The organism is Lactiplantibacillus sp. B652 (assembly GCF_023806745.1).
GTDB classification, from domain to species: Bacteria; Bacillota; Bacilli; order Lactobacillales; family Lactobacillaceae; genus Lactiplantibacillus; species Lactiplantibacillus pentosus.
Genome location: NZ_JAMSKY010000002.1, coordinates 57,672 through 115,342 on the forward strand (window position 1 = coordinate 57,672; position 57,671 = coordinate 115,342).

The 57,671-nt window shown below is 48.5% G+C and carries 60 protein-coding genes (2 of these 60 cut by a window edge); 11 read left to right on the forward strand and 49 right to left on the reverse strand.

Going from position 1 to position 57,671, the window contains the following annotated elements; translation table 11 throughout:
* The 6 genes from MZO40_RS02990 to MZO40_RS03015 form a co-directional block, all read right to left on the reverse strand.
* Positions 1 to 57, reverse strand: the 5' portion of a protein-coding gene (locus tag MZO40_RS02990; RefSeq protein WP_105961792.1) for a hypothetical protein. Its footprint begins 243 nt before the window's first position; only the first 57 of its 300 coding nucleotides appear in the window; its start codon is at positions 55 to 57; its stop codon lies beyond the left edge, outside the window.
* A 218-nt stretch (positions 58 to 275) separates the two neighbouring features.
* Positions 276 to 671, reverse strand: coding sequence for a hypothetical protein (locus MZO40_RS02995; RefSeq protein ID WP_225367251.1), 396 nt, complete (start codon positions 669 to 671; stop codon positions 276 to 278).
* Between the two features lie 181 nt (positions 672 to 852).
* Positions 853 to 1,638: an ion channel gene (locus tag MZO40_RS03000; RefSeq protein ID WP_323128384.1), complete on the reverse strand. Its 786-nt coding sequence runs from the start codon at positions 1,636 to 1,638 to the stop codon at positions 853 to 855.
* An 85-nt stretch (positions 1,639 to 1,723) separates the two neighbouring features.
* Entirely contained in the window at positions 1,724 to 2,641 is a 918-nt protein-coding gene (locus MZO40_RS03005; RefSeq protein WP_050338706.1) for a prenyltransferase, read from the reverse strand.
* A 591-nt stretch (positions 2,642 to 3,232) separates the two neighbouring features.
* A complete protein-coding gene (gene lysA / locus MZO40_RS03010; RefSeq protein ID WP_252133094.1) occupies positions 3,233 to 4,558 on the reverse strand; it encodes a diaminopimelate decarboxylase in 1,326 nt (441 codons plus the stop codon).
* 78 nt (positions 4,559 to 4,636) lie between these two features.
* The gene (locus MZO40_RS03015) at positions 4,637 to 4,831 is read right to left on the reverse strand and encodes a 2-hydroxymuconate tautomerase (protein WP_003638693.1); all 195 of its coding nucleotides are present in this window, start codon (positions 4,829 to 4,831) and stop codon (positions 4,637 to 4,639) included.
* 472 nt (positions 4,832 to 5,303) lie between these two features.
* On the opposite strand from MZO40_RS03015, the gene MZO40_RS03020 reads away from it, so the two are divergent.
* The 3 genes from MZO40_RS03020 (at position 5,304) to MZO40_RS03030 (ending at position 7,707) form a co-directional block, all read left to right on the forward strand.
* Complete coding sequence (locus MZO40_RS03020) at positions 5,304 to 6,743, forward strand: C69 family dipeptidase (RefSeq protein ID WP_088769567.1); 1,440 nt, start codon at positions 5,304 to 5,306, stop codon at positions 6,741 to 6,743.
* A gap of 396 nt (positions 6,744 to 7,139) precedes the next feature.
* Complete coding sequence (locus MZO40_RS03025) at positions 7,140 to 7,406, forward strand: hypothetical protein (RefSeq protein ID WP_050338709.1); 267 nt, start codon at positions 7,140 to 7,142, stop codon at positions 7,404 to 7,406.
* A 76-nt stretch (positions 7,407 to 7,482) separates the two neighbouring features.
* Positions 7,483 to 7,707, forward strand: coding sequence for a CsbD family protein (locus tag MZO40_RS03030; protein WP_050338710.1), 225 nt, complete (start codon positions 7,483 to 7,485; stop codon positions 7,705 to 7,707).
* Between the two features lie 187 nt (positions 7,708 to 7,894).
* Here the strand turns inward: MZO40_RS03030 and MZO40_RS03035 are convergent, their stop codons facing one another.
* The 3 genes from MZO40_RS03035 to MZO40_RS03040 are packed head-to-tail and all read right to left on the reverse strand — an operon-like array spanning position 7,895 to position 8,586.
* Entirely contained in the window at positions 7,895 to 8,146 is a 252-nt protein-coding gene (locus MZO40_RS03035; RefSeq protein WP_050338711.1) for a GlsB/YeaQ/YmgE family stress response membrane protein, read from the reverse strand.
* Positions 8,147 to 8,163: 17 nt separating this feature from the next.
* Entirely contained in the window at positions 8,164 to 8,286 is a 123-nt protein-coding gene (locus tag MZO40_RS17370) for a hypothetical protein (RefSeq protein WP_082230241.1), read from the reverse strand.
* A gap of 45 nt (positions 8,287 to 8,331) precedes the next feature.
* Positions 8,332 to 8,586, reverse strand: a complete 255-nt coding sequence (locus MZO40_RS03040; RefSeq protein ID WP_105961794.1) for a hypothetical protein — start codon at positions 8,584 to 8,586, stop codon at positions 8,332 to 8,334.
* Positions 8,587 to 8,780: 194 nt separating this feature from the next.
* On the opposite strand from MZO40_RS03040, the gene MZO40_RS03045 reads away from it, so the two are divergent.
* The 4 genes from MZO40_RS03045 to MZO40_RS03060 all read left to right on the forward strand — a co-directional run bounded on the left by MZO40_RS03045 (position 8,781) and on the right by MZO40_RS03060 (position 11,437).
* Positions 8,781 to 9,674, forward strand: a complete 894-nt coding sequence (locus MZO40_RS03045) for a diacylglycerol kinase family protein (RefSeq protein WP_105961795.1) — start codon at positions 8,781 to 8,783, stop codon at positions 9,672 to 9,674.
* Positions 9,675 to 9,809: 135 nt separating this feature from the next.
* Positions 9,810 to 10,175, forward strand: a complete 366-nt coding sequence (locus MZO40_RS03050) for a DUF805 domain-containing protein (RefSeq protein ID WP_050338714.1) — start codon at positions 9,810 to 9,812, stop codon at positions 10,173 to 10,175.
* Positions 10,176 to 10,469: 294 nt separating this feature from the next.
* Positions 10,470 to 10,928, forward strand: a complete 459-nt coding sequence (locus MZO40_RS03055) for a universal stress protein (RefSeq protein ID WP_252133095.1) — start codon at positions 10,470 to 10,472, stop codon at positions 10,926 to 10,928.
* A 23-nt stretch (positions 10,929 to 10,951) separates the two neighbouring features.
* Positions 10,952 to 11,437 (forward strand): TspO/MBR family protein, encoded by a 486-nt coding sequence (locus tag MZO40_RS03060; RefSeq protein ID WP_088769571.1) that lies wholly within the window; start codon positions 10,952 to 10,954, stop codon positions 11,435 to 11,437.
* A gap of 57 nt (positions 11,438 to 11,494) precedes the next feature.
* On the opposite strand, the gene MZO40_RS03065 is transcribed toward MZO40_RS03060, so the two are convergent.
* Positions 11,495 to 11,746 carry a hypothetical protein gene (locus MZO40_RS03065; RefSeq protein ID WP_088769572.1) on the reverse strand — a complete coding sequence of 84 codons (252 nt, stop codon included), beginning with the start codon at positions 11,744 to 11,746 and terminating at the stop codon, positions 11,495 to 11,497.
* A 390-nt stretch (positions 11,747 to 12,136) separates the two neighbouring features.
* On the opposite strand from MZO40_RS03065, the gene MZO40_RS03070 reads away from it, so the two are divergent.
* Positions 12,137 to 12,580: a PH domain-containing protein gene (locus MZO40_RS03070; RefSeq protein ID WP_003638680.1), complete on the forward strand. Its 444-nt coding sequence runs from the start codon at positions 12,137 to 12,139 to the stop codon at positions 12,578 to 12,580.
* 117 nt (positions 12,581 to 12,697) lie between these two features.
* Here the strand turns inward: MZO40_RS03070 and MZO40_RS03075 are convergent, their stop codons facing one another.
* The 8 genes from MZO40_RS03075 to MZO40_RS03110 all read right to left on the reverse strand — a co-directional run bounded on the left by MZO40_RS03075 (position 12,698) and on the right by MZO40_RS03110 (position 19,572).
* Positions 12,698 to 12,943, reverse strand: coding sequence for a hypothetical protein (locus tag MZO40_RS03075; protein WP_105920954.1), 246 nt, complete (start codon positions 12,941 to 12,943; stop codon positions 12,698 to 12,700).
* A 169-nt stretch (positions 12,944 to 13,112) separates the two neighbouring features.
* The gene (locus MZO40_RS03080; RefSeq protein WP_105920953.1) at positions 13,113 to 13,358 is read right to left on the reverse strand and encodes a hypothetical protein; all 246 of its coding nucleotides are present in this window, start codon (positions 13,356 to 13,358) and stop codon (positions 13,113 to 13,115) included.
* Positions 13,359 to 13,647: 289 nt separating this feature from the next.
* On the reverse strand, positions 13,648 to 13,893 hold the full coding sequence (locus tag MZO40_RS03085) for a hypothetical protein (RefSeq protein WP_105961796.1): 246 nt from the start codon (positions 13,891 to 13,893) through the stop codon (positions 13,648 to 13,650).
* 177 nt (positions 13,894 to 14,070) lie between these two features.
* Positions 14,071 to 14,472, reverse strand: a complete 402-nt coding sequence (locus tag MZO40_RS03090) for an MAG6450 family protein (protein WP_122217594.1) — start codon at positions 14,470 to 14,472, stop codon at positions 14,071 to 14,073.
* 2 nt (positions 14,473 to 14,474) lie between these two features.
* A complete protein-coding gene (locus tag MZO40_RS03095) occupies positions 14,475 to 14,870 on the reverse strand; it encodes a Panacea domain-containing protein (RefSeq protein WP_003638676.1) in 396 nt (131 codons plus the stop codon).
* A 373-nt stretch (positions 14,871 to 15,243) separates the two neighbouring features.
* Positions 15,244 to 16,110 (reverse strand): SPFH domain-containing protein, encoded by an 867-nt coding sequence (locus MZO40_RS03100; protein ID WP_003638675.1) that lies wholly within the window; start codon positions 16,108 to 16,110, stop codon positions 15,244 to 15,246.
* A gap of 38 nt (positions 16,111 to 16,148) precedes the next feature.
* Positions 16,149 to 17,744 (reverse strand): hypothetical protein, encoded by a 1,596-nt coding sequence (locus MZO40_RS03105; RefSeq protein WP_252133096.1) that lies wholly within the window; start codon positions 17,742 to 17,744, stop codon positions 16,149 to 16,151.
* Between the two features lie 130 nt (positions 17,745 to 17,874).
* Positions 17,875 to 19,572: an MFS transporter gene (locus MZO40_RS03110; RefSeq protein WP_105961938.1), complete on the reverse strand. Its 1,698-nt coding sequence runs from the start codon at positions 19,570 to 19,572 to the stop codon at positions 17,875 to 17,877.
* A gap of 88 nt (positions 19,573 to 19,660) precedes the next feature.
* On the opposite strand from MZO40_RS03110, the gene MZO40_RS03115 reads away from it, so the two are divergent.
* Positions 19,661 to 20,218, forward strand: a complete 558-nt coding sequence (locus MZO40_RS03115; RefSeq protein WP_105961799.1) for a TetR/AcrR family transcriptional regulator — start codon at positions 19,661 to 19,663, stop codon at positions 20,216 to 20,218.
* A gap of 254 nt (positions 20,219 to 20,472) precedes the next feature.
* Here MZO40_RS03115 and rsgA read toward each other — a convergent pair whose 3' ends face one another.
* From rsgA to MZO40_RS03130, 3 genes are all read right to left on the reverse strand, one after another.
* The gene (gene rsgA, locus MZO40_RS03120; RefSeq protein WP_105961939.1) at positions 20,473 to 21,531 is read right to left on the reverse strand and encodes a ribosome small subunit-dependent GTPase A; all 1,059 of its coding nucleotides are present in this window, start codon (positions 21,529 to 21,531) and stop codon (positions 20,473 to 20,475) included.
* A gap of 259 nt (positions 21,532 to 21,790) precedes the next feature.
* Positions 21,791 to 22,291 carry an acyl-CoA thioesterase gene (locus MZO40_RS03125; RefSeq protein ID WP_050338725.1) on the reverse strand — a complete coding sequence of 167 codons (501 nt, stop codon included), beginning with the start codon at positions 22,289 to 22,291 and terminating at the stop codon, positions 21,791 to 21,793.
* Positions 22,292 to 23,550: 1,259 nt separating this feature from the next.
* Complete coding sequence (locus tag MZO40_RS03130; protein WP_105961800.1) at positions 23,551 to 24,444, reverse strand: LysR family transcriptional regulator; 894 nt, start codon at positions 24,442 to 24,444, stop codon at positions 23,551 to 23,553.
* Between the two features lie 117 nt (positions 24,445 to 24,561).
* Between MZO40_RS03130 and MZO40_RS03135 the strand changes: the two genes are divergently transcribed.
* Positions 24,562 to 25,287 (forward strand): DUF554 domain-containing protein, encoded by a 726-nt coding sequence (locus tag MZO40_RS03135; protein ID WP_003638668.1) that lies wholly within the window; start codon positions 24,562 to 24,564, stop codon positions 25,285 to 25,287.
* 185 nt (positions 25,288 to 25,472) lie between these two features.
* Here MZO40_RS03135 and MZO40_RS03140 read toward each other — a convergent pair whose 3' ends face one another.
* The 15 genes from MZO40_RS03140 to MZO40_RS03210 all read right to left on the reverse strand — a co-directional run bounded on the left by MZO40_RS03140 (position 25,473) and on the right by MZO40_RS03210 (position 38,123).
* Entirely contained in the window at positions 25,473 to 26,030 is a 558-nt protein-coding gene (locus MZO40_RS03140; RefSeq protein WP_105961801.1) for a 4'-phosphopantetheinyl transferase superfamily protein, read from the reverse strand.
* On the reverse strand, positions 26,030 to 26,788 hold the full coding sequence (gene fabI / locus MZO40_RS03145) for an enoyl-ACP reductase FabI (RefSeq protein ID WP_105920948.1): 759 nt from the start codon (positions 26,786 to 26,788) through the stop codon (positions 26,030 to 26,032). Before fabI ends, MZO40_RS03140 begins: the two co-directional genes overlap by 1 nt.
* Before the next feature lie 21 nt (positions 26,789 to 26,809).
* Positions 26,810 to 27,580 carry a carboxyltransferase subunit alpha gene (gene accA / locus MZO40_RS03150; protein ID WP_105923882.1) on the reverse strand — a complete coding sequence of 257 codons (771 nt, stop codon included), beginning with the start codon at positions 27,578 to 27,580 and terminating at the stop codon, positions 26,810 to 26,812.
* Positions 27,573 to 28,415: an acetyl-CoA carboxylase carboxyltransferase subunit beta gene (locus MZO40_RS03155; protein WP_252133097.1), complete on the reverse strand. Its 843-nt coding sequence runs from the start codon at positions 28,413 to 28,415 to the stop codon at positions 27,573 to 27,575. The genes accA and MZO40_RS03155 overlap by 8 nt, the downstream gene beginning before the upstream one ends.
* A complete protein-coding gene (locus tag MZO40_RS03160) occupies positions 28,384 to 29,772 on the reverse strand; it encodes an acetyl/propionyl/methylcrotonyl-CoA carboxylase subunit alpha (RefSeq protein ID WP_105961803.1) in 1,389 nt (462 codons plus the stop codon). The genes MZO40_RS03155 and MZO40_RS03160 overlap by 32 nt, the downstream gene beginning before the upstream one ends.
* A gap of 14 nt (positions 29,773 to 29,786) precedes the next feature.
* Entirely contained in the window at positions 29,787 to 30,200 is a 414-nt protein-coding gene (locus MZO40_RS03165) for a 3-hydroxyacyl-ACP dehydratase FabZ family protein (protein ID WP_050338732.1), read from the reverse strand.
* A complete protein-coding gene (locus MZO40_RS03170; protein WP_050338733.1) occupies positions 30,200 to 30,664 on the reverse strand; it encodes an acetyl-CoA carboxylase biotin carboxyl carrier protein subunit in 465 nt (154 codons plus the stop codon). Before MZO40_RS03170 ends, MZO40_RS03165 begins: the two co-directional genes overlap by 1 nt.
* Positions 30,661 to 31,893 carry a beta-ketoacyl-ACP synthase II gene (gene fabF, locus MZO40_RS03175; RefSeq protein WP_122217593.1) on the reverse strand — a complete coding sequence of 411 codons (1,233 nt, stop codon included), beginning with the start codon at positions 31,891 to 31,893 and terminating at the stop codon, positions 30,661 to 30,663. Before fabF ends, MZO40_RS03170 begins: the two co-directional genes overlap by 4 nt.
* 17 nt (positions 31,894 to 31,910) lie before the next feature.
* A complete protein-coding gene (gene fabG, locus MZO40_RS03180; RefSeq protein WP_105961805.1) occupies positions 31,911 to 32,639 on the reverse strand; it encodes a 3-oxoacyl-ACP reductase FabG in 729 nt (242 codons plus the stop codon).
* Positions 32,626 to 33,555: an ACP S-malonyltransferase gene (locus MZO40_RS03185; RefSeq protein ID WP_252133098.1), complete on the reverse strand. Its 930-nt coding sequence runs from the start codon at positions 33,553 to 33,555 to the stop codon at positions 32,626 to 32,628. The genes fabG and MZO40_RS03185 overlap by 14 nt, the downstream gene beginning before the upstream one ends.
* Positions 33,556 to 33,558: 3 nt before the next feature.
* Positions 33,559 to 33,807, reverse strand: a complete 249-nt coding sequence (gene acpP / locus MZO40_RS03190) for an acyl carrier protein (RefSeq protein WP_050338737.1) — start codon at positions 33,805 to 33,807, stop codon at positions 33,559 to 33,561.
* A gap of 48 nt (positions 33,808 to 33,855) precedes the next feature.
* Positions 33,856 to 34,842, reverse strand: coding sequence for a beta-ketoacyl-ACP synthase 3 (locus MZO40_RS03195; RefSeq protein ID WP_105961807.1), 987 nt, complete (start codon positions 34,840 to 34,842; stop codon positions 33,856 to 33,858).
* A gap of 71 nt (positions 34,843 to 34,913) precedes the next feature.
* The gene (fabZ, locus tag MZO40_RS03200; protein ID WP_003638655.1) at positions 34,914 to 35,357 is read right to left on the reverse strand and encodes a 3-hydroxyacyl-ACP dehydratase FabZ; all 444 of its coding nucleotides are present in this window, start codon (positions 35,355 to 35,357) and stop codon (positions 34,914 to 34,916) included.
* A 553-nt stretch (positions 35,358 to 35,910) separates the two neighbouring features.
* The gene (locus tag MZO40_RS03205; protein ID WP_003638654.1) at positions 35,911 to 36,273 is read right to left on the reverse strand and encodes a DUF1648 domain-containing protein; all 363 of its coding nucleotides are present in this window, start codon (positions 36,271 to 36,273) and stop codon (positions 35,911 to 35,913) included.
* A gap of 806 nt (positions 36,274 to 37,079) precedes the next feature.
* On the reverse strand, positions 37,080 to 38,123 hold the full coding sequence (locus MZO40_RS03210) for a zinc-binding dehydrogenase (RefSeq protein WP_105961808.1): 1,044 nt from the start codon (positions 38,121 to 38,123) through the stop codon (positions 37,080 to 37,082).
* Positions 38,124 to 38,342: 219 nt separating this feature from the next.
* Between MZO40_RS03210 and MZO40_RS03215 the strand changes: the two genes are divergently transcribed.
* Positions 38,343 to 38,813 (forward strand): MerR family transcriptional regulator, encoded by a 471-nt coding sequence (locus MZO40_RS03215; protein ID WP_105923892.1) that lies wholly within the window; start codon positions 38,343 to 38,345, stop codon positions 38,811 to 38,813.
* 335 nt (positions 38,814 to 39,148) lie between these two features.
* Here the strand turns inward: MZO40_RS03215 and MZO40_RS03220 are convergent, their stop codons facing one another.
* The 13 genes from MZO40_RS03220 to MZO40_RS03280 form a co-directional block, all read right to left on the reverse strand.
* On the reverse strand, positions 39,149 to 39,457 hold the full coding sequence (locus MZO40_RS03220) for a hypothetical protein (protein ID WP_105920938.1): 309 nt from the start codon (positions 39,455 to 39,457) through the stop codon (positions 39,149 to 39,151).
* Between the two features lie 390 nt (positions 39,458 to 39,847).
* Positions 39,848 to 40,978, reverse strand: a complete 1,131-nt coding sequence (locus MZO40_RS03225) for an amidohydrolase (protein ID WP_105920937.1) — start codon at positions 40,976 to 40,978, stop codon at positions 39,848 to 39,850.
* Between the two features lie 12 nt (positions 40,979 to 40,990).
* The gene (locus MZO40_RS03230; RefSeq protein ID WP_105961809.1) at positions 40,991 to 42,232 is read right to left on the reverse strand and encodes a hypothetical protein; all 1,242 of its coding nucleotides are present in this window, start codon (positions 42,230 to 42,232) and stop codon (positions 40,991 to 40,993) included.
* 388 nt (positions 42,233 to 42,620) lie between these two features.
* Positions 42,621 to 43,421, reverse strand: coding sequence for a tryptophan synthase subunit alpha (gene trpA, locus MZO40_RS03235; protein WP_088769592.1), 801 nt, complete (start codon positions 43,419 to 43,421; stop codon positions 42,621 to 42,623).
* Complete coding sequence (gene trpB, locus MZO40_RS03240; protein ID WP_105961810.1) at positions 43,414 to 44,613, reverse strand: tryptophan synthase subunit beta; 1,200 nt, start codon at positions 44,611 to 44,613, stop codon at positions 43,414 to 43,416. The genes trpA and trpB overlap by 8 nt, the downstream gene beginning before the upstream one ends.
* Before the next feature lie 82 nt (positions 44,614 to 44,695).
* Positions 44,696 to 45,280, reverse strand: a complete 585-nt coding sequence (locus MZO40_RS03245; protein WP_105961811.1) for a phosphoribosylanthranilate isomerase — start codon at positions 45,278 to 45,280, stop codon at positions 44,696 to 44,698.
* Entirely contained in the window at positions 45,277 to 46,059 is a 783-nt protein-coding gene (trpC, locus tag MZO40_RS03250) for an indole-3-glycerol phosphate synthase TrpC (RefSeq protein ID WP_105961812.1), read from the reverse strand. The genes MZO40_RS03245 and trpC overlap by 4 nt, the downstream gene beginning before the upstream one ends.
* A complete protein-coding gene (trpD, locus tag MZO40_RS03255; RefSeq protein ID WP_105961813.1) occupies positions 46,056 to 47,075 on the reverse strand; it encodes an anthranilate phosphoribosyltransferase in 1,020 nt (339 codons plus the stop codon). The genes trpC and trpD overlap by 4 nt, the downstream gene beginning before the upstream one ends.
* Before the next feature lie 53 nt (positions 47,076 to 47,128).
* A complete protein-coding gene (locus MZO40_RS03260; protein ID WP_105961814.1) occupies positions 47,129 to 47,704 on the reverse strand; it encodes an aminodeoxychorismate/anthranilate synthase component II in 576 nt (191 codons plus the stop codon).
* Positions 47,688 to 49,127, reverse strand: coding sequence for an anthranilate synthase component I family protein (locus tag MZO40_RS03265; RefSeq protein WP_105961815.1), 1,440 nt, complete (start codon positions 49,125 to 49,127; stop codon positions 47,688 to 47,690). Before MZO40_RS03265 ends, MZO40_RS03260 begins: the two co-directional genes overlap by 17 nt.
* Before the next feature lie 1,532 nt (positions 49,128 to 50,659).
* A complete protein-coding gene (locus MZO40_RS03270; RefSeq protein WP_105961816.1) occupies positions 50,660 to 52,255 on the reverse strand; it encodes an ABC transporter permease in 1,596 nt (531 codons plus the stop codon).
* Positions 52,248 to 53,012, reverse strand: coding sequence for an ABC transporter ATP-binding protein (locus MZO40_RS03275; protein WP_252133099.1), 765 nt, complete (start codon positions 53,010 to 53,012; stop codon positions 52,248 to 52,250). Before MZO40_RS03275 ends, MZO40_RS03270 begins: the two co-directional genes overlap by 8 nt.
* Positions 53,013 to 53,566: 554 nt before the next feature.
* Positions 53,567 to 57,671, reverse strand: partial view of a mucin-binding protein gene (locus MZO40_RS03280; protein WP_252133100.1) — the 3' portion only. It continues 2,780 nt past the right edge of the window; 4,105 of the gene's 6,885 nt are visible here — the last part of the coding sequence; its start codon lies beyond the right edge, outside the window — the gene reads right to left on this strand; its stop codon occupies positions 53,567 to 53,569.

Consider the following 57,671-nt stretch of genomic DNA (forward strand, 5'->3'; position numbering starts at 1 on the left):
TTGACGAGTCAGGACTGGCGCCGGCAACCAGACCCACCGTGTCATCGCTTGTCCCATCTAACCACCGTCCTTTCAATCTTGTTAACGCTATTATAGCATAGGTCAATCTGTGACCACCGTCGAAATTTAACCCACTCGGACGACTGCTGCTTTGCGACGACCTGCTTATCCGCACTTCCTTACCCCTGGTGTTTTGTGGTTTGGGCTTGATGCCATTTAGCCATAGCCAACCGCGCGATTGGTTGCGCTAACGCCACTTCAACATAGAATGAAATTCAAAAATTACGTGACCACTTATAAAAGAATTGTTGCACTGGTAACCAGCTGATGGTGCGCGTCCCGATCCAGCTGGCGACGACCGTCAAGATTATCGACATCATAAAAACATTGACCAAGCAATTAACAATCATATTGGCCCGAAAAGAATCGTCTCGTGCTAATATTTTGCGGGTCACTTGCTCTGCCGGACGGTGCGTTAGCAGCACCAGCGCGACCACCACGACCCAAATCATTGGGAGGACGGTCAGTGTCTGTTGCCAGGTCCGCCAACTAAATCCCACGTCAAAACACGTGATCAATGGCGCAATCACATTGACCGAAATCACCGAAATAATCAAAATAAACCAACTAGACTCGTACCGATTGCGTGGTAACTTCAAACTAAATGCCATTTTTAATCCCCTCGTGCGTCCCAAAAATTAATGATTGACTTTGTCATAACGATTTTCGGCCGAAAAAAAGCGCAAAGCCACCGACAAGTGTGCTTTACGCTGAACCGTTATACGCAGTAAATACCGTTAAAAATTAACGCATGTTTTCAAGTTAAATGTCAATCTTTTTTACACCGCCTCATCACTTACGCCGGTCTGCCTTCTCAATCCGCTTGACCTGTTTTTGCAAGTGATCGACTTTTTGCGTCAACGTATCGATTTTGACTAACAATTGGCGTAATTCGTCTTCGTTGGGATCCGCTTCAGGTTCAACATTTTGACTGGCTTGTTGGGTGAAGAAGTCCGTGATCGTACTGGTCAACAAACCAATAAACCCAATCCCACCAAACATCAGACCGACCGCAATCACCTTTCCGACGGCGGTATGCGGTGTGTCATCACCGTAGCCGACCGTCGTTGCCGTCGTAATCGCCCACCACAGTGAGTCCGACAAACTCTGGTGCTCAAAGACCGAGAATAGTAGCGCGCTCAGAACAATAATGGCAATACTGATTGAAAACAAATAAATAAAGCCGGTGCTATAAATAAAGCGATGAAAATCGTGGGTCCATTTACCGTCCCAGCCAAGCTTCCAAAACAAATGGTGATATTGGACCATTCGCGCCAGTCGTCCAAGCCGAAATAGCGCAAAGACGGGGTGCATCGGAATAATCCCCATCAAGTCAAAGGCCGAATGAATCAAAAAAGTCTTCCGATTAGGTGAGCGTGCAAGCCGCACGAAATAATCGACCGCAAAGACCACTAATAGGCCGTTACTGATGCGTGTTTCCAGGTGCCAATCACCGATATTGAACGCTAATAAAATCACGTTGACGACCGACCACAGCGTCAAAATCGTGACGAGCAAATGATAAAATATGATTCGACGCTGCTGGCGTTGTTCTGTTTCCATCATGCTTACCCCTATTTTATAAACTGGTAATAATATAGTCCACTTTAATCAAAATAACCATGATAAATGTTTGAAATTTTGACCCCAATTCATCCGTTCGCTACAGCCAAGTGCCCAAAACAAACAGAATTGGATAAAATACGAAGAATAACGACGCGCTTTTGACCGTCGTAATAAACGTCTTCTTTTTATCTTGGACCGCGAAAAACGGGCGCATGCCTTGCCACATGATCGGTAATAATAAGACGACCCAAATGGTGACTAACGGTGCTAACCCTAGCAACACGTTCACTAACGGCCACACGCCACCAATAATCAAAAAGGCTTGAATCAAGCGTACCGAACCTGGTTTACCCAAATAATAAGCCAAGGTATAGCGGTGATTCAAAATATCTTCATCCCGGTCCGCCGTGTTATTGGCGAGCTGGATCGTAAAGAAGATCAGGGTCAACGGCAAGCACAATAGAAAGGTCTTACCAACGATCGACCAGGTCAACGGATGCTGCCCATAGGTCGAAACGACCACACAAGTCAATTGAATCATGAACGCAATCGACAGTGCAACGACCGTCTCACATAATGGCGTCGCGTTGATCGGGTACGGTCCAGCAGTGTAAAAAATACCGACCAGATAACCTAAGATACCCAGGGCCAGCACTAACCAGCCGGTCCGCAAGACGAGCCAAATTCCAGGCACAAGTGAGATCAAATACAGACTCAATGCAAGTCGTCCCACTCCAGCTACTGGCAAGTTCAGTCGACCAATCGGGTTGGTGTTTTGCGCGTAACCCTCACGATCGACCGCATGCCGGTAATCATAGTAATTATCGGAGACATTGACCGCCAAATCGAAAATAAAAACAGCCACTAAGCACAGGGCAACATTGAGCCAGTTCACCGTACCTAAGTGAAACTGGGCAATGGCAACCCCCAAGACAAACCACATGACATTGAGTGGCGCCGTATAAATCTCCGTCAACTCATAAAACACAGGCCAAGTTAGCCATTTCTTGTTCATTTCTAACAACTCCCCCACCGGTTATTTATCACTTCTGGTGTGCATCGACAAGTGTACCTGAACCTTATCGATTACATTAACTATCAAATTTTAACAAACTGACGGCTGAACGCAAGCAAAGTCACGGGATTTAAGCAAAAATTAGGCCATTGCCGCATAGTTCCGCATCCTAACCGCCGAATAACGCACTTGCCGCGGCGGCATGCGCGCACACGACCTCAACTGATCAGTCATGCTGATTGCACCGATCAAGCAGTCAGATTGCTGGCACCGCCATCGTGCGATTCGGCTACAGGACACCGCTTATTCGTGCTCAACATACCACTAGCAACGCTAAAAACAAGGTAAAACCAGCTGCTGGGTGGTCACGGCTGGCTCATCGGCCAGTTTCAAGCGTCTTGATCAAAAATCTGACCATCCACTGAAGGCAGCACTGAGACCGTTTGAACCTAGGCGCTTCGTGTGGATTTCATTGACGTCACTTGTCAAGGTCCCTGAATTTGAAGATACCCCCTAAACTCGACTGAATCGCTAAACAAAAGGCGTTCCAAGCTGCTGCCTAGAACGCCTGATTGTAAGACTCAATTCGACTTATTTGGTTTCTTCGGGCACTGATAACGGTAAGTCTAGACGGGTCAAGTCTGCATAACTTTCCCGTTGAACGACTAACTGACTGTGACCATTTTCGCAGAAGACGACTGCTGGCCGCGGATTGCGGTTGTAATTACTAGCCATCGCATAGCCGTATGCACCGGTGTCCAAGACCGCTAGAATATCCCCGGGCTTGGTCGCCGGCAATTGCTGGTTCCAGATCAGCATGTCACCCGACTCGCAATACTTACCGGCAATCGAAGCAACCTGCTCCGCTGGTAAGGTGGGATCGTTAGCAAGGACTGCTTCGTATTCCGCCTCATACAGTGCTGGTCGAATATTATCGCCCATCCCCCCGTCAACGGAGAGATACTTACGAATACCCGGAATGTCCTTGGAATCGCCGATCGTATAGAGCGTCATGCCAGCCTGTGCGACCAGTGAACGGCCGGGTTCGATCCAAATCTCAAGCATCGGGACATCGTGCGCCTGCGTCTGTGCCAACGTTTCCTTGACGATTGCATCCACGAAGTCCGTGGGTTGCAGCGGATGGTCGGCCGCCGTATACTTGACGCCAAAACCACCGCCGACATTCATGATGCGCGGATAAAACCCAAGGGTCGCCTGCCAACGTGCAAACACATCGACCAATTTGTCGACGATCATTTCAAACCCATTCAGTTCAAAGATTTGAGAGCCAATATGACAGTGAATCCCGACTAAGTTCAAATATGGTGCTGCTTGGGCCTGTTGCACTGCGGTATCTGCCTGGCCACTATTTAAGTCAAAGCCAAACTTCGAGTCTTCCTGTCCGGTCGAGATGTAGTCATGGGTGTGCGCTGAAATGCCAGGGGCAATCCGTAACATGATCGTCGTCAGCTGTTGACGCTGGTTCGTCAGCGTCGTCAATTGTTGCAATTCATCAAAATTGTCGACAACGATGGTCCCAACACCACAGTCCAGTGCCTGCGTCAATTCTGCAAGTGATTTATTGTTACCATGGAACGTAATGTTGGCCATCGGAAACTTCGCTTGTTGCGCCGTGTAGAGTTCGCCACCAGAGACGACGTCACAATGGATCTGCTCCTGAGCAATCAATTGATACATCGCCACCGTCGCGAACGCTTTGCTAGCATAGCTGATTTGATAATCCACCTGGTTGGTTTCAAAGACCTGCTTAAAGGCCGCGATTTCGGCTCGAATCGCGCCCGTATCATAAACGTAGAGCGGTGTCTGGTATTGCGCTGCTAAATCCAAGGTATCGACGCCGCCGACCATTAAATGGTGCGCCGCGTTTAAATCATCCGTCTTAATTTGTTCGTTCACTGTTTAACCTACCTTCCCCAAATGCCATCATTCAAAAAATGCCGGCCGTGTCATGCGACCGGTCCGGCAATCCATAACCTATTCTGCTTCTTCGTCGCTCTTGAGGACACCACCAACACTATAGCGATTTTTCTGCATTTCACTTAAAATCACGTGAATGTGTTCTGCGGGTGCACCGGTATTCTTGCTAACTGCGTCGGTCACGTCTTTAACTAAGTTTTTGAGTTGTTCTTGTGAACGACCAGCAATTAAATCAATGTGTACGATTGGCATGGGGCCACGCTCCTATTCTGATGATTATTTTCGAATGTTTTAATCTTACTTTAATCTTAACGGGATTGCAAGCCGCGACGTCGTGGTTGGCAGAAACTTTTTCTCAACCGACATCTGGTGTGAGACAACAGTCATTGACACCGTCAATTTGTTCGCTCAAAATTGACATTTTCGCGTTATACTGGCTAACCCTTTCAATGCGTCGGCGACACTGCCAATCTCCCCAACCGTTACCCGATTCCCCGCCGGAACACTTGTTTTAATGCCATAACACCACACACGCAAGACCTCACTTTGACACCACACGGCAGCAAACGAAATCCCAACCACCCCAATCAGCGTCAAACATGCTAAAATTAATTTAATCAAAATCTTGTTGGCTTGGTTCGCCCAATTTTTACCAGGGCTACCAGCGACACGATAATTAGTTATCGGCGACCACTTGTTAGGAAACCGAGAAAGAAGGAATTTTATGCTGACTCATCAGTTTAACCCCTATTCTGCCTGTACCAGTATTTTAGTGGGTAAGAATGCGACTGCGGATGGTTCGACCATGATTGGCCGCAACGAAGACTCCCGGGCGGCCTGGGCGAAAAAATTCGTCGTTCACCCACACCGTGAATTCGATGAACCTCAGTCGTTTGAATCCAGTGACGCCGAACATCCGTTTAAAATGACGCTGCCCAAGATTCGGGCTAAGTATACGGCCACCCCTGAATGGACGAGCAAGTACGGGTTATTCGAAGAAGACGGTATCAATGAATATGGGGTAGCCATGAGCGCAACCGAGAGTGCTTACTGCAACACCCGCGTGCTCGCAGCGGACCCCTACGTCACGGACGGCATCGGTGAAGAAGCGATGGTCACCGTAACGCTCCCCTATATTCACTCCGCACGCGAAGGGGTTGAGCGCCTCGGACATATTATTGAGACCTATGGCACATACGAAACTAACGGCATCCTCTTTAGTGACGTCAACGAAGTGTGGTATATGGAAACGGGCGCTGGACATTACTGGGTCGCACAACGGATCCCAGACGATGCTTACGCCGTCGTCGCCAATCAACTTGCGATTCAAGAAATCGACTTCAGTGACCATGATAATTATCTTTATGCGAAAAACATTCGTAATTTTGTGCTTGATCACCAGCTGGCTTCGATGGATAACGGTCTAAATTTCCGAGAAGTCTTTGGTACTGCCGACCTCTCAGACCGCTACTATAATACGCCACGCGTTTGGTATGGTCAGCGCTGCTTCACACCGAGCGTTGAACAAGCACCCGAATCCTTTGACCTGCCGTTCATTCAACGCGCGGACGGCTTGATTCATATCGATCAAGTCCGGGATTACCTGGCGTCACATTACCAAGGCACCCCGTTTGACCCAGTCGGCAACGGTACTGATGCTGAAAAACATCAGTACCGCCCAATCAGCCTCGCCAAGACACAAGAATCACACGTCTTGCAGTTGCGGCCTGATTTGCCTGTCACACAGAGTGGCATTCACTGGTTAGCCATGGGCGTGGCCGCCGAGAGTGTCTACGTCCCATTCTACGCGGGCGCTACTGATACACCGGCCGCTTACCAGGTAGCCACTGCTAAATACGATCCAACTTCCGCTTATTGGGTCTATAAGCATGTCGGCGTGCTGGTCGACGCGCACTACCATGATTTGCACGATGCGTTACAAACGGTTCAAAAGGAACTCGCCATTAAACTTGGCCATCACCTGATTACGACGGACGAACAGGTCAGTCAACTGACGGGTGATGACTTAACGGCCGCCTTAACTGCAGCGAACCAAAAGGCCGCAGATATTGCCCTGAACGCGATGCAGGCACTGGCAGCGGATTTGATTACTGAAAGTACCGACATGTCACCGCTCAATTACAATACGGATTTGAATCTCTAATTCACCCTTTGAATTGTTTTACCAGCACGTGTCACGCCTGACATCATCTCCGGACAGGCACGTTGGTCCAACTAGTCTCGCTATTCAACTTATTTTGAATGGCGGGACTTTTTTTGTCGACTGACCATGAAAAAACACGTTAAGCAAGGCGTTCGTGCTCTGAGTTCAAATCGACGTCAGACGTGTTTTGCGTTGTCGGCTGATCCCATATTGGTGTCCGACGTACAACCAGCAGACGAACAGTTAAGCTAGCTAACTCGTTGCATTCAAGGTGATGGTGATTAGGTCCCCCGACTTAGTTTCGTCACTATCCGAATGGAACTTACCAGACGCTTTTACGGTGCCACGGGTGTACCTTCTTCCTATCACTGAACAGTGAACAAGGAGGATCTGAGCATGCGTGCACTAAATTCATTACGTCTTAGTATCATCATTAGCTGTTTTTTCAATTTATTACTCGCCTTGACCCACTGGGCCGGCATTGCCAACAATCGATTGCTAGTCACCTCGAATTACGGGTTAAGCGCCCTCGTGACGGGCCTCGTTTTCTGCAATGCCATCGTACTGACTCATCATCCGGAAATTGCTTTAAACCAGCGCCAATCAGTCTGGCTACTCAATTTTGCCGCCCTGTTGATTGCTTTTTTAACGGAGTGGTTATAACACCTGTGCATATCGGTTGCCTTTTGCGGATACTTATAGCAAACTAAGGGTAATTCTTATACAGGAGGCGTTATTTATGACTGATGTTAACAAGAAGTTCGACAGCAAGAAAGACCAAGTGAGTGGTAAGGCCAAAGAAGTCGAAGGTAAGGTAACCGGGGACCGTGCGCGTGAAGCACAGGGTAAAACGCAATCTTTGATGGGAAAAGCTAAGGACAAATTGGCCGACGCTGAAGAAACGGTGAAAGGTGCCGTCGATGAAGCTAAGGAAAAATTAAAGCAAAAATCTGACGACCATTAATCGTCGTGGGCACGGCGCAAACGTGGACTGGCTTAGCGGCTGGTGCACGTTTTTTTGATGCCTTGATCGTCAATCTGGTCTTGACGGCTGCCAAACGCAAAAAAGCGTGGACCAATCGATTGATTGACCTCACGCTGAATTGTGACTAGCACTTACTTTGCATCTGACAGCGGTATCACGCATTGTTTCACCGGGCGCGCGCCCAGTACATCAGTGTGACCATCATCAGCACGACCACTAGTGACCCGATTACCGCTGGAAAGACTGCCATACCGGCGAACTCTGGTCCCATCGGCCCAATCAATACTTCACCGAGACACGCACCAATTAGCCCTGCCAAAATGTGTCCAATCCAACCGAATGAACGTTCCGGACTGACGATGGCACCAGCAAAAGCACCAATTGCGGCACCGACTAGCATCACCCATAACCAATGCATGGCAGCCACCTCCTCACTTAACGCCGCGCTTTGAATTGGCGCACTTCACGATAAATGGTCAATCCTAATTGTCCAATTGCAATTATTAAGGATAATTTACCCCATAAACCAGGTCCTTGCCGTTTGATTTTCTTTGACATCGTTGCCACCTCCACTCGTTTAACAAGTTCAACTAGTATTGAGAATTATGATTGCCCGACCCGCCTGAGTTGTGACAACACGCTTCCCACAACAATTAGCGTAACCGCACTCCCCACGACTGGTAGCAGTCTCATTCCAGCAATTCCCGGTCCAACGGCGCTGAACAACCACTGACCGATCACCGCACCCGCAGCACCTAAAATCAAATGAACACGTACTTGTCGCCGGTCATGAGTTCCCACGGCATTGGTAATAACGCCGATCGTGAATCCCATCAAGACTGCCGCTAACCATGGCATGTTAATCACTTCCCAATTTACAATATAATTTATTGATTTAAATTATCATAACCATAATTTTTATCCTGAGCAATTAAAACGCTCATTACTAGCGATAGTCGTGCCAAATAGGCGTTTCATTTCCATTCAAATTCGTTATCAGGGTATAATTAGGCCACGATAATTATGAAAATTACAACAGTGAGGTGCTTATCATGTCGATAACATATGGAATCTTTTATAACGGTCAAGCCGGTCAGGGGCAAGCTGCGACGGTCGCCCATCAAGCCGCCCAAGCGTTAGCTAAACACCACATCCAAACACAACTTCTGACAACACCAGGCATTCCACGGGCAATTGCACTTATTAAACAGACTTTGCCACAGTTGTCAGCCTTGATCATTATCGGCGGTGATGGCACCTTGAACGTTGCAATGACGGCCCTACTGCAAGCCAATGCCAGTATTCAAATTGGCGTGATTCCAATGGGAACCGTCAATAATTTTGCGAAGCGTTACCACTTACCTACTGATCCCACGGCCGCCATGGACCTAATTTGTCAACGACCGGCACTCCAATCCGTGGGTATTTTAGCTTGCAATCAGCGGCGCGCAGTCGTCAGTTCATTGACGTTTGGCAACCTGGCCGACATTTCAAATGAGGTGCGGCAGACTGAAAAGCAGCGCTTTGGTAAACTCAGCTATCTGTACCGCGCCATCAAGCATATCGGCAAAAACAAATCGCTACCGATTCGCTATCAGTTCAAGCACGCTGGCAGTCGCACGCTCAAAACCTGGTTCTGTTTGATTACCACGACCAAGTCAGTTGGTGGACACACCTACAGCGCGTCGGCCCCTGGGAAGATGCATCTCAGCTTGCTCAATAATATTGGTTGGCGGCAGGTGTTGCCATACTTATGGTTTGCTTGGACGGGTAACCTGCAGAACTCCCAATCAATCACCCAACTTACCGCGACCGACGTCCGGATCACCAGTGTCAGTGGGCAGGCGGTCACCACTAGAATCGATGGCGATCCGGCCCTCAAGCTACCGATCGAGCTGAACTACTTGGCCGACCGTTTTGACTTGATCGTCCCTGAATCCGTATAAAAATTTTAATCTCGCGCCAATTTCGCATATTGATTGCGTCTGATTCATAAATTGGCTATCCTTAAGCATGGTACCGATTACGATATTGGTCGGCATCCAGCTGCAATTATTATTTTATTCAGGGGGAAGGCAACGATGACAACTGCTTATCGTAAATTTTGGGACAATTTGCTTAATTTTTCGGGGACAGCGACCCGGTCCGAATTTTGGTGGCCACTTATTATCAACTACATTCTTGGGGGCCTGATCATTACAATCATTCAACTCGTGACCGGACATCCAATCGATGATATTTACAATTGGAGCGACTGGAGTGTCAACACGATGAGCAATCTGATTGCCTTTATCGTCTGGCTTGGGGTGCTCTCGCTCAAATTCCGGCGCCTGCATGACAGCGACCACTCCGCTTGGTGGCTATTGATTAACTTAGTGCCGCTAATTGGTGGCATCTGGTTCTTTATTTTGATGGTGCTCCCATCACGGCCCAATCGTTGGCAATAAGCGGATTTTTAAAACGGATATCCTTGCAGTTTGACTGTGAGGATATCCGTTTTGTCTTGGGTCGAGTCATCATCGGTCAGTTCCACCCGTGACGAATATCGAATACGTTTGTCGAATATCAAATGGTGCCATGTTCTGTTAAAGATTTGGCTAACCTGATGTGCCTCAATTCATCACGATAGATCAGGCTAAATTTGTCGCTTACACGCAACCCATAATCATATTGATAGACGTAATAATTATATAAATGTTATGATTTTTATAACAAATAATTCATTACAGGAGGTCCTTACGATGTATCAAAATATCTTAGTTCCACTAGATGGCTCTGACAACGCCTACATGGCCTTAGAACATGCTGTCCAACTCGCACAAACCTTCAAGTCCAAGTTGTACCTCGTGAACGTGATTGATATCACCCGACTGAACGCCTATAGCCCCGCAGCCTATGGTGGCACGCTGTATACGAACTTACTTCAGGTCGTGAAGGACAATAGTCGTGATATTTTGCGCCGGGGCCAGCGGATGGCAGCCGAAGCGGACGTTGAATCACTGCCAATTCAAGTCAATAGTTCACCCAAAGCTAGTATTGCAACTGAAATTCCGAAGAAATATGAGATTGATTTGATTGTCATGGGTAAATCTGGAACCAACGCCGTCTCACGAATTTTCTTAGGCTCAACCACATCCTATGTCGTCCAAAAGGCGGCCGTCAACGTGACCGTCATCAATATGCCCGACGACGCGACCTAATCTTTGAAACGAGGTGCATCCACATGCTTAAAACTCGCCCCAAATTCAGCTGGCTTCATCTAGTCATTTTTATCGTCATTATTGAAGCTATCGGTAGTCTATCCGGTTGGCTCTCTGGTGACATCAAAGGGATTTACAACAGTCTGAGTTTGCCCGTGCTCTCACCGCCAGATTGGCTATTTGGCATTGTTTGGCCAATTCTGTATGCCCTGATGGCAATCGCGGGTTATCTGGTCTTTTATCTGGCGACCACCCAACGGGAACGGCTGATGAATACCATTTTATTTGGCACTCAGCTACTCCTGAATTTTATCTGGTCGATCATCTTCTTCAGCCAATCGGCGTACTGGTGGGGCTTAGTCGTCATTATCGTGCTCGACCTGGTCGTCTTGATGTGCCTGCTCCAGTTTTACCGCAGTAGTCGTCTCGCCGCCGGGTTGATGGTCCCATACTTCATCTGGATCTGCTTTGCGACCTACTTGACCCTGGGTGTCGCGTTGCTAAACTAAATCAAATAACGACCTTGCCAGCAGCTTCAACGCGCTGTGACAAGGTCGTTATTTTTGCTATGATAATTTTTTACGTTGCCGTTTTCGTGACCGATACGGCACGGCATAGTCTTGCGGCGCATCTTCCGGACTGGCACTTGACCAGTGACCGCTTCCCTTTTTGGCCGGCTTGGCATCGTCCTTTAAGCAAGTGAACCGCGAGCCATTTTTATCCTGAATAATAAAAATTCGGCTGAACTCGTTGATCGTGTCCACCACCGTGCAGTCGGTATGCTGAATATTAAAGACATCCGTGTAAACTTTACTCACGAGTGTCACCTCCTCATTAATGGCATAATCGTCAGCCCATCAACGCCGCGCTTGTACAGAATTTGCTCGAACATGGCACTAAATTGGGCGTGCGAGCTAATGATTTACATTTGATATTTTTAATATACCGCGAATTGCACGATAACACCATTAAGATGCATAGTGGGTACTGAAGTGATTATTGCCAGATTTTCCGGATCCACCAGTATCGGTAATAGTGACTATATGAAACCGTTTACCGATACTCAATTATGTCGATTGGTCTATTCTTTTATGCCCCGCTCCGATATAATTCATCATAAGGCTAGTGGCTGTCGTGCACGGTTTGTCACATATGGACAGACGTAACGACCGCCGCCTAACCTGAAATCAATTTTTGGAGGGCACACGATGGGACTCTTAAACGGGATACTTGGTAACATGAGCGAAGTTACCCCTGAAGAAATTCAGAAGCAATTCGGTAAATTTTTGATGGAAGACGAAAAGATTGAACGTGGGTACAAATTGGTCCGCGATATGATCGTCTTTACAGACACCCGCATCATCTTCATGGACCGGCAAAACGTGACTGGTAAAAAGGCTGCTTATCGTTCAATTTACTTCATGAGTATTATTGACGTCGCCGCTGAAACAGCTGGTTTTGGCATTGATGATTCCGAAATCGTCATCACTTACCTCACCAACGTCCACCGCCAAGGACTGACCGAGCAACATGCCGAAGTCAAATTTGAATTTCCAAAATCATTCGACTTTACACCGCTCTACCGATTCTTAGAAAATATTGCTTATCAGAATCGCCTCGCAATCAATCAGTTGACGCGAGTGGAATACTAAGGTTAGTCTGAGCAGTTAACGTCACTCGCATATTTAGGCAGTAAGCTAAAAGGAGCCAGTCCGGTTTGTGGACTGACTCCCTTTTTGATGATTGGTCATGACTAACAACGCGCGGGGTTACGCACAATCTAGAATTGATTCGAGTTTGATACCATTTTCAGTCAGTTCACCATTTTCAGTTGTGGAACCCGCAATTTCGTTCACAAACAAATTTTCCAACTCGTCCCATTGTTCGCGCGTATTTAGCTTGACCAAGAGCCGGTCCTCTGACAGCGTTGGTTCGATTGTCCGATATAAATCCGGGTAATATTTTTGAATAAAATCGGCGTCACCAGTAAAAAATCTTAAGGGTCTTAATGCCATCTAACTCGCTCCTTTTATGAATACTTTTGTTACTAATCTGCTTTTATGGTTAGGAGAACTGGTTACACCATAAACTGGCCTTAACCCCAGATTGACAATCATTTGGCCGATTGGCGTTGCTGCATGCAAATCACATCCCTGGTGCAATCAAAGGCAATTTAGAACTGGCCTATGCGAAATCAAGAATCGCTTCAATTCTGAGGCCGTTTTCCGTTAGCTCACCATTTTTATCTGCGGAAAGTGCAATTTCATCCACAAACAGATTTTCGATTCTATCCCACTGCTCATCAGACTTCATTGCCACGGAACGCCGATCCTTAGACATCGTTGGTTCGAGCACCTGATATAAATCTGGATAATTCTGTTCAATAAAGTCTATATCGCCCTCGTTAAATTGCCAGGACCGTAATGCCATTTCAATCACACTCCTTGTCTGAATTTTTTCAGTTACTAACCTGCTTTTACAATTAGGCGGACCGGCGACATCATACGCCTAGTCTTAACCACACATTGACCGTCGTTTGGCTAGGTAGCGTCGCTATTCGAAATCGCTCGTTGCATATTGATTGCACTCTCATGGCTTATTTCGTATGAGAAAGCGCACCAGCATGCAACCAATTTATTGCGGCAGTCGCCTAGGATGATTTGTAGACCACTCAATGAACGCATCCCCCGATATTAATCAAAAGTCATTTAGGACTGACTCATGCAAAATCAAGAATCGATTCAAGCCTGAGGCCATTTTCCGTTATCTCACCATTTGGCATGAACGACCCCGATAGCTCATAAACAAACAGATGCTCTATTCTGTCCCACTGTTCCTCAGACTTCATTGCTACGGAACGCCGATCTGCAGACAGTGTTGGTTCAAGCGCCCGATATAAATCTGGATAATTCTGTTCGATAAAATCTATATCGCCCTCATTAAATTGCCAGGACCGTAATGCCATTTCAACCACACACCTCTCGAATTTGATAATCACATATCCTCTTCTATGTGCTTAGCCATATTTATCATAATTATTATAAACCGCTTGGGCGAATTTTTCCGAGACTTTTGGTTCAATATGTCTTAATCGACAAAAATCCATGTTTCAGCCACAACAAACTGAGAACATGGATTTTGATCATTTGAAATTATACCGATGGTTAGGGTCGAGTCGACAAAGGCAAAAATAGTTCTGAGCATTGTAATAACCATGAACCCGAAATTGGCGCGAGCCATTACTAAAATGATACATGTCCCGGACAACTTCACCAATTCGTTCCTTATTCTTCGCACCATGTGGGCCGTCAGTCCGCAAATATAGATTTTCGACAGCGGTGATTGACAGATGCTTGCCCACCGTTTTAGCAATAAATTCACCAAATCCCTTGGCACCTTCTGCTTTCGCTTTTTTGAAAGTATAGGGTGCAATCAGTGCGTCTTCCAACGCAATTTTAAATTGGACACTCGCCTTTCTGGGTGTCACCAAAATTGGATTGTTGGCGTCTTTCGCCTTGTTCTGACTTGTTAATCGTTTTCCCATCACTAATCCCCACTGTAGATGCTTAAATAAAATTGCCGCATCGTTTGGGGTGAAATCACATTGTGGCAGGCATCATCAGGATGCAGCCCAATACGAGCAGCTTGCCATGGTGCTTCTGTGTGAGTTAGTGCTTCTAATTCATTGCCTGATTTATCACCATAGGTTGCCCAGACCGATTCCAATAGATTAGTCATTTCCTCATCAAAGGCGTGTGCCTCCTTGACAGGCGCCGCAATCTTATTCCAGCCATGCTCCCGATACTCTTGGTAAAGTTGCGGTGAAACCGGTCCATGGACCCAAGCCTCGAATCGGTCATTATGCACAATTGGGCGATTGAACAACGCCCAACCCCAAGCGACTGCATAGTAAGACAATTTTTGTAACTTTTTGTCACTCATCGGTTCTTTGTTGATGAACCAAGCCGCAATGTCATTAATATCGTAAATTATTTTGCCCTCCCCATCCGTTTTCGCACCATTTGGAGACTAACGAAAACTGAGCATTATATTGATGTTTGTAGTGTAGCATAAATTAATGTGGCTAGTATGAATAAGCTTCCGTCGTGAGACAGATAAGACACATTAATTTTTCGTCTGGCTTGGGTTTTGTGGTCTTCAATCGACACGTCACCACAAACTGCACCAGAACAAGAAAGGGCTCAGGATTAAGTCAAAACGTTACAGCAAGCATTACGACAAAAAAAGACGAGCCTTATTTTTCAAGGTTCGTCTTAACTATTTTTAACTTGTAATCCTTGTCACACCAACGTTCCTACTTAACATCCGAAGTATTCACAATTGGCTGAGTCCCACGCTCCGAAATAATGGTGACCATCATGTTATTAATGAGCTGCAACTTCTTATCATCTGACAGTTGCATGCCGGTATCCTTCTCCAGCCGGGCAATCGTATCTTCAGTGATTGAGACCGCCCCTTCAACAATAACCTTTCGTGCTGATAAGATGGCGGACGATTGTTGCCGTTGCAACATGGCGCTCGCAATTTCTGTGGCGTATGCCAGGTGCGTTAGCCGCGTCTCCACGATTTCCACCCCAGCAACGTTCAGCCGTTCCTGCAGTTCTTCGGTCAACCGGTCTGAGACTTCCGTTGGATTACTACGCAAGGTCAGCTTTTTGTCATCATCAAACGTATCATAGGGATATTCTGAGGCCACGTGGCGAACCGCGGATTCACTTTGAATCTCAACGAATTGTTCGTAATCATCGACCGCAAACAGCGCCATACTGGTATCGACGACCTTAAAAACGATCACCGCGGCAATTTCGACCGGGTTACCACGCAGGTCATTCACTTTTAAAATCGCACTATTAAAGTTACGCACCCGTAATGAAATCGAATATTTGCTCGTTAATGGGACCGTCATGAACAGTCCGGAATCCCGAATCGTCCCGATGTACTTACCAAAAAACGTAAGTACGCGCGCCTCGTTTGGCCCGACAATCGTTAGCGAACTTGCCCCGAACGCTGCGATAATAATCAGCAGTGCCCCCAAGAAGATACTAGCAAAATGGTCCCCCGTTGCACCGGCCCAGACTAACCAGCCACCGACTAACACGAATGCGATCGCCAGGACCAGGCCAATGTAGCCATTGATATGAAAGACTTGTTTTTCTTTCATGATTGCGCCTCCTTTTGCCCACTATTATAGCATATCAGTTAGCGCTTAAAATAAGCGTAGCACCGTCGCAATAGTTCCTCTGGTGATTCGTTATAAACTAATTGGATATCGGGGCTTTGATTAATAAACGTCTTACCTAGTGCCCCTAACATGCTATGGGAGAGGCCTTCGCTCAACAGTAACGTAAAATCGACTTGGTTGGAACGAATTTGTTGGCTGATCCAACCAATGCTCTTTTCATGGTCATTCACGATTACTGGCTCCATTCGAAAAGCTCGTAACGCTTGGTTCAACGTTTGTGCACGCTGCCAAGTCACGACCATCACTCGTTTGCCCCGGCACACATCCACTGCATCCGCTGGTAACACCTTACTGAAATCAAAATGTGACCGCCGCCGATGTAATTGTTGCGTACGTTGTCGCTGCAGCTGGCTCGGCGTCACGTCATAGAACAGATCTGTCAACCACAGTTGCTGCCCAGCAATGACGCCGCCGTAGACCACACCCGTTTGAATTGGGGTGTTGGCTGGAAACCGGCGTTGATATTTCGAATAGGTTTGACCCGTGATCGTCTTGAAAATTAAACGTTCGCCCACATTGACGAAGAAACCAAAGACGTGCTCACCATCCCCGATGATCACACGGTCAAACAACAGTCGCCGATAGCGCTTATTTGCTCGTGGTAACCACCGTAACTGCTCGTATTTGCCCGCTGCCAGTGCCTGATTGACTTGCTCGTCAGCGCTGATCGTTTGTATTCCAGTTGGTCGGAGACGATGTAACTGTTCGTTCTCCTTTTGGCCTTTCGCAAGTCGTTTTTCCTGCTCAGAAACAGATTTCGACAATCGTTTAACTTGCTTGACCATCGCGTCATACTTCTGCAGCTTATCTCGCTGCTTCTGGGTCAGTATCGGTTCATTGCGTTGACGCTGGCGCTCAGACATGGTCTTTTCATACAATCCCTGTTGGCGCTTGAACAATACCGCCGATTGCGCGAACCACCGACCCGCCGCATCCTGATAACTCTGCATTGCCGTGACCCGTTGCTGCAATTGGTGATTGGTAGCCGTTAGCTCATCATTGGCTGTCTGCGTGCGCGCCATTTCGGCTTGGGCAATCGCCACCTGTTCTTCAGCCTGATGCGTCCGTCGTTTGTTATTAATCTGCTGTTGCAAGCCTTCGTCGATTTGTTTCTGATTTTTCGCCTGTTCACGAGCTAGCTGCCGTTTTAGCCGTCGCACTTGTCGCTTAAGCTGGGCAACATCGGCTTGTTCAGTTGCCACTTGTGTCCCAGTATCCGCAGATTGCGACTGTTCCGCCGTCGAATCGCGATGGTCTTGTGCTGCGGTAATTTCGGCCATTGCTTGGGTTTCAGATGACGTTCGACTTTCAGATATCGATTGGTTTTCAGATGTCCCTTGCGCCTTGGATGACGTTTGTCTTTCAGATGTTGATTGCGTCTGGGAGGCTGACTGTGTTTCCGCCACAGCTGCGGCCGGCTTAACGTTCTGCGTTTCAACTGCCAAATGCTTGGATTGGTAGCGCTCGATTAAAGCGCGTTTACTGGCTTTAGCAGCGTCTTTTTGTTTGCGTTGTGTGACAGACTGATGTGAGTTTGGATAGTTAAGTTGCACTGGCAGTTCCCCCTCGTAAATTTCTTGATACCATCATACCACGTCATTACGCACTTTGACGTTAATGACGGACCATACAGGAGGACTCAATTTTCAAAGGACCGCCACAATACTGACCGCACATTCCAGCTTAGTTATTTGCCTTCCGCCCCCGTTTCTCAAAACACCAAGTCGTCAGTAACAATAGTAACGTAAACGGCAACGCCACTTGATACGGCCGCATAAACGCTTGGGTGAAGGCCGCTTTACTTCGGGTCTTAATCGCAGTTGCGGCGTTTACGATCCGCTGATTGGTTTGTTTGACCTGAACAGTTACCTGCCGCGTCACCTGACGTTGGACTTTGGCTTTGACACTGGCTGGTGCGGCTTGCAGTGCCGGTGATTTGAGGACTTGACGGGCTGCTGCTGCAATTAAACGGTGCTCTTTCGCAACTGTAATTGGCGTCTTCACCGGTTTTGCCGTCTGTTCTTGATCAATTTGATGCGTGATGACTTGTAACGTGTCGCGTTTAGCCTGGTCGGAAATGGCGAGTTTGGCGACGGTGGTGTGCGCATCCGTCAACGTCTGGGTCTTAGCAACCGTCAAATTGGCCGAAAGCGCTGAAACAAAAATGGCGACGGCCAGCGACGTCCCAATTTGGCGGAAGACGCCGATCACGCTCTGCGAAGCTGTCAATAACTCACCAGTAAAATCACCGGCGGCCAAAACAGTAATCGGGCCAATAATCGTCCCATAGCCTGCACCGATTAATACGGCCGCAATCGCAAATTGCCAGTAATGATTCGGATTCATCTGACTAAGAACGGCGTAGCCTGCCATCATAGCCAAACTACCGCTGAAAATGACCCGGCGCGGACCTAATTTCGACAACAAGAATCCGCTAATGGGCGAAAAAATAAAAATCATCATTGAAGCTGGCGTAATCATGATGGCGGCCAATAGTTCCGTCTGATTCTGGACTTTCGTGAAGAAACTTGGCATCAACACTAACAACCCCACCATAAACACCCCTGACAAGACCGTTGCGAGCGATGCCCCGTTGAATTGCCGATTTTTAAATAACGCTAGCGGGACCATCGGCTGGTCGACGTGTGCTTCCGTCCAAATAAAGGTCACTAATGCTAGTCCACTGAGTGCCATCAGGCAGATAATCAACTGACTGGTCCAACCCCAGGCGTTGCCCTTAACCAACACGAGTGTTAACGAAAGTAGCGTCACCATAATCAAGGCACTCCCCGCCAAATCTAGTTTGGCCTGACCACGAATCGGATGGCGCCAAGACAACCATGCCACACAACCTACAAAGGCAACCAACACCAGCGGCACGTTCATCAGGAAGATGCCTCGCCAACCCAAGAACTGAGTCACAGCTCCACCAATTGTCGGTCCCAACGCAGCGGCCAAGCCTTGCATCACACCCAATTCGGCAATCACACCGACCCGCTTGTTCAGTGGTACACTCTGAATGCCAATCGTCATACTTGCTGGGAAGACGACCGCCGCACCGAGGCTTTGCACGGCCCGGCCCACGATCAATACGTCGACGTTACCGCACAACCCCGAAATCACGGAACCGAGGCCAAATAATGCCAGACCAATCAGATAAACCCGACCGCGGCCCCAGACATCGGCGACCCGGCCAAGCGGGATCGTCAAACTGGCAAACAATACGGTATAAATGTTGAGCGCCCATGATAAGTGCGCCAAATCCGTCGCTAAGCCCACTTGAATCGCCGGCAATGCAATATTCATTACCGTCGTATCCAGCATGCACAGAAAGATGCCAATCATCATCATACCGATCACTTTTGTTGATTTTTTCATAATAACCGCCTCCAAATGAATTAACGGCAGTATAGCTGATATAATATGAGACAGTTAGCCTTACGTTACAAAAAAGGAGATGTTGTTACGGATGAATCCACAAGAACGTAAACAGCAAAACTTGACCGCAATTTACGAAGCCTTGCTACAACTGATGTCTCACAAACCACTCAGCATGATTTCAATCACGGAACTCTGTGCCCATGCGCAGCTTTCACGATCCTATTTTTATCGCAACTTTACCAGCTTCGACCAAATCATCTTGACTTATCAGGAACAAGCCATCTTGACCTATTTTCGTCGTCTACCGCGGCAATCTAAAATCACGCTACCAGTCTTGATGACGCAATACTTCACATTCATGCAGCAGATGGCCGCAACCAATCAGTTACTGATTGACAATGGCAAAGCTCAAATTATCGTGCAAACTTTTGAAGCGGCTTATACATTGCTCATCAGACACGACCGCATCATCACTGTCACCGATTCAACGATTCACCATCAGCCCTACTACATCGCCTTTTTTTCTGGCGCAGTCGTCAACATTCTCATTCACTGGCAACAGGCCGGCATGGTCGAACCACCCAGCTATCTCGCCCAACAAATCGTCCGCTTCACCGCCAGTCATACCGGTAACGGCTTGAAATGACGGTAACGACAATGGACGAGTTTTTAAGGGGCGAACATTGCCAGATTCAGCCCGCTGGAACGGAACGTCTCGACGGATGAGCCATCAACCAGTTAGCCGTCACATCTCAAACGTCATTCAGGGCAAATCAGCATGCTCCTTGCATCCCAAATGACTTCTGACCAGACAAAAAGCCGGCCACCTCAAGGCATCATCGCACTTGTGGTGGCCGACTTGACTCACAGATTTGATTCAGTTTTCAGCTCACCGTGAGATCAATCCCGATGATACCGCTGTTTGACCCGTTTCATAGCTTGCTTACCACCAAACATCCGTTGAATTTTGGCCTGTTCTAACTGACGCGAATTCAACCCTTGGTAACTCATCTCACGCTGCAACTTCTGATAACTTTGTAGTCGCTCGAGGGAAACGCGCCCGTCAGCAACGGCAGCTTGCACTGCACATCCTGGTTCGCTCGTATGTGTGCAATCGTTAAACTTACAGTCCGCAGCTAACGCCGTGATCTCGGCAAACGTCTGCTGGAGGTCGCCAACAAAGATTTGAAGCTCGCGCATCCCAGGCGTATCAATAACACACGCCCCTGATGGCAACGGCAGTAATTGCCGACTTGTCGTCGTATGGCGACCCTTGTCATCGTCTTGTCGAATCGTCTTGGTTGCCAGAACTGTGGCACCCAGGAGGCGATTAATCAGCGTCGACTTACCAACACCCGATGAGCCAACAAAAGCCACCGTCTGCCCGGCAGTCAAGTACGGTTGCAAGTCTTCCAGACCTTCACCCGTTTCCGCTGAACACATCACGGTCGGCACGCCAACCGTGACATCCGCCAACGCCCGCAATTTATCGGCACGGTCCGTACAAACATCCGCCTTAGTCAAGACAAGCACGGGCATCGCACCGCTATCCCAGGCAATCGTCAAATACCGTTCCACTCGGCGCACATTAAAGTCCGCGTTCAACGACATACAAATAAAGATGGTATCAATATTGGTCGCAATGATCTGACCATCGTGCTGATTCACTGCCCCACGCGCCAACACGCTCTGTCGTGGCAAGATGCGGTCAATCAACGTGGTATAATCATCACCAGCTGAAAACAGAACCCAATCACCAACTGCCGGAAAAGCAGTGGCACTCGTGGCTTGATGCGCCAGTTTCCCCGTAACTTGTGCTTGTCGTTGTCCCGTAGCCGTGATGAGTTGATACAACTCCCGATGCTGTTCAATCACTCGTCCCAGTCGAGGTTGCTCAGTAGCTGTAATGGTCTTCTGAATGGTCTGTTTTAAGCCGTATTCTGTTAAATTAATTGTCAATGTTTTATCCTTTCGCAAAGTGACTAACCCCAATGCTTTGCGATAAAAAAATGCGCCCAGTGAGCCCACTGTGCGCAAAACCGTGCGGCGTACTAAAATGCCGTGGTCATTCGTCACATTAGGGTACGCGAAACTAAGCGGGTCGCACCCACTTTTTTCGTCCAACAAACACCCTAACGACTGACCGACATCAAGCACCCCTCCTAAATTTGATACTCTTAATTTAACAAGCCCCACAACGTTTGTCAATTCAAACCAATTACCAAGGCAATTCAACGCTGATATGGGCATTGAATGCGCGTTGCCGTTTTAATTTCGCCAACCGTTGTGCTTGCCGCTCCTGATAGCCATCCGCCACGTAAGCATACTCTGGTTTGTCAGCGGTCAATTCCGGCAAAACGACATTACGGTCAGTCACGACAAACGTTGAAAAACACGTCAGTCCTAAAAAGCGCTCGCCAGTCTTTAAGTGTTCGCCGATAATTTTGGTGAAGACCTCAATTGACCGGTGACCAACGCCAGAGACATAGGATTCGGCACACATCGAATCCTGCAAACGAAACGGCAATAAAAAGTTGACCTGGTCGACTGAGACCGTCACCGTCTCAATTCTGGCGACCCGCGACGCCGCAATCGATGAATTATCATCGATTGTCGCCAGAATTTTGCCTCCAAAGACGGTATCATGTTCGTTCAGGTCAGCTGAAAAGACCCGGTGATTGCTAATTGATAATGTTTCTGATATTCGCATCGCTTCCATCTGTGCACCTCATTTGTAATTAATCTTATTAACGCATTGTGCTAGTTAAATTGTCACATGGTTAAATCATGACAATTTCTAAGTTCAAGTGCTGCCAGCTGAGACCTGCTGGAAAAAATGCGACTTAGCGTAAACTTGCTGTTGTGGAAACGTCCTACGCCGGCTTCCAGGCATTCTGGGCAATGGCCGAAACGTGGTGGACACAGATTTAAGCCGACAACCCACGTCTTAAATACTGGTCTTTCGTGTTCTATGCAATATAGCCGAAACGTGTTCGGGTCAGACTGGGACTTCCGGTTAGCTACGCCAGAACGCCAAGCGGAAGTCCGCCGCTTAACGCTCTAGCTAGGCTAATCCTCAGTCCCAACCCGTCTGAACCTCACACTCTAAAAGCACTTGGCCTTGCCCAGAATACCTTCCAGCCGGGATGGTATTCGAAAGGCAGACTTGTGCGAACCCAACCTTTTGTATGATTAGTCGTTGGTTCCATTGTACACGGTCATCTTGATATTTAAGTGTCAGACAGTTTGCTAACAATCGCTAAACTTTCTTACCCATGTTTTAATGCTTCGGACACACGGATTCATTGAACTTGTCAGAACTTTTGCTAGTCGTCTGAGATAACAAAATCTTGAACTTTAAGCGGCGGCATTTTTATCGACTAATTTGGCTAGTTGCCATTGAAATTTGTGGCATTGAGATGAGTAACTAATATTCAGGCAATCGTCTCAATAATTAAATGCTATAAGTCTTTATCGATACCAACTAAAAGTTTGCCTGAAGGACCAGTCATCTAATATTCAGTAGTCAATTGTACCTAGATAGGTGGTCGTTCATCTGCCATTCGAGCGGGTTCCCGACTGGAGGGGCTGGCTGACAATGCTCAAGGGCGAAATTCTTCTTGTCCGGGTGAATTTCCCGGGCTAGAAGAAGACTCGTATTTGAAATTGCGCAGTGGGTTTCTGCGTGAGTTCAAATCGATGTCCGCCCTGTTCCAGCGTTGTCAGCCGGCCCCGGAAGTTGGACTAAGGCGCGCACCGGCTGACGAACAGGAATCCACCAACTGGCATGATTTAATCATAATTCATGACAAATTAACTAGCACACTGCGTTCTTATTAATGTAATTATATCGAATTTTCACGGATGTGGGCCACTAAATCTGTGCTAACAGTGGTGAACCCGAAGTTCTGAAGCAACGAATCTAGTGACCTGCTCATCGCGGCCGACACGATTATATGAGTCAAATGATGCGTCACATTAGGCAATGCCGTGTTGGCGCGTATAGGTGGTCGCAAACTCCCAAAATTGCTGAACGGCGGCCGATTGCGGTCCTGGTCGTTTCATGAAGGCCATTCGACTCGTCACTTTCGGCACTAGCGGAATGGCTTTAATGTTGTCGAACCCTGTCAAATCAAATGACCGCGCCATCACGATTGAAACGCCTTCGCCCTGATTCAGCATCTCCAAAATCAGTTCGATCCGCTGACCATCATACTTGACCTGTGCCTGTGCGCGCATTTTTTGTAGCGTCGCAAATAAGGGGTTGTCGGGACTGACAGCCACCTTCAATAATAAAATCGACTCATTTGAAAGCATTGGTAAGCTAATCTCTGCACGTTGCGCCAACGGATTATCCTTTGGCACTAAAACCACGAATTGATCCGACTCGTTGAATAAACAGTCATAAGCTGCTGGTGCTTCGTTAAAAATCCGTGTAAACACAAGATCGACGGTTTGATCATCGAGGGCGTGGGTCAATTCGCCGACACTAGCTTCACTGAAGTGTAATTTAATTTGCGGATACCGCTTGGTAAATGCCGTGATAATATGAAAGGCTTGATACTGCGGCAACGACGGCAACCCACGGATCACTAATGATTGCGCCGCCTGTTGCTGTTGTACCGTGATTGCCTGCTGCAGTTGGTCGGTCGCTTGCAAAACTGCCTTGACTTGTGGTAACAACCGTTGGCCAGCCGGCGTTAGCGTCACTTGTCGATGCGCACGTTTAAATAATTGCACTTGCCACTCGGCTTCTAGGGCCAAGATGTACTTTGAAATCGTCGACTGGGACAAAAATAACCGTTCAGCGCTACGACTATAATTACAAGTCTCAGCCAAATCCACGAATACCGCCAATTTACGGGTTTCCAAATCTCTTCCTCCAACTATTCCAGTTTAGAATAGTTTACCACATAATTAGAATTGTTCCTGCTACTGGCGAAGACTACACTAAAACCTGTTATTTTGATTTTATTGAGGAGGGCTTGCGTGCCAGTTGGAATTATTACAAATGTTTGTGCCATCTTCTTAGGTGGCATCGTTGGTGCACTAGGTGGTCAAAAAATGTCCACCGAACTTAAAGAAGGCTTAAACATGACCTTCGGAATTGCGTCGATGGCAATGGGCGTCTATGCGATCGCCCCGTTAAAAAATCTGGCGGCCGTCATCTTTGCCGTAATCATCGGTACTGGAATCGGTCTCCTGTGCCATCTCGGCAAGCTGATCAACCGTGGCGCCATGGCAATGCAACGGTTGATCTCACGGTTTGTCAGCGCACCGGACAATTTTGAACAACAGGCCTTTGAACGTACGATGGTGACCGTCATTGTCTTGTTCTGTGCGAGTGGGACTGGGATTTATGGGACATTGACTGAAGGCATGAACGGCGATGCTACCATTCTGATTTCTAAGTCGATTCTTGATTTCTTCGCCGCGGTCATTTTTGGCGCCAATCTGGGGCTAGTCGTCTCTTTGATTGCGATTCCACAAGTGATCATCCTAACGATACTCTTTTTGATTGCTCACCTGATTTTCCCACTCACGACGCCAAATATGATTCTCGATTTTAAAGCCGTTGGTGGGATCTTAATGGTCGCGAGTGGTTTTCGAATCATTGAGGTCAAAATGTTTCCGACTGCCGATATGATTCCGATGATGATCGTGATCATGCCAATCTCCTGGTTCTGGATGCAGGTCGTCATGCCATTATTATAATGTGGCGATTTGACTGTAAACTAAAAGCAGTTCTGAGTGCCATCGCCTGTTAAGACGTGACTCAGAACTGCTTTTATGTCCGGTCATTATCGCGCATTAACACGCAAACAGTGCATTGCGTTGTTAATGGGCGCTCAAGTTGAACTTTGCAGCGCCCATTCCATCCAGCGTTGAACCACACACCGCTAATCTCGGCCATCACGCATTGGTTGTGCGACCCAGCCGACATACATCGCTGGCAAGGCTAATGGTCGTAAACGATATAACTGGGATTGATACCGCACAACACCTTGCTTTAAATCTAGCACTTCAACCCGGCGTGGAGCCTGCGTTAAGCCACAACCAACCAGCTTCAAGACCGCTTCCTTAGCCGTCCACAGTTGCCAGCCTATACGCTGCCGAGCTAATTTGGGTTGGGCCTGTAGCAAGCGCCACTCTGCGGACGTAAACGCGCGTTGAATCGCCGTAAAATCCCGTGGTTGCACCTGTTCCACATCAATCCCGAGCGGACCTGGGCCCAATGCCACTAGGACGAACTGGGCCGTATGACTGACACTGACTCCTAACTTCGGTTGACTCGGAAAATACGGCTGACCCAAACGGCGATAAGCAAGTGGTGCTGGCAGTAATTGTTGAATCAACGAGCGACTCACCAACCGTTGTGTTTCCCTGCACGTTTGTCTGGAAGCATCCGCTGGTAAATCCAGCCACTGCTGTGCAAAGCGGACCTGCGTCATGACCATTAACTCAAGTGAACCCCTTTATCTACGTAGACCACATCGCCGGTCATCCCAGTCGACAGGTCACTGACTAAAAAGGCGGCCACATTGCCAATTTCACGCGTTTTAACTGGTTCGCCATCCACTGTCATACTTCGAGATAATTTCAATAATTGCTGATGCTCGTGGATACCAGTTACGGCCAGTGTTTTGACTGCCCCAGCTGAAATGGCATTGACACGAATCTGCTGCGGGCCCAAGTCACGGGCTAAGTAGCGGACATTCGCTTCGAGGGCAGCCTTCGCGACACCCATCATATTATAATTCGGCACGGCCCGTTCTGATCCGAAATACGTCAATGTCACGAGACTGGCACCTGGTTTGAGCATTGGTCGCGCTGCTCTGGCAATTGCAATCAGCGAATAGGCACTAATATTTTGAGCTAAATCATAGCCAGCCTTAGTCGTATCGACAAAATCACCTTCCAGTGTCGCTTTATCGGCATAGGCAATCGCATGGATAATCCCATCCAGGGCACCATATTGCTGTTTGATCGTTGCAAACGCTTGGTCAACATTATCGTCATCGGCAACGTCACAGGCAATCAGCGGCACTTCGGGTGCGACGAATCGCTGTAAACTTTGCTTCAAACGGTCATTTTGATAGGTCAAGATAACTTGCGCACCCTGAGCCATCAATGCCTCGGTACACCCCCAGGCAATACTACGCTGGTTGGCAACGCCCATCACCACAATGGTCTTGCCTGATAAAATTCCGTCCATCACTCATCATTCCTTACTTATTTAAAATTGTCGATAACGGGCCTGGCGTTGTGCCACGAGTTCTGTCACCGGCTTGGCTGCTAAAGCAGTTAGTGTTTCGTCGATTGCGGCTTTAAGCGGCTGGCAATCAGCGGCCGTTGCGACTTCCGGGATAATCCGGTCAATCACGCCGTCTGCTAATAATTCCGTCGGTGTGAGTCGCATTTTTTCCGCCGCTTCTGCCGCACGTTGTGATTGCTTCCATAAAATAGTGGCGTAGCCTTCCGGTGAGAGCACCGAATAAGTACTTTTCGCTAGCATCCAGACTTGGTCGCCACACGCCAAGGCGAGTGCGCCACCGCTACCGCCTTCACCAACGATGAGACTTAAAAAGGGCACTTTTAACTGAATACCAGCTAACAAACAGTCGGCAATTGCACGACCTTGGCCCTGATATTCAGCATCCACCCCCGGATAAGCGCCGGGCGTATTGATCAACGTGACGACTGGTTGCTGTAATGTTTCTGCTTGTTGCATCAACCGCAGTGCTTTACGATAGCCGCTGGGTGTTGCACAACCAAAGTGGCGCGCCTGGTTTTCGGCTAACGTTTGCCCTTTCTGAATGCCAATAATGGTAACGGGGCGTTCAGCAATCGTCGCTAGTCCGGCAATCACCGCCGGATCATCCGCGCGTTGGCGATCCCCATGACAAGCAAAAAAGTCTTCCGTTAGGCCATCGATCAACGCTTCAATACTAATTTTGTCAGTGGACCGTGCTGCCTGAACTTGTTCATAAGCAGTGGTATCAGCCATTTTGACGACCTCCTTGTGTGAGCCGCAATAATCGTTGTAACGTTTGTTTCAAGGCCGGTCGCGGCACAATTTGGTCCAACCAACCATTCGCAAACAACGTTTCTGCCCGTTGAAAATCTGCGGGTGGCGTCTGTTGAATGGTTTGTTCGATGACGCGACTCCCGGCAAATCCAATCAAGGCCCGTGGCTCGCTCAGCATAATATCACCTTGCATCGCAAAACTTGCGGTCACACCACCTGTGGTTGGATCAGTTAAAATTGTGATATACAATAACCCGGTTTCACGGTGTTTAGCCACTGCCGCAGATATTTTTGCCATCTGCATCAGTGCCCGGGTGCCTTCTTGCATCCGTGCCCCACCAGAGGCCGTCACCATCACGACCGGAAGCTTTTGTATCGTACAAGTATCGAACAAACGGGTGATTTTCTCCCCAGTGGCGGACCCTAAACTGCCCATCATAAAATTGGTATCCATGACCCCTAATCCAAATTGCATGCCGTCAGTGGCCGCAATCCCAGTCAAGACGCTTTCATTCATCTGCGACTGGGCGGCTGCCCGTCTTAATTTATCCTGATAAGCAGCGTCCGTAAAATCAGCTGGTGCACGCAAGTCAGCATCGTGCTCGTCAAAAACATCCGTCAACTGCGCCACCCGTTCCCATGCTGGAAGTCGGAAGCCATAGTCACAATGTGGACAAACCTTGAACTCGCCTAAATCTTGTGTATAGCAATCTTGATGACAAACTGGACAACGAGTTAATAGCGCATCCGGAATGTAATCCCGTCGAACCGCGAGTTGTTGCTCAGTTGGCGCTTGAAACTTGCGCTTGGGCATCGTTTAACCACCCCTTCAAAAAATCTTGTTCAATGTACGTTGTCGTATAAGTACCGTCTGCCACCGCTTTTGTATTTAGCAATGCGGCTAAAAAGTCCTGATTGGTTTGAACGCCAGTCAGCATCAATTCATCCAGGCACCGCCGCATCTTGTTAAGCGTCGTCTGGCGCTGATTGCTATGGACAATTACTTTAGCGATCATCGAATCATAAAACGGTGCAATCAAGCTCCCCGCAACCACACCGGCATCAATGCGCACCCCCAACGTGCCTATCGGATAAATCAGTTGTTCAATTCGACCTGGTTGTGGCCGGAAGTCGTGCTGTGGATCTTCCGCGTTCAGACGGCATTCAAGCGCGGTACCCTGAACGTGTATATCGGCTTGCGCAAATGGCAATGGTTCTCCCGCCGCAATCGTAAGCTGGGCCTTAATTAGCTCAATCCCCGTCACCATTTCAGTGACCGTATGTTCAACTTGCAATCGCGTGTTCATTTCCAAAAAATAAAAGTGGTGCTGCTGATCCATCAAAAACTCATAAGTCCCCGTATTTGTATAACCCAACTTTTTGGTTGCATCCGCCACTAACTGACCTAGTTCCAATCGTTCGGCACTGGTCATCACCTGACATGGCGTTTCTTCCATTACTTTTTGATGATTACGTTGTAGCGAACAATCTCGCTCGGGTAAATAAACGACGTGCCCCTGTTGGTCTGCCAAGACTTGCACTTCAATATGTTTGGCAGGGGCAATAATCTTTTCGAGGTACAGCCGTTGATCATCGTATGACGCCTGTGCTTCCTGTTGAGCGGTCTGAAATGCACGTGCTAGCGCCTGATCATCGTTGACGGCTCGAATGCCCTTACCGCCACCACCCGCGGCAGCCTTAATCATGACCGGATAGCCCAACTCATGCGCCGATTTTAAGGCAGCGTCGACATTTTCCAGTACCGCTTGACTGCCTGGAATGACTGGCACACCCAATCGTTGCATTGTCTGGCGGGCATTTTCCTTGTCACCCATTTGGTCGATTACTGCTGGACTAGGTCCGATAAAGGTTAACTGGCAATCCGCACATAGTTGGGCGAACGCGGCGTTCTCAGACAAGAAACCGTAGCCCGGATGAACGGCTTGACAGCCTGTCAGATTGGCAGCACTGATTACGGCCTGCATGTTCAAATAAGACTGATTGACCGGGCCATCACCGATACAAACGGCTTCGTCGGCGAGTCGAACAAATAGACTCTCTTGGTCGGCCACCGAATAGACGGCGACGGCTTGACTGCCGACTTCATGCAACGCACGAATAATCTGCACCGCAATTTCGCCCCGATTGGCTACTAATACTTTTTCAAACAATCCTCTGACCTCCCTTAAGTCTGAATCACAAAGGTCAAATCCGCACTGACGACTTCATGACCCGCGCAAGTGATCATCCCATGGCCAGTGCCAATTTGACGCCGAAACTTCGTCAGGGTGACGGTTGATTCTAAGCGGTCCCCAGGGTGAACATCCGCCTTAAAATCAGCCTGTCGAATCCCACCGAAGAAGACGTTTTGTCGGTGATGCTCAGGAATCGATAGCAAGGCGACGACCCCCGTTTGCGCTAAAATCTCTAGCAACAGTGGCCGCATCATCGTCCGCCCTGTCAGCGTTGGACTTTGGAAAAACCATTCATTAATGGTCACTAATTTCTCGGCGGTTGCACCGACCCCTGGCTCGACGCTAACGATACGATCCAAGAGTTGCACCGGATACCGTTGCGGAATTAAACTAGTCACTTCCATTAGGCTTTCGTCTCCTCAATCGCAAATAGTGGCTCATCAAACTCGACCATCGCCGCGTTCTTGACCAGAACTTCCTTGACCGTCCCACTAACTGGGCTCGGCACTTCATTGATCATCTTCATCGCTTCAATGACACACAGCGTTTCGCCAGCCTTGACGTGCGTGCCGACCTGGACGAATGGTTCCGCCTTAGGTTCCGCGGCTAAATACGCCACTCCGACTAGCGGCGCCGTTACCATGGTCGCTGATGAACGAGTGGCCGCAGGTGTCGATGGGGATCCTGGTGCTGGTTCAGCCGCATTAGTCGCTTGAGGCTGGTCACTCGCTGATATCGGCTGGGTAAGGACCGCTTGTTTGTTCAGATGTAATTCAAACCCGCTCGTCTTGACATCCATGACTTGCGCACTAGACTGGTTGAACTGGTCGATCAGTGCGGTCATGGCTTCCGTATCCGTCATACTCATGCGCTCACCCACTTTTTAAAGGCGACGACGGCATTGTGACCGCCAAAGCCAAATGAATTACTCAATGCATAGGTGGCAGCCTGTTGCTGGGTCGCGGGCGAGACCAAGTTTACTGGACAGTCAGGATCTGGCGTCGTACACCCGACATTGGGCGGTAACTGTCCCGCTTGTAAGGCACCAATCGTCGCGACCGCTTCGATCGCACCGGCAGCGCCTAACAAGTGTCCGGTCATCCCTTTGGTACTGCTGACAGGGGTTTCTTCACCAAATAGTTCGGCAATTGCTTGGGCTTCAGCACTATCATTGGCGTGGGTCGCGGTGCCATGTGCGTTGATGTAGCCGACATCTTCAGGTTGAATGCCCGCTTCTTGAATGGCTTGCTGCATGGCACGTTTGGCACCCGCACCGTCTGGCCGTGGTGCAGTCATATGGTAGGCATCACTCGTCGTCCCATAACCGACAACTTCGCCGAGAATTTTGGCACCACGCGCTTGGGCATGCGTCAGCGTTTCTAAAACTAAGCTGGCAGCACCTTCACCCATCACAAAGCCATTGCGGTCTGCGTCAAATGGCAACGACGCTTTCGTCGGATCAGTGGCTTTGGATAACGCGGTCAACGCGGCAAAGCCCGCAATACCGATTTCGTTGACTGACGCTTCTGCACCACCGGTAATCATCACGTCAGCTTTTCCTTGGCGTAAATATTCAAACGCATCACCAATCGCGTTGGTGGCCGAAGCACAGGCCGTTACGATCGCCTGACTGGTGTTCTGAGCATTGAACTGCATGGCGATGTTACCGACGACCATGTTAATGATCGAATTCGGCACAAATAACGGTGAAACCCGTTTAGGGCTCTTGTCGTGCATCTTGATCACTTGCGCTTCAATCGTCGTCAAACCACCAATACCGGAACCATAAATCACACCTAACCGTTCGGGGTCAATCGTCGTTTCATCCAGACCCGCTTGAGCCATCGCTTCACTGGCACTGTATAAGCCATAAATTGAGAATAAATCTAGGCGTTTTGCCAATTTCTTTTCGATTCGTTTTTCTGGCTGAAAATCTTCAACTTCGCCGGCAACACTGATTCCTGTTGCCGTCGCATCGAACTTGGTAATCGGTCCAATGCCAAGTCTTCCTGCAAACAAATTCGCCAAAAAAGTGTCAACATCGTTACCGAGGGGCGTCACCGCGCCCATCCCAGTCACCACTACTCGTTCTGTCATTGGTTACCCTCCCATGTCTATATCGTCATTCCGCCATCGACCGTCAAAACTTGTCCGGTCAAATACGGTTGGTGTAATAAAAAGTCAATTGCTTGAGCAATCTCATCAGGGGTGCCAAAGCGCTGCAGTGGAATACCGCTTAAAGCTGCCGTCCTGACACGCTCGTTCAGTTGTGCGGTCATCGCCGTTTCAATCATGCCCGGCGCCACCGCATTACAGCGCACTTGGCGGCGAGCGGCTTCCTTGGCGGTCGTCTTGGTTAAACCGATAATGCCGGCCTTGCTAGCTGCGTAATTGGCTTGTCCAATGTTACCGTGTAAGCCGACAACGCTGGCAACATTGACGATGGCTCCTTGCCGTTGGCGTTGCATCACTTTGAGCACATGTTTCGTCATGTTAAACGTCCCAATCAGATTCGTCTCCAACACCTGTTTAAAATCTTCAGCGTGCATCCGGGTCAATAATTGGTCATGAGTCATGCCGGCGTTATTGACTAACCCATCGATACGGCCAAAATTTGTCATGACCGTTTCAACTAACTCGGCCGCGGAGGATTCATCACTGACATCTCCCACTAATTGAACCAGTTGCGGATAAGTCGCCGTCAAGGCTTGCCAAGCTACCGCGTCAATTTCATGATGGACATTCAGCACGACACGAGCGCCTTGCGCGGCTAATCGTTTGACCGTCGCCAGGCCAATGCCCTTTGCCGCGCCCGTCACGATAATCACTTCATCCACGTTCACTTACCTCCTCGATATCTTGCTTAAACGTCTGCCAATCATCAACATCTTCAATGGACCATACCCGGACGTTCGGTAGCGTTTGCTTGGCGAATTTGGCCAGATTGTGTCCCGGCCCGACTTGAACCACGCCATCAATGTCATAGGCCGTCAGCCGTTCCAAACAGGCTGCAAAATGCGTTGGCGTGATGAGCTGTTTGACTAAGGTTTCCTTGACCGTCGCCTGACTAAACGGTGCCACGGTGGTATTACTGATGACTGGAATCTGTGGTGCTGACACAGTCGTATATCGTAACCGGTACGCCAACGCTTCACTAGCACTAGCCATTAGTGGCGTATGAGACGCAACCGCGACGTCTAACGGCACGACCCGTTTGATCCCGTGGTCGTGCAGATCAGCGGTGATCGCCTTGATTCCCGCCGCGTCACCTCCAATCACGATCTGATCAGCTAAATTATAATTGGCTGGGTAGGCAGCTCCGACCGCGCTGGCACGCTGACAAGCCGCCGCTACCAATGCAGGTGTGACTTTTAACGCCGCCACCATTGCACCCGGCTGTTGTAATCCGGCCCGTTGCATGTAACGCGCACGGTCAGCCACCAGTTTGAGGCCATCTGTAAACGATAACGTCCCCGCTGCCATTAGTGCAGCATATTCGCCCAAGCTTAAGCCAACTAGCGCGGTCGGGCAACCAACTAGGGGTGTTAAGGCTTGATAAAGGGCCATATTCATCGCCGTAATGGCAACCGGGCCACGCTGGTTATCGTCTAACCAATCATCGGTGATCTGTAAATCCCAGTCCAGTTCCTGATTGGCCGCATCAATCGTCTTTTGATAGGCTGGCAGCGCTTGATAAAGGTCTTGTCCCATATCAGCGAACTGTTGCCCCTGCCCACTGAATAAGATTGCCAGCTTCATGATTTAATCCTCGCTTGCTTCCTGGTGGCTAGCGACGTAATCAACCAAATCACCAACTGTCGCTAAGGCATCATCCGTTTCAATTTCGATATCATATTCGTCTTCGATCTTGTCGATCACTTCAAAGACATCCAGACTGTCGAGCGCCAAATCTTCCGTGAAGTTGGTCGTCATCGTAATCTTGTCAGCATCCACGTCTAGTTGTTCAACAATCATCTTTTTAATTTGGTCAAAAATTTCAGTTTTAGTCATTAGTCTGTTCCTCCAGAATTTTTAAAATAATATCCGTGTTGTCTTCAGTTAATATTCAATCACGGCACTACCGACGGATAAGCCGCCGCCAAAACCGGTAAATACTAGTTTGTCGCCGCGTTGAATTTGGTGTTGTGCCACCAACTCAGCAAATAAAATCGGTTCGCTGGCGGCTGCCGTATTGCCATACTTGGCAATATTAACGGGTAATTGTTCGGTATTTAGATGTAACGTCTTGCCAACACTGGCCACAATGCGCGCATTGGCTTGATGTAGGATAAATGATTGCACCTCATTTGCCTGCAGTTTGGCAGCTGTCAGCGCTTGTTCGATAGATCGCGGCACTTGCGTAGTCGCAAAGTCATACACCCGGCGACCGTTCATTTGAAACGCCCACTGATTGGTTGGCTTGACGGCTGTGTCGGTCGACCAGGGATTCAATCGCGGCTGTTGTCCCGCAGTTAAATAGTGGCCATCCGCACCAAACGTGGCGTAGTGACTGCCCAGCCAATGACCGGTTGGAACATCCGAATCCGCAGCAATCAACATGCCACCCGCACCATCGCCGAACAAAACGGCGGTCCGGCGGTCATGCCAATCTACCAAGTGACTCAGCGTTTCGCTGCCAATCAATAAGGCATGCTGACCGGGTTGTAAATATTGATGGACTAATTGCATGCCGTAGACAAAACCGGCACAGGCCACATTAATGTCAAAGGCAATCGCATTGGCCGCGCCAATCGCTGCTTGCACTTGAGGTGCCGTCGCCGGTGTCAAAAAATCCGGAGACATGGTCGCCACAATAATTAAATCGATGCTCGTTGCCGCGAGCTGGCTTTGCTGCAACAACTGCTGGGCAACATCCACGGCTAGACTGGTCGTCGTTTCAGTGGTTGCAACATGACGGGCCTTGATACCGGTCCGTTGCTGAATCCACTCATCCGAAGTTGCCATCAGAGATGTCAGGTCCTGATTGTAAATTTCAGTATGCGGTACAGCTTTGGCGGTTGCTTGAATTGAAAAATTGTTTGTCATGGTTAGTTAGATACAATCGGCATCGATCAAAATCTCCCAAACGCGCTTGCCGAATTGCAGTTACCACCTTTCTATTTTGAATCAGTGGGACTAACGATAAACGTTAAGTCTGTCGTGCAGGCGGCTTTATCGCCGACCATCGCCTGACAGCTGACGGTGCCCATGTTCGAGCGCTGCTTGACCATCTGGACGTGCAACTTCAAGACATCGCCAGGCCGTACAATTTTACGAAACTTGGCGTCTTTGATCGCCCCAAGATAGGCGGTCTTGCCCGCGAACTTCTCAGACTTCAAAATTAAAATTGAGGCTGCTTGGGCCAACGCTTCAATAATCAGCACCCCTGGCATCACCGGGTTACCTGGAAAGTGACCTTGGAAAAAGGATTCATTGATGGTGACATTCTTCGTCACCACAATTGATTCACCCGGATTTAGTTCGTCCACCCGGTCCATGAATAAAATCGGATACCGGTTAGGAATTAATTGCATAATTTCGCTTGCTTCTAACACACTCATTGCTAGTCGCTCCTTTCACGGCGTTTGGGAATGGCATTAAGTTAATCGTCCCCCAAATGATTGTCAATTGATTTCAGCAGTTTAATTCATAGTATGACGCTTTTGAACAGAAACGAATTCCCACCACATCAATGGATTGGCCGTTTCAAATTTTTTTGAAATTAACTCGAAAATGGCAAGAATTGCGACTTAAAAATTGCGTGCATTCTTCAGAAAAATGATCAGGCGACTATAAACTTTATAATTTACCAGCTTTAAGATGCGTTCGTTTAGCCAATGACCATAGACTGACACGTCAGCAAGCCTCACAGTACCGTGAACGCGCCGTTTTTGGTTGGATGCCAAAAAAGCATGCAGAAGAATTCATCGCAATTCTTTCGCATGCTGTTAATACGTTTAAATTAAGTTATCCGTTTCATACAAGAATAACAACCACATTCTCGCCAGAAGGCCTCAAATCCAATCATAATTAGTTGGCAACATCGAAACACTAAATTCAGATTGACTTAAGAGTCGCCCGGCTTACCTACCAACATTATCTAAATGTTCGCATTCACAACAGGCCCACAATACCCCCGACGAGCAAACTTTGAATCTCAGATTGTAACATCACCCAGAGCATCACATTAAAACTAACCAACACGGCGATACACTGGCCCTCAAATCCGGTCAGCGTTGGGACTTGCAACATACCTTGTTTGCGTCGTTTTTGCCGGGCCTTACGAATGCAGAACTCAGCTAAGATCACCGTTAGCAATGGCAGCACGATCAACCACCACCGTGGGCCGAACGCATCCGCGAGACCAGCACCATTAAAATGGGTCACGACTTGCTGGGGCGCTAAACTAATCATGATGAGACAAATTAAGACCATCACACCAACTATCGATCGGACAATCCAAGTAAATACACGCATGGGGTCCACCTCATTTTTGAACCAGTATATCAAGTGGTGATTTTCACGAATAGTAATATGCATTTCTTCGGATGGTGAATTATCAAAGCAGGATGTAGGCAATGTTGTAACGAAAAATGATTGGCAAGTTAGCTCCTAGTTCAATCCCCTGAATTCAGTGCATAAATACCTATGTTGGACACATTGTGCTAGTTATTCTATTAGCATTAAAGATGATTAAAACGTGACAATTGTCTGGTTTACTGTTCGTCAGCTGGCAATCTCCTTATTCCGACTTCCGGGGCCGGCTGACAATTGCTGGAGCGTAGCCGACATCGATTTGAACTCACGCAGAAGCCCACTGCGCAATTTCAAATACGAGTTTTATTCTAAGCCGGAAGAAGACCACTTCCAGCTAAGAATAATTTGGCTACTGAGCATTGTCAGCCGGCCCCTCCAGTCGGGAAGCCGCTCGAATAGCGGATGAACAGCCACCCATCCGGGTACAATTAACCACTGAATATTAGGTCACTGGTCCTTCAGGCGAACTTTTAATTTGGAACCGATGATGCTTTAGGGGATTTGAATGCTGAGAAGATCACACGAATATCGTTCACTATTCTCAATATCACAAATTTCAACGGACACTGGTCTTGAATTTAGTCGTTGAAATAATCTTCGTTTAGAATTCCAAATTTTGTCATCTCAGCCGATTGGACAAAATCTATAAAACAAGGATAGTTTTACTCAAAAAGCGAGGCAATCAGAAGATGAGCATCTTCTGAATGTCCCGCTGGTTAGTGTAATCACAACACCTAGTTATCCAGTTAGTCGACAACCACCATTGCTTTAATCGTCTGACGATTTTGCATATCTTGGTAAGCTTGGTTGATGTCTGCTAAAGCGTATGTTTGCGTAAAGACGCGCCCTGGATTGATATTGCCATCCAAAACGGCTTTAAGTAGGAACTGCTTGTCATAGGTCGTAACGGAAGCCGAACCACCTGCAACCGCGATATTTTGGGCAAACGTCGAACCGAGTGGCCGGTTGTTATAATGCGGAACACCGACATAACCAACGCGTCCGCCATTGTGTAATACGCCTAGGGCTTGATCAATGGCTGCTTCGGTACCCACACATTCTAAGGCAGCGTCTGCGCCACCGCCCAGGATTTCACGGACTTTGGCAATGCCTTCTTCACCTCGTTCAGCGACGACTGCCGTTGCACCAGATTGAAGGGCCATTTGTTGCCGATCTTCATGCCGACTCATCAGGACGATTTGAGAAGCACCCCGCATTTTGGCAGCGATAACGGCACATTGACCGACCGCGCCGTCACCAATAACGACCACTTTATCACCTGGTTGAACATTTGCACAACGAGCTGCATGATAGCCAGTTGGCATGACATCCGCTAAAGTCAATAACGACTTCAACATGCCTTCCGTGTAATCACTTGGTTGCCCCGGAATCTTGATCAGTGCCCAGTTACCGTATGTGAAACGAATATATTCGGATTGGAATCCATTCGACCAGTTGGAAACACCGGGATGGCGATCACAAGTGCCATCAAAGCCGGCCCGACAAGCGGCACAGTCGCCACAGCCGTGCGTAAATGGTGTAATAACGAAGTCTCCGGGTTTGACCGTGGTAATTGCATCACCAATGGCTTCAATGATACCAATCGCTTCATGCCCATCATTAATTGAATGCGCATCCTTATTATCACCATGAGCGTAAGCCCACAAGTCTGAACCACAAACACAGGTCCGAACGATACGCACGATCACATCGTCATCCGCCTGCAGCGTTGGTTTGTCAACTTCCTGAACATCCACAAAACCTGCTTTTTCAAAAATGGTTGCTTTCATCCTAATCACCTTGAACTACCAAATTCATGAGTAGTTCTTCCTTCCATTAAGATAATGATACTGTCTAATTCGCCTAAATTGTAACAGGTTTCATTAACCAAATGCTAATAAATGCACATTCACCTGCATTCTTGACAAATATTCCGACAGCTCATATATTTAATTCTAGACTTGATAGTTAACTATCAGTCAAGAATTTTTATGAAAATAGGTGTTTCGATGACTTTAACGATCCATGATGTGGCGCAGCGAACCGGATTGACCACTTATACGTTGCGGTATTATGCCAAGGAAGGCTTATTGGACTTTGTCACTCGGAGTTCCAATAAGCTGGGGACCCGATTATTCAAAGAATCCGATTTAGAATTCATTTATCTTATTAAGTGCCTCAAAAATGCCGGCCTGAGCATCAAAGAAATCAAGACCTTTGTCGATTGGACTATGGCTGGTGATTCGACAATCGCAGAACGGCGTGACATGTTTCAAAAACGGCGGACCGCTCTGCAACAACAAATGGCCGACTTACAAGCGACCTTAGACGTTGTTAATTATAAATATTGGTACTACCAAGTTGCCGAAGATGCTGGCACTTGTGCGGTACATGATGGCATGCCGGATGCGGAGATTCCAGAAAAATTCCGGCAGGTCAAGCACCGGTTGTCGGCGTTGGATGGCATCAAGGATGCGTAAAATTGCAGCGTGAAATTGCAGCGTAAAACCAAAACTGGTTCATTTAACAAATCCACTATAATAAGAACTTGTGTGTAACAATCAAATTTAAAACAAATGAACGCCACCTGTTGCAACGGACGCTGCAGTCAGGTGGCGTTCATTTGGTATCGACAATTATCTGAAATAATAGCGAGCACAGCTTTCAAACCTAGACGACAACTATTAGGATGGCATCCATTGGCTGTGATTGACCTTCGCCGCTTGAAATACAAAGTAGCTCCTATCGCCAACCGCAAGACAGTGTACCACTGTCAAAACACACGGATGCATTTCATCACACATCATCAATTCGATTACACGCCTGACACCAAATCTATATTGTCAGAACTGTTCTCCCACAATTCCTTGGCGGTGTAGACATCCTTGTCAAACAAAATCACGGTTCCATCCGGCTGGATTCGGGCGTTAGAACCGAGCCATTCCCAGGTCGGCGGCAACCACAAGTTTTTAGGCTTCCCCTTGCCCTTCTTCGGTGACCAAGCTAAGAGATAATCATTGATAAAATGCGTGCGCATGTAACGATACTGACCATTATCAAATTCGATTTGAATCATATTGGCCCCCATCCAAACTTTGACGGCCTTTGGCAAAGCAGTTGTCATGGTTGCTCACCTCATCCTTTTGTTGGTGCATCTGTGTTATCAGCATATAAGTAAACGCTTTCTTATTTAATCTTATCACTAACCACAGATAAAGCAATCAGCGTTATCCGAGCGTACGGACAAGGCTGTGCTTGCCAATCATCAGAAGTGGCAGGAAATACCATTCCTTAACAAAGTCAACCAAGCGTGATATGTTCGAAATTAAAATAAGGTGACTAACTCAAAGTGAGTTGATCACCTTATCGCGCAGGATCTGAATCATTGAAGAACGAGCTTAACCGAATTCGAGCAAATGGCCTGGACCTCGTCAGCTATTCGTGGTCACACGCCATAGTTTGAAAAGTCCGGTATAGCCATTCACCAGTTTACCGAGAACGATCAACAGTCCTGTCACTGCGCCCACTTCAAGAGTGCCAGTGCTGCCAACTCATGGAAACGTGCCCCATATGCTAACCCGGCATCATCACATTGATAATTCGACTGATGTAAGACCCCGGTGCCTCCCGAACCTAGAAAGCCATAACAGCCTGGAACACGCTCCTGGTATAAGGCAAAGTCATCATCCGCGTTGCATAATTGCGCCGGAACCAACCTAAAATCATTTTCAAAGGCGGTTTTCAAAATTCTCGTAATAGTCTCATCATTCGTCACACAACTTGGGCCACGATCCCATTCGATGGTTGCTGCTTGCTGGTTCATTTTAGCCGTCGCGTTGACGATCTCGTAAAAGCGCTGTTTGGCCAGTGCCCGATTTGCCGCGTTAAAGGTGCGAATAGTGCCTTTGAGACTCGCTGTATTGGGAATCACATTGTACGTGGTCCCGGCCTGAATCGCACCAATCGTTAGAACCAGGGCCGCATCGGGCGCAATATTGCGGCTCCGAATCGTCTGTAAATTGCCGATGAGTTCACTCAAAGTCACAATCGGGTCATGACTAGCCTCTGGCATAGCCGCGTGTGCGCCCTGACCTTGAATCGTTACATCAAAGTTGTCATTACTAGCCATTAACGGTCCGGATTTCATCGCCACCGTCCCGACTGGCAAATTCGGCATATTATGAAAGCCCGCAATGGCCTGCACACCCGTTAAAACACCGTTATCAATCATGATGCGTGCACCCCGATGCCCTTCCTCAGCTGGTTGAAAAATTAAGCGCACGGTTCCAGGAAGATCAGCCTCGCGTGCTTTCAACAGCCGTGCCGCGCCTAATAAGGATGCGGTATGAAAGTCATGACCGCAAGCATGCATTCGTCCGGGAATCTTTGAAGTATAGGGTAAATCATTGGTTTCTTCAACTGGCAAGGCGTCAATATCTGCGCGTAAGGCAATTATTGGTGCGCCGTGGCCAATCTCGGCGACGACCCCCGTCTCACCTGGATAATCCAGCAACCGGACCCCTAAGTCACTTAAGGTTTGCTCGATGAGTTTGGTCGTTGCGACTTCGTGTAAAGCTAATTCAGGATGCGCGTGTAATTGATGCCGTAACGTGGTCATCCATGCACTTAAAGTTGTGGTCAACATTGATAACATCCCCTATAAAATTTTTAAGAAAATTGACGCGATAACGACTGAAGCGACTGAAACCGTTGCAAAGCCACCGACTAGCATTTTAGGTAGCATTTGATCCAGTAAGTATTGCTTTTCATCCGGAGTCGTCCCCATGATTTCTGTGACTTCATGGGTCACAATATAGTCTGCGGGAAACCCAAACAATGCCGTCAGGGCGCTGGCGAACGCCATTTCACGACTGAATCCCAGCGGTCGAGCCAATAAGCTAGACGCGATGAACATCCCTAACACACCTAATACGATCAAACTCACAATTGGCACCAAGATGCCGCTCAACATACTGATCTTGACAATGTTTAGATTGGCAAAAATGTAGGCGAGTAACCCGTACATCAGCCAATGAAACACACCCGCTTTTTCTAAGACGGCATTTTCTAAAAAACCGAGTTGATGCGCAATGACGCCAAAAATCAAACAAACGATATATTGGTTCACAACACCGTGCATCAGTTGAGCGGTCCCTTCAGCTAACCCCGTAACGGCCGCGACCTTGAAGAGCATGAAGGCCGAAGTATCATAAGCAGCTGGTAGATGCCAAGCACGAATTTTGAATTTCGGCAACCGAACGCTGGCATCCGCTGTCGGAACATCTCCGGCTGGGACCTGCGCCGCTGTATTGACGGTGGCACGTGCCGTTTCAGCATCATCCGTGACCACGGTGGCGACCGCCTGCCTGTTTTTTAATAGTCGCCGACTCTCACGTTTGAGCATCCAGGCCGTCAATGGATAACCGAGCATACTGTGCATCACAAACATTGCGACCGGAAATGCAACTAAAGCGGTGATGTGTTGGGCTTTTAAGCCAGCCGTCATCAAAAATGCCGCGACCAGGCCACCGGTCAGTGGCGGGACACTCGCAACGATCGTATGCCAATTGAAGAATAAGCGTCCGATTCCCATCGTGAGGATAATAGTCCCGACAACGCCGCTGAGTGCAATCACCACGGCACGCCATTGCTTAAGTAAAAGTTTCAAGTCCATCAACGTCCCCATATGCACTAACAGCACGGCTTGGGTAATTTGAATAAAGGCTGTGCCAAACGAAGCGGCGGGCACAATATTCTTCGGAACAATCGTCCAAAAGCCAATTAAAAATAAAAGTGCCGTAATAAAAACGGATGGCACGTAGGCTCGACTCCGGGTTGAGACCCATTCGCCCACCATCATGAAGCCCATGACGACCATCAAAGAAAGAATAGCTGCCATTATCATCACTCCCATGAATTTGATTTGCGATTCGCTTTTCTAATCGTATTATCATAATCTAACAGAAAACTAATTAGAATACGAGGCGCTGACGTCAATTCAATGCAAACCCACGTTTACATCGCTTTGGACAGCTGATTCCTAGTTATTAAGTGGAAATTCGCTAAGAATCTAAAGGTCATAGTCGTCAAATATTCGGTACTAAGCTGACAAAAAAACGGTATCCTCACCTTATCAGGTTCAGATACCGTCACAAAGACATCATTTTAACTTTGAAGAACTAATCATCCGGCAATCCCAGAATTGTCACGGTTGCAATAAAATCTTACCCGCAACTTGGCCAGTTTCCAGTGAACAGTTGAGTTGTTGCCGTAATAGCTTGCTTGGCTTACCCCTTTTCACCATCGGGCACCGGCACCGCATCCAACGCCGCGCGCATCTGGCGTGTATAGTCGGTCAAAACCGTCGTCGCTGGTTGGTTGTTCGCGATTAAATGTACTACCGCGCTGCCGACGATCACACCATCCGCAAATTTGGCCATTGCGTGCGCCTGTGCCGGGTCATGGATGCCAAACCCAATCGCAACGGGTAAGGTCGTCGCTTGCCGAATCTTCGTGACTAATGTCGTCAGGTCGGTCGTAATGTGGTTGCGGGTCCCAGTCACTCCCAGCGAGGAGACGACGTAGATGAAGCCGCGGGCCTGTGCCGCAATGGCTGCAATCCGAGTATCGTCGCTCGTCGGCGCAATCAACGGAATCAGTGCTACGTCATATTGATCAAGCGTTGGCCGAAGTTCACCAGATTCCTCGAGGGGTAAGTCTGGGATAATCAAACCGGCAACATCCAATTCCTGGCAGCGCTTGGCAAACGCCGTATAACCGAACTGATAAACGATGTTAGCATAGGTCAGAAACACCAGTGGTACTGCCGTTTGCTCCCGAATTGCAGCGACTAATTCGAAGACTCGCTGCGGCGTGATTTGTTGGTCAAAGGCGCGTAAATCTGCGGCTTGAATCTCCGGACCATCCGCAACCGGGTCCGAAAATGGAATGCCAATTTCAACCAAGTCACAACCCGACTCCGCTAGCGCAACCACCTGCTCGACAGTCGCGTCAAAAGTTGGATCCCCCGCCACAACGAATGCAATGAACGCCTTATGATTTTGAAAAACGCGGTCTAAATTAGTCATTGATTTCTACCCCCCGATACTTTGCAATTGCGGCCACATCTTTATCGCCACGTCCAGACAAGGTACAAATAATCGTTTGGTCCGGTCGCATGGTTGGTGCGAGCTGTTGAACATAAGCAACAGCATGGGCACTTTCAATCGCGCAAATAATGCCTTCGACTTTAGCAATCATTTCAAATGCTTGAACAGCTTGGTCATCCGTCACGCCAACGTATTGGGCCCGCCCCGTTTCAGCTAAGTAAGCGTGTTCTGGCCCGACACCCGGATAATCCAGCCCAGCTGAGATGGAATAGACTGGCGCAATCTGCCCCGCTTCATCTTGTAAGAAACACGACTTCATACCGTGAAAAATCCCAGTTCGTCCGCGTTCAATCGTCGCAGCCGTCAATGGCGTTTCGATGCCTTTACCAGCGGCTTCACAGCCAATCAACTGAACGGAAGGGTCCTCCAAAAAGGCAGCAAAGCTCCCAATAGCGTTACTCCCACCACCGACGCAAGCGACAACGGCATCCGGTAAACGGCCGGTTTCTGCCAACAACTGTTTTTTAGCTTCAATACTGATGACACTTTGAAATTCATGGACCATCATTGGAAACGGATGTGGCCCAGTCGCCGAACCCATGATGTAAGCGGTATCGTCACAGCGCCGCGTCCACTCCTGCAACGCCGCGTTGATGGCATCTTTGAGCACCATCGAGCCCGTCGTGACTGGATGAACCTTGGCACCTAACAACTGCATGCGATACACGTTCAGCGCTTGCCGGTCCGTGTCTTCCTTACCCATGAAGATCTCACATTCCATCCCAAACAAGGCAGCGATCGTCGCCGTTGCCACGCCGTGCTGACCAGCGCCCGTTTCGGCAATCAACCGTTTTTTACCCATTTTCTTAGCGAGGAGCGCCTGCCCTAAGACATTATTGATCTTATGCGCACCGGTGTGGTTCAAATCCTCACGTTTAAAATAAATCTGAGCACCACCCAATTGGTCAGAGAGCCGCTGTGCATGGTATAGCAAGGATGGGCGGTTGGCATAGTTATTTAGCAGATCGGTTAGTTCGGCTTGAAATTGGGCATCTTGATGATAGTGTTGGAAAGCTTGATCTAATCGATGCAATTCAGTCATCAGGGTCTCTGGTACGTATTGGCCGCCAAAGTCGCCGTAACGACCTGGTCGCGTTGTATTTTTAATCATATTGAATCCTCCGTTTAAGTGGGTCGTGTGATTTCATATCGAATTCGTCACGATCTTTTATTCTTCGTCTACTGATCATGTGTTAGTTAAGTTGGTGTGCGCGGGCAACAATGGCCGCAATCTTCTGGACATCCTTTCGACCATTTGTTTCGACCCCGCTGGATACATCGACCATCGCCGGGTGAACTTGTTGAATGGCAGTCGTCACATTTTCTGGCGTCAAACCTCCCGCTAAGATAAATGGCCGTTTGAGCCGTGGCAAGTCCGTCCAATCCAGGACTTGACCACTCCCGGGGTGCGAATTGTCCAATAACGGATAATCCGCTTGGCATCTGATTGCATCAGCGGGAATCACCACTTGAATCACGGGAATGTGAGCTGCTCGTAGTTGGGGCACACGTGGATCATCCAGGGCACCATGCAGCTGAACCACTTGAATGACGTGGGCTTGCACCAACGCTAGAATTTCCGCCAGCGAGTTAGTTGTGAAGACGCCGACGCGCTGAATCTGTGGATTAAGTTGTGCCGCCATTTGCCTCGCTAGGTCTGGTGTGATCTGCCGCCGACGTCCAGGCGCAAAGATGAATCCAATCGCATCTGGCCGTGCTTGATTGACCATCGCCACATCCGCGAGCCGCATCAGGCCGCAAATTTTAATTTGGGTCACGCGACCACCCCCGCACGTAATTGTGCCACCGCTGCCGCTTTATCCGGCGCACGCATCAGCGTCTCACCCACTAAAATGGCATCGAAGCCGGCCGTGGCTAGCTGATGGACTTGGCTCGGCGTTTGAATGCCGGATTCCGCTACGGCTAAACACGTCGCTGGAATTTGTTGTCGTAGTTGCTGACTAGTGGCAATGTCCACGCTGAAATCCTGCAAATTACGATTATTGATGCCAATGATGTCCGCACCGGCTGCGACGGCTTGCTTAATGTCTGCCGCTGTATGCGCTTCGACCAATGCGTCTAACTGCAACGCATGCGTCAGGTCTAGTAATCGTTTCAATTGGTCCGGGTCTAAAGCGGCAACGATTAGTAATACTGCACTTGCCCCTGCCACACGGGCCGCTGCTACCTGACTTGCATCAACGATGAAATCTTTGCGTAACGTGGGTACGGTGACCGTAGCTGCAATGGCTTCTAGATAGGCCAGCCGCCCCTGAAAATAATCCGGCTCGGTCAACACCGAAATCGCATCGATTTTCGCATTTTGGTAATCCTGGGCGATTTGCAGGTAATCAAAATCGGGTGCAATCAGTCCTTTAGACGGCGAGGCCCGCTTAACCTCACCAATGATGGTTAATCCGGGTTGCGCCAGTGCTCGTTTAAACGAAGGCGCTGGGGCTGTCATCTGGCGAGCGCGCTGCTCGAGCGCCATCCGCTCAGCTAGCGGCACGGCCTGTACGCGCCGCTGACTGCCGGCAACAAGTTGCGTTAAAATCATGACGCCATCACCGCCTGACTCTTCTGAATCAATTGCGTGAGTTCCGCGGCGGCCTGACCTGAATCGATCGTCTGCGTGGCAAGCGCCAAGGCATCGGCTAAAGTCAGCTGCGGCTTCGCAATGTGGAGTGCGGCCGCCGCATTCATGAGGACGACGTCGCGCGGTGCACCGGGTTCACCCGCTAAAATCGACCGCGTGATCGCAGCGTTCTCCTGAGCCGTCCCACCAATCAAATCGGCATGCGCGCAGCGTTTCAAACCGAATTGTTCTGGTGTCATGGTGGTTGTCGTTAAGTGACCATCATTAATGTCAATGATATCCGTTGGGGCCGCAGCCGATATTTCATCCAATCCATCACGACTATGCACAACCATCGCGTGTTTGACGCCCAATTTGATTAAAACTTGTGCCAGGGGTGCCATCAAATCTTGACGATAGACCCCTAATAATTGCATTTCCGCATGCGCCGGATTGGCCAGTGGACCTAGGACGTTAAAAATGGTTGGAATCTTGATTTGCTGCCGTGCTGGGGCCACAAAACGCATCGCCTGATGGTATTCACGAGCGTACATAAAGGCAAAATTAGTCTGATTCAAGAGGGCTAAGCTTTGGTCAGGCGTTAAATCAATTTTGACCCCTAACGCTTCTAAGACATCGGCAGCGCCGCTCTTCGATGAAGCGGCCCGGTTACCGTGCTTGGTGACGGGTACCCCGGCGGCCGCTACCACGAGCGCGGTCGTCGTTGAGATGTTGAACGAATTAGACCGATCACCACCAGTCCCGACAATCTCTAAGGTCGGTCGCCCCGCTTTGAATGATAATGCCTGCGCCCGCATCGCAGTTGCCGCGCCGGCAATTTCATCAATGGTTGCGTGTTTGATGGCTAGTGCCGTTAAAAAGCTGCCAATCTGGGCGTCGGTCGCGTGCCCCTGCATAATTTCGGTCATCACCTGTTGGGTCGTTGCAAAGTCGAGATTATTTTGGTTAGTTAGTTGTGCAATTGCGTTTTCAATCATAATCATGCCTCCATAGTTGCATGTGTTTTTTATTGAGTTATCAAAGCTGTTCATTAAGCGGTCAGTGTCAAAAAATTACGAATCAGTTGTTCACCAATTGGCGCCGGTGTCATGATGGATTCCGGATGAAACTGTACGCCATACAGATGACGGCCGGCATCCTCAATTGCCATGATCTCCTGGTCGTCATTGGTCCCAATCACCCTGAAATTGCCGGGTAACTGGGACGAATCTGCCACCAGCGAATGGTAGCGCGCCGCCATGAACTGCATCGGGCAATCTTGAAAAAGTGGTGAGGCTTGGACCTGCATCAGCGTCGCCTGACCATGTACCAACTGATGAGCAGCGCGGAGTCGGCCACCAAAAGCTGTCACCAACACCTCCAAGCCCATGCAAACGCCCAAAATCGGCACTTTTCCAGCCAATCGTTGAACCACCTGGGGGCTGACGCCCGTATGCGCTGGTGTCCCGGGTCCGGGCGACAAAATAATGTGAGTAGGTTGTAAGGCCTCAATCGCTTCGACCGTGAGTTCATCATTCTTGATCACCCGTGCGTCCGGCGTTAAACGACCAATCAATTGATACAGGTTATAAGTAAAACTGTCATAGTTATCAATGAGTAATTTCATGAACTTCTCGTCCTTTCGCGGATTGTACTGCATTCATCACGGCGCGTTGTTTGTTCTGGCACTCCTTAAATTCTTGAGCACCAATACTATCGGCGACGATTCCAGCACCCGCTGGCACGACTAACCGCTCGTGTGAGCGATAAGCCAACCGAATGCCAATTGCCATATCCATGTTGCCATTACAATCCAAGTAGCCAAAGCAGCCGCCGTAAACCCCGCGTGGTTGACGTTCGTAATGATTGATCAGTGTCATCGCTTCCACTTTTGGTGCCCCGGATAACGTTCCCGCTGGAAATGTTGCGGCTAAAACTTGCAGTGCCGTTGTGGTCGGTGCCACCTCCGCAGCGACTCGTGAGCCAAGATGCATCACTTGCGAATACCGAATCAGGCGGCGGAGGTTGGTCACCCGCACACTTTTGAACTGTGCCACTTGGCCCAAATCGTTGCGGCCAAGGTCCACCAGCATATTATGCTCCGCGATTTCCTTGGGATTAGTCTGCAATTCATGCGCTAATTTGGCGTCTTCCGTGGGTGTCTTCCCTCGCCGGCGCGTCCCGGCTAACGGATAGGTTGCAATCTGGTTGCCCTGTTTGGTGACGAGGGTTTCAGGCGACGCGGCAGCTAATTCAAAATCAGCCTGTTTAAAATAGCACTGATACGGGGCCTGCGTTGCCTGCAACTGTGCGTGAACCGCTAATAGCGATCCACTCATGGTTCCAATCCGTGGATTAGCGTAAATCATTTGAAAAATGTCGCCGGCTCGAATATGGTGCCGAATCCGTTCCACTCGACTTGCATACGTTGGCGCATCAGCTTGCATGGTAAGTGATGCTTGTACCTGAAATGGTGGCATGACTAACGGCGTTTCTAACTGCTGGATTATTGATTCCAATTTAGCCGTCAGCCGACTTTCAGCTGTCGCGTATGCCGTGGGTAAATCGGCCGTCGGAATTAGCTGCGTCAATCCCAGTTCATGGTGTTGGTGATCATAAACCAACACACTAGTCACTAGGAACAGTCCGAAGTCATCCAAGTCGGCGCTGGCCGCGGGCGTCAGCTCTAACTTGGGGATGAATTGCTGGACATATTCATAACCGAAGTACCCCATCAGGCCACCCGTAAATGGCGGTAACCCGTGAATACGGGGTGTCCGATATTGCGCAAGGATCGCCTGCAACGTGTCATTCGGATGGGTGCGGTCGTGCGATGCTAACGTCCGACTAGTTAAGCTTTGCTGCGGTTTAAAACTAAAATAGCTATAGCGATGATGCCGGTCGATCGTCAGTGCAAAACCATTGCCCATCCGTTGAACAAGTTTGGCAGCGGCTAGCGGGTCAAAGTCTGGTAATGTTCGTTGTACCATAACTGGCACATAGGGATAGTGCGTTTGATAAGGCATTAATGTTTGTAATGTTGGTTTCATGTTGAACCACTCCTCATATACGAAGGTGATCGATTGACTACAGTTGAGCCATCGATTGTGTTATCTGAAATTGAGTTGTGGTGAATTGCCATCGCTGTTGCATGTACCTGCCTCCAATCAAAAAATCCGCCCATGACTAATGACAGTCAAGGACGGATTTTTCCGCGGTACCACCTTGGTTGGACACCAAACTACCCCATTCAGGTTAGACTTGTGCCCCAGCTTAGCGAAATGCAAACACATTCCCGGGAATTGACGGCTCCCTATCGTCGCGAGGTACTAAAACAAAATTGTTCGTTGGTCGCGCCCTCAGTGGTCCATTTAATAACTTGCGTTCGATCGCACTCTCAGCAACGGCGACTCTCTTTACGGGCATCATTATCTTGATCTCCACTTCATCGGTTTCATGGACGAATATTAAGTTGTTATTAACATTAAAACTTAGTGAGTGATTTGTCAACAGTTTTATTTAAATTTAATGTCATATACGTTGTGCTAGTTATTTTTAAGCATTAAGGATGATTAAATCATGCCAGTTTCTAAGCGCAAGTGCTGCCAGCTGAAAGCCGCTGGAAACAGTGCGAGTTAGCGTTAAACTTTCAGTGGTAGCTGCGTCCTAGTCCGGCTTACAGGCATTTCTGACAACGCTGGAACGCGATGGACACAGATTTAAGCCGACAAACCACGTCTTAAATACTGGTCTTCCACTAACCAAGCCAAAAACGCTTGCTAAGTAGAATTTCATCGCTGAGCATTGTCAGAAACGCCTTCCAGCCGGAGATGATATTCGAAAGGCAGACATGGATCTGCCCAACTTTAAATAAACTAGTCGTTAGTTCCTGGTTACCGGTAATATTAAGCCGCTTTGTTCAAATTGTCAGGCAGTGAACCATCAGCATCACGGAATATTGGCAGAGCTTACTCTCGGCGATTAGATGTTAAAGCCTTAAAACCTGTGCAAACGGCCATATAATCGTCTGATTGTAAGTTTGGCTGCCATTGAATTAGACATAATCTTCAGGCAATCTTCTCAGCATTTGAATACCATAAATCAACATAAATACTGATTCAAAAAAGTTTGCCTGAAGGACCAGCCACCTAATATTCAGTGGTCAATTGTACCTAGATAGGTGGCCGGTCGTCCGCCATTCGAGCGGCTTCCCGACTGTAGGGGCTGGCTGACAATGCTCAAGGGCGAAATTCTTCTTGTCCGGGTGGTCTTCCCGGGCTAGAAGAAGACTCGTATTTGAAATTGCGCAGTGCTTTTCTGCGTGAGTTCAAATCGATGTCCGCCCTGTTCCAGCGTTGTCAGCCGGCCCCGGAAGTCGGACTAGGGCGCGCATCGGCTGACGAACAGGAATTCACCAAATGGCATGATTTAATCATGATTCATGACAAATCAACTGGCACAATACGCGTACTAGTTACTATTTTCAATTGATGATGATTAAAATGTACCAGTTTTTAAGTGGTTTTTCACTAACCAAGCACAACCCAACATCCAATTAATCAGATGAGTTGTGCCGATTCCTTTAATCCAACCGTCGCCAAAAAGTCCGGTGATTGTACCAAACTAGTGCGCCGGATGCTAATGCAAGGACTAGTAACACGATTACATTAATCCATACAGCACTAGCCGCAAACGAATAAATCAGGACACTATAACTCACAATGACAATCATACCAATGACACTGTAAACCAATAAGTTGAGTAACAAGCCAAAGTTGCCGCCACCCCGATTGAAAAGCTGCGTCACATTCGTCCAGTTCGTCATGCGTAATTGGTAATCCCGTTTGAAATAGTGTTGCGCAGCTAAATACGTACCCCAAGCGATACCCAATATCAGTGCCACGTCTAAAACTAAGGGTGCGTGAACAGCGATTCCGATGACGAGCGCGATCGTTGCGTTGATTGCGACTTGGAACCAATAGCCGAGATAAAACTTTTGCCGTAAATACCGGGCTAATGGGATGGGCAGTGCGCTCACAAAGTCAAAGTTCATTTTATCCAATGAAATCAGATTACCAACCAAAGATGTTTGATTGACATTGATAATGGCCCCCGCCATCCCAGCGACAAACCAGACACCGACCCAGTTAAGGGACAACTGACTCCAGTTAGCTCTCGACCCCGAAAACAGAACACTCCCCACGAGAATCATCGGTAACAGGATTGAGTTGGTAAACAATTGTAACGCCAAACTCGGCTCTTTTAGGAGCTGCCATTGATAGGAACGTAAGATTTTATTAAGGTTATGCTGCCGCGGATGCCGACGCTGCCGGTTAGCTGTTAACACAGTATTCACTTGGGTCAACTGTTCGACCAAATGCAGCAAGACGAAGCGCCAAGTCAAGGTAAGCACTACCAGTAAAGCGACAATTAAGCCGACCCACGTCAATACGCTCTCAATCGTCAATGGCGTCATAAAGGCTTTGTAAACGGGTAAGAATGGTGTCAGCACTGTACGATCGATCCGCGTGCCTGAATCTGCCGCAGAACCCCGATTCATCAGTAAAATACCGACAAATACTAACAGCGCGTTTAGGCCTAACATAATATTCATCACCATTTTTTGATGGGTGCGAAATACCTTAAGCTTGGTCAAGCCAAAAACGATCAGGGCACACCCACATAGAATCAGGCCTAAAATCAGGGCATACATCAAGATTGCCAATACGATTCCCAGTCCCACGAAGTATCCTGCCTGCGTCATCGTCATCACAAAAATCAACGGTAACGGAATCGTAAACGGCACCGTGTTGAAGATCACAACTAAAATTTTACTCAGAAAGATTTCCTGGTTACGAAACGGCAATGGCAAGTATTCAGCGAGGTCATTACCGGCAAAAAAGACGTTATAAATCCCGGCAATGCTCTGCGAAATTCCTAATAAAATAAATAGCGCGACATAAAACGTAAACATGCCGGGGAGCTTACTGAAATCAATGGCAATCATCGTCAGCCCATAGACGCCCAGAAACATTAACGCGTTCAAGTAAAACTGCCGCATTAGTTTCTTACTCAGGGCCGAGCCTGACATTCCTTTTTTGCGTAACCGTTCCGTCAGTTGCGGATTCACTAATCTGAGATTGACGGCCAATAACACGCGTAACTGCTGGTTATTCATCTGGCTCACCCTCAATCGCATCCACCAAGGCCCCATTCGTCGGTCGTCCTGCCATTTCGAGATAAATGGTCTCCAACGATTGTTGCGGATGTTGCGCTAACAACGCTTCGACCGTGCCGGTATAAATAAGTTGGCCCTGCTTCAAGATTGCCAACTGGTCGCATAACTGCTGAGCGGTATCCAAATTATGCGTCGAAAAAATCACCGTTTTACCCTTGGCCGCATGTGCCTTCATCAGATTTTTCAAATCAAAGGCCGCTTGCGGATCTAATCCCTGCATTGGCTCATCCAGAATCCAGATGTCGGGATCCGGAAGCAACGCGCCAATTACGATTGCTTTTTGCCGCATCCCGTGTGAATAGCTGGCCATCGGTTCTTCAGCATGTTCAGCCATATCGAATAAGGCCATCAATTGTTGCCGGCGCTGTTGGACCTCTGCCTCAGATTTTTGATAAGCTGCAGCAATCAAATCCCAGTACTCCATCGCTGACAATTGTAGGAAAATATCAGGCGTATCCGGCACGTAGGAAATCTTGGCTTTGACCGCCAACCGCTGCTGTGCAAGGTCTGAGCCATCAACCGTGATCGTGCCACTCGTGGGTTGGATAATACTTACTAGGTTTTTGATCGTCGTTGATTTACCAGCACCATTATGGCCTAAAAGTCCAAAAATTTGGCCTGGTGCAATGTTCAGGTTGAGCTGATTTAAAGCCGTTTTATCCCCATACCGCTTCGTTAAATCGTGAATTTCAATCATCTGGTTCGTCCCCCTCCAGGTATCAGTTAAGCTTTATTATACTATACCGAGTGCCTTTATAACTTCGCGGGTCACGCAATTAGGATTTACATCATTTGCTCGGTCTAAGTGATTAATTGTTTTCTCAACAAACTAATGCTTAGCTTTGGATTGGCTGCGGTATTAAGACCTTTGGGTGACAGTGTCCTCGGTGTTTTGCAACGCCCTGTTTTGGACGTATTAACGTTTTCCACGACGAATGCGCAAAACACGCTAAATATCGGCGGAAATTTCCCCACTCGAGCTATTCTCTTCCCACAAAAAAAAGATAAGGCAGCAAAAAATAGGGCGGCAAACCAAATTGTGGTTTACTACCCTATTCATATTGATTTAATTGTAGCCTGACCTGATAACTGCAGTGTCATTCAGCTGTTTTAATGGTCGCTTAAAATTGAGGCTGACACCAACACGTTACAGTTCATGCCTGTCGACCATCCGACATCTTTTCAAACGAAGGCAACGGCTCACTTTTCCAAGTCTCAACAAGGCGCGTTGCTCAAGTCACACCAACTCAACTAGTTGCGCCGCTTCTTGAGTAACGCCCCTAACCCGACCAACAAAGTAGCGGCCGTCAAGCCCAGAATCTCGGCTGCCACACTAGCTTGCCGGTCATCACCAGTCTGCGGTAAAGTGGCTTGCTTGTGGGTTTGAGCTTGCTGCCGAACTGGCGCTTGCGTTGTCGATGACTTGATTGACGCCGTCGACTGTACGGATTTGGCCACTGCAGCTGGACGCTTGGTTTCAGCCGTATGACGCACGCGCGTTGATTGCTTTCTTTGCGGCGTAACGACCTGGCGTTTAGCTTGAACTGACTGATTAACTCGGTCAGATTGCTTGGTCGCACTAGTTGCTCGCTTAGTTTGAGCCGTTTGATTGACCTTCTGCTGTGTACCCGTCTGCGGCGTTTTCTTCGCCGGTGTGATTTTATCCGGCGTCGTCACCGTAACAGTCTTATTAGGCGTTTTAGGCGTCTCACCAGGGTTGGGTTCATCCGCCACGTAACGAATCGTTTGGACATCGTCACCACTTGTTGGGGTCACCGTAACTGCTGGAATTCCGGCCACCGTGGCTCGATAGCCAGTAATACTTAACGCGGGCACGCTAGCAAACGTGCTGCCAGCGTCACTTGATGACCAGGCCCCCGCCGTCACGTCACCAGTTACTTTGTCGACCACATCAGCACGGCTAAACGTCAGCGTCCTGACCGTATCGGCATGTAGTTGTTTGCCGGTACCATCTTGATAACGCACCGTTTGCGTAATCGTCTTAGTAGTCGTTGTTGCATCCGTCCCGTGTGCTAAACGAACGAGATAGTGCGTCGCAACCCCGTCATGATTAAAAATCAATCCGGAAGTTGGAAAGTCGTCACTCGTTAATTCATAGCCCCGGCTCACGTAGCTGGCAATCGTCGCAGCGGTTCGATAAGCGGATGCGGTTTGATAGTCACCGGTTAAGGTCTCCGTTGCTAAGGTTTTACCAGTCGTGGCATCCACGTACGTAATTACCGCTTGTTCCGTATTCAGCGTATACGTGACGACGACATCAGTATTCTGGTCAGCAGACGTGACTGCCTCATTGCCCGCCACACGCTGTTGATCAGCGGTATAGCCCGTTATTTGCGGCGTTGCTACCGGCGTATAACGGCCAGTAGCTGTCGTACCATTCAGCCAAGTGGTGTAAACAAGGGTGCCATCAACTTCATCAATCGTCGCCTTCCGATCAAAAATTAGCGTTTGGACCTGATCAGAGCCAGCAGAACGGCCATCACTAAACTGATAGTGGATGGTTTGGCTGACAGACTTGGTCAAATCTTGTACAGCCGTGCCTCTCGGATAGGTCGGCCCAGCTGGATTATCTGGATTGATCGGTTGACCCGGCGTCCCCGGTTGATCTGGTGTGACCGTAATCAATTTATGGCCAAGTTTGACCGTATACGTCTGCTTGACGCCATCCTGATTAAAAATCAATCCCGAAGTTGGAAAGTCGTCGCTCACCAGTTCATACCCTGCTTGGACATAGGTCGCAATTTGATCCGCTGTCCGGTAATCAGATTTCGATTGGTAAGCGCCAGTCAATTGTTTAGTGGCCAACGTTTTGCCCGTCGTCCCGTCAATATAGCTAACAAATGTGGTTTCCTGGTTTGGTGCGTACGTCACAGTGAGCGTCGTATTCTGATCATCACTGGTAACCGCATTATTTCCAGCAATTCGTGACTGATCAGGGGTATAACCCGTAATCGTTGGTGACGTCATCGCTTGATAGATACCGCGTGGCCCATCACCCGAGGTCCAATCCGTATAAATAATAACTAAATGATCGACTTCATCGACCGTCGCAGTGCGCGTAAACGTCACCGTTTGGACATTATCGGCCGCAGCCTGACGCCCATTTTGATATTGATAGTTGATCGTTTGAAGCACGTCTTTCGTCAAATCAGTCTTTGCAGTCCCTGCTGGATAGCTTGGCCCAGCCGGATTATCAGGATCAATCGGCTGTCCCGGCGTCCCTGGTTGATCTGGTGTGACCGTAATCAACTGATGACCAAGTTTGACCGTATAAGCTTGGGTAACGCCATCCTGATCAAAGATCTGACCAGAAGTTGGATAATCATCGCTCAGCAATTCATAGCCCTGGTTCACGTAACTCGCAATCGTCGCAGCGGTCCGATAAGCAGATGCCGTGTGATAGTCACCAGATAAGCGCTGAATCGATAACGTTTTCCCGGTCGTCTCATCAATATAGGTCACGGTAGCTTGTTCTTGGTTGGCCGTATACGTCACGACGACGTTCGTATTCGAGTCAGTATTGGTGACGGCATCGTTACCCGCCACACGCGACTGATCAACGGTATAACCGGTCATTACCGGCGAAATTACCGGAGCATAGGTCCCAGTTGTGTCACTGCCGTTAGTCCAGTCGGTGTAAACGACTGTGTTAGCGACCTCATCGACCGTCGCAGTGCGAGTAAACATCACCGTTTGCACATTATCAGCCGCAGCCTGACTGCCGTCCTGATAGCGATAATTGATTGTCTGGCGAACGGCTTTGGTCAAGTCATCAATCGCCGTCCCAACTGGATAAGCCGGCCCGTCTGGATTATCAGGATCAATCGGTTCACCTGGGGTTCCAGGATCATCCGGTGTCACGGTAACCAACTTGTGCGTCAGGGTAACCGTGTAAGTTTGAGGCTTCCCGTCGTTTGCAAAAATGTTTCCGGATACTGGATAGTCATCCGTTACTAAAGCATAACCCGCTTTGCCGTATTTGGCGATTGTTGCGGCAGTGCTGTAGTCAGATGTCGTTTGATAACCACCAGTTAAGGAATCAATCGATAATGTTTTCCCGGTCGTTGCATCAATATAGGTCACAGTTGCTTGTTCTTGATTGGCCGTATACGTCACCGTGATCTGCGTATTCAGGTCAGTGTTGGCGACGCCATCGTTACCGGCCACACTTAACTTATCAGCCGTATAACCCGTCATTATTGGTGACGTCACGGCTGTGTAAGTCCCGGTCCTCGCATTGCCAGTATTCCAATCCGTATAAACGACCGTATTAGCGACTTCATCGACCGTCCCACTTCGCTTAAACGTCACCGTTTGGACATTATCGGCCGCAGCCTGACTGCCGTTCTGATAGCGATAGTTGATCGTCTGGCGAATAGATTTAGTCAAGTCAGCAGTCGTTGTCCCTACTGGATAAGTCGGACCATTTGGATTATCAGGATCGATTGGTTCACCCGGGTATCCAGGATCATCCGGCGTCACGGTAACCAACTTGTGCGTCAAAGTGACCGTATAAGTTTGAACAACCCCATCCTCATCAAATATTTGTCCAGAGGCCGGAAAATTATCACTAGCTAATTGATAGCCCAGATCAAGGTATTTGGCAATGGTGTCAGCGGTCTGGTAATCAGATAAGGTCTGATAATTCCCAGTCAAAGTTTTTGGTTCCAAGGTCTCTCCAGTGGTCCCATCGACATATGTCACGGTCGCCGTTTCCTGGTTAAGCTGGTATGTCACCACAATCGTTGTGTTATCACTAGCTCCTGTTACTGAATCTTGACCGGCAACACTGAGCTTATCGGCAGTATACCCCGTAATCACTGGCGAAACGACCGTTTGATAAGCACCAGTGATTGCGCCACTGGTTAACCAATCCGTATAAACTACCGCTTGATTGACTTCATCAACCGTGGCGGTGCGGCTAAACGTCAGTGTTTGCACATTATCAGCCACAGCCTGACTGCCATTTTGGTAGCGGTATTCAATCGTTTGGCGGACAGCTTCAGTCAGATCATCGGTCGCTGTCCCGACTGGATATTTTGGCCCATTCGGATTATCAGGTTCAATTGGTTCCCCAGGATATCCAGGGTCATCCGGCGTCACCGTAACAAACTTATGAACCAAGGTGACTTGAAAGCTTTTGACAGTTCCATCCTCATCGAAGGACACACCGTTGTTCGGATAGTTATCACTAACCAACTCATAGCCATTATTCTCATAGTTCGCAATCGTGTCAGCTGTTCGATAGTCAGAAGTCGTGCCGTAAGCACCTTCCAAGGGAGCAGCCGTTAGTGTGGCCCCCGTCGTCCCATCGACATACGTCACGGTGGCCTTT

Coding starts and splice junctions, on each gene's coding strand:
- MZO40_RS02995 (WP_225367251.1), bottom strand. CDS start 671: ATGGCATTTAGTTTGAAGTTACCACGCAATCGGTACGAGTCTAGTTGG.
- MZO40_RS03005 (WP_050338706.1), bottom strand. CDS start 2,641: ATGAACAAGAAATGGCTAACTTGGCCTGTGTTTTATGAGTTGACGGAG.
- MZO40_RS03015 (WP_003638693.1), bottom strand. CDS start 4,831: ATGCCAATCGTACACATTGATTTAATTGCTGGTCGTTCACAAGAACAA.
- MZO40_RS03020 (WP_088769567.1), top strand. CDS start 5,304: ATGCTGACTCATCAGTTTAACCCCTATTCTGCCTGTACCAGTATTTTA.
- MZO40_RS03025 (WP_050338709.1), top strand. CDS start 7,140: ATGCGTGCACTAAATTCATTACGTCTTAGTATCATCATTAGCTGTTTT.
- MZO40_RS03030 (WP_050338710.1), top strand. CDS start 7,483: ATGACTGATGTTAACAAGAAGTTCGACAGCAAGAAAGACCAAGTGAGT.
- MZO40_RS03035 (WP_050338711.1), bottom strand. CDS start 8,146: ATGCATTGGTTATGGGTGATGCTAGTCGGTGCCGCAATTGGTGCTTTT.
- MZO40_RS17370 (WP_082230241.1), bottom strand. CDS start 8,286: ATGTCAAAGAAAATCAAACGGCAAGGACCTGGTTTATGGGGTAAATTA.
- MZO40_RS03040 (WP_105961794.1), bottom strand. CDS start 8,586: ATGCCATGGTTAGCGGCAGTCTTGATGGGATTCACGATCGGCGTTATT.
- MZO40_RS03045 (WP_105961795.1), top strand. CDS start 8,781: ATGTCGATAACATATGGAATCTTTTATAACGGTCAAGCCGGTCAGGGG.
- MZO40_RS03050 (WP_050338714.1), top strand. CDS start 9,810: ATGACAACTGCTTATCGTAAATTTTGGGACAATTTGCTTAATTTTTCG.
- MZO40_RS03055 (WP_252133095.1), top strand. CDS start 10,470: ATGTATCAAAATATCTTAGTTCCACTAGATGGCTCTGACAACGCCTAC.
- MZO40_RS03060 (WP_088769571.1), top strand. CDS start 10,952: ATGCTTAAAACTCGCCCCAAATTCAGCTGGCTTCATCTAGTCATTTTT.
- MZO40_RS03070 (WP_003638680.1), top strand. CDS start 12,137: ATGGGACTCTTAAACGGGATACTTGGTAACATGAGCGAAGTTACCCCT.
- MZO40_RS03075 (WP_105920954.1), bottom strand. CDS start 12,943: ATGGCATTAAGACCCTTAAGATTTTTTACTGGTGACGCCGATTTTATT.
- MZO40_RS03080 (WP_105920953.1), bottom strand. CDS start 13,358: ATGGCATTACGGTCCTGGCAATTTAACGAGGGCGATATAGACTTTATT.
- MZO40_RS03085 (WP_105961796.1), bottom strand. CDS start 13,893: ATGGCATTACGGTCCTGGCAATTTAATGAGGGCGATATAGATTTTATC.
- MZO40_RS03090 (WP_122217594.1), bottom strand. CDS start 14,472: ATGGGAAAACGATTAACAAGTCAGAACAAGGCGAAAGACGCCAACAAT.
- MZO40_RS03095 (WP_003638676.1), bottom strand. CDS start 14,870: ATGAGTGACAAAAAGTTACAAAAATTGTCTTACTATGCAGTCGCTTGG.
- MZO40_RS03100 (WP_003638675.1), bottom strand. CDS start 16,110: ATGAAAGAAAAACAAGTCTTTCATATCAATGGCTACATTGGCCTGGTC.
- MZO40_RS03115 (WP_105961799.1), top strand. CDS start 19,661: ATGAATCCACAAGAACGTAAACAGCAAAACTTGACCGCAATTTACGAA.
- MZO40_RS03125 (WP_050338725.1), bottom strand. CDS start 22,291: ATGGAAGCGATGCGAATATCAGAAACATTATCAATTAGCAATCACCGG.
- MZO40_RS03140 (WP_105961801.1), bottom strand. CDS start 26,030: ATGGTCATGACGCAGGTCCGCTTTGCACAGCAGTGGCTGGATTTACCA.
- fabI (WP_105920948.1), bottom strand. CDS start 26,788: ATGGACGGAATTTTATCAGGCAAGACCATTGTGGTGATGGGCGTTGCC.
- accA (WP_105923882.1), bottom strand. CDS start 27,580: ATGGCTGATACCACTGCTTATGAACAAGTTCAGGCAGCACGGTCCACT.
- MZO40_RS03155 (WP_252133097.1), bottom strand. CDS start 28,415: ATGCCCAAGCGCAAGTTTCAAGCGCCAACTGAGCAACAACTCGCGGTT.
- MZO40_RS03165 (WP_050338732.1), bottom strand. CDS start 30,200: ATGGAAGTGACTAGTTTAATTCCGCAACGGTATCCGGTGCAACTCTTG.
- MZO40_RS03170 (WP_050338733.1), bottom strand. CDS start 30,664: ATGAGTATGACGGATACGGAAGCCATGACCGCACTGATCGACCAGTTC.
- fabF (WP_122217593.1), bottom strand. CDS start 31,893: ATGACAGAACGAGTAGTGGTGACTGGGATGGGCGCGGTGACGCCCCTC.
- MZO40_RS03185 (WP_252133098.1), bottom strand. CDS start 33,555: ATGAAGCTGGCAATCTTATTCAGTGGGCAGGGGCAACAGTTCGCTGAT.
- acpP (WP_050338737.1), bottom strand. CDS start 33,807: ATGACTAAAACTGAAATTTTTGACCAAATTAAAAAGATGATTGTTGAA.
- MZO40_RS03195 (WP_105961807.1), bottom strand. CDS start 34,842: ATGACAAACAATTTTTCAATTCAAGCAACCGCCAAAGCTGTACCGCAT.
- fabZ (WP_003638655.1), bottom strand. CDS start 35,357: ATGAGTGTGTTAGAAGCAAGCGAAATTATGCAATTAATTCCTAACCGG.
- MZO40_RS03205 (WP_003638654.1), bottom strand. CDS start 36,273: ATGCGTGTATTTACTTGGATTGTCCGATCGATAGTTGGTGTGATGGTC.
- MZO40_RS03210 (WP_105961808.1), bottom strand. CDS start 38,123: ATGAAAGCAACCATTTTTGAAAAAGCAGGTTTTGTGGATGTTCAGGAA.
- MZO40_RS03215 (WP_105923892.1), top strand. CDS start 38,343: ATGACTTTAACGATCCATGATGTGGCGCAGCGAACCGGATTGACCACT.
- MZO40_RS03220 (WP_105920938.1), bottom strand. CDS start 39,457: ATGACAACTGCTTTGCCAAAGGCCGTCAAAGTTTGGATGGGGGCCAAT.
- MZO40_RS03225 (WP_105920937.1), bottom strand. CDS start 40,978: ATGTTGACCACAACTTTAAGTGCATGGATGACCACGTTACGGCATCAA.
- MZO40_RS03230 (WP_105961809.1), bottom strand. CDS start 42,232: ATGGCAGCTATTCTTTCTTTGATGGTCGTCATGGGCTTCATGATGGTG.
- trpA (WP_088769592.1), bottom strand. CDS start 43,421: ATGACTAATTTAGACCGCGTTTTTCAAAATCATAAGGCGTTCATTGCA.
- trpB (WP_105961810.1), bottom strand. CDS start 44,613: ATGATTAAAAATACAACGCGACCAGGTCGTTACGGCGACTTTGGCGGC.
- trpC (WP_105961812.1), bottom strand. CDS start 46,059: ATGATTTTAACGCAACTTGTTGCCGGCAGTCAGCGGCGCGTACAGGCC.
- trpD (WP_105961813.1), bottom strand. CDS start 47,075: ATGATTGAAAACGCAATTGCACAACTAACTAACCAAAATAATCTCGAC.
- MZO40_RS03260 (WP_105961814.1), bottom strand. CDS start 47,704: ATGAAATTACTCATTGATAACTATGACAGTTTTACTTATAACCTGTAT.
- MZO40_RS03265 (WP_105961815.1), bottom strand. CDS start 49,127: ATGAAACCAACATTACAAACATTAATGCCTTATCAAACGCACTATCCC.
- MZO40_RS03270 (WP_105961816.1), bottom strand. CDS start 52,255: ATGAATAACCAGCAGTTACGCGTGTTATTGGCCGTCAATCTCAGATTA.
- MZO40_RS03275 (WP_252133099.1), bottom strand. CDS start 53,012: ATGATTGAAATTCACGATTTAACGAAGCGGTATGGGGATAAAACGGCT.